This is a genomic window from Clostridium aceticum, assembly GCF_001042715.1.
GTDB classification, from domain to species: domain Bacteria; phylum Bacillota; class Clostridia; order Peptostreptococcales; family Natronincolaceae; genus Andreesenella; species Andreesenella acetica.
Genome location: NZ_CP009687.1, coordinates 634,386 through 692,056, shown reverse-complemented (window position 1 = coordinate 692,056; position 57,671 = coordinate 634,386). Strand labels below are relative to the sequence as shown.

The 57,671-nt window shown below is 34.4% G+C and carries 56 protein-coding genes and 1 pseudogene (2 of these 57 cut by a window edge); 13 read left to right on the top strand and 44 right to left on the bottom strand.

Annotated features, from left to right (window positions below):
* Both CACET_RS03115 and CACET_RS03110 read right to left on the bottom strand, forming a co-directional pair.
* Positions 1-1,400 carry the 5' portion of a homocysteine S-methyltransferase family protein gene (locus CACET_RS03115; protein WP_082058067.1) on the bottom strand. It extends 1,003 nt beyond the left edge of the window, so 1,400 of the gene's 2,403 nt are visible here — the first part of the coding sequence; the start codon lies at positions 1,398-1,400; its stop codon lies beyond the left edge, outside the window.
* 350 nt (positions 1,401-1,750) lie between these two features.
* Complete coding sequence (locus CACET_RS03110; RefSeq protein WP_044823018.1) at positions 1,751-2,593, bottom strand: L,D-transpeptidase family protein; 843 nt, start codon at positions 2,591-2,593, stop codon at positions 1,751-1,753.
* A 142-nt stretch (positions 2,594-2,735) separates the two neighbouring features.
* Between CACET_RS03110 and CACET_RS03105 the strand changes: the two genes are divergently transcribed.
* Positions 2,736-3,206: a GNAT family N-acetyltransferase gene (locus CACET_RS03105; RefSeq protein ID WP_044823019.1), complete on the top strand. Its 471-nt coding sequence runs from the start codon at positions 2,736-2,738 to the stop codon at positions 3,204-3,206.
* Positions 3,207-3,283: 77 nt separating this feature from the next.
* On the opposite strand, the gene CACET_RS03100 is transcribed toward CACET_RS03105, so the two are convergent.
* Entirely contained in the window at positions 3,284-4,036 is a 753-nt protein-coding gene (locus tag CACET_RS03100; RefSeq protein ID WP_044823020.1) for an FMN-binding protein, read from the bottom strand.
* 278 nt (positions 4,037-4,314) lie between these two features.
* On the opposite strand from CACET_RS03100, the gene CACET_RS03095 reads away from it, so the two are divergent.
* Positions 4,315-5,349, top strand: a complete 1,035-nt coding sequence (locus tag CACET_RS03095) for an FAD:protein FMN transferase (protein ID WP_242849926.1) — start codon at positions 4,315-4,317, stop codon at positions 5,347-5,349.
* 56 nt (positions 5,350-5,405) lie between these two features.
* Here the strand turns inward: CACET_RS03095 and CACET_RS03090 are convergent, their stop codons facing one another.
* The 5 genes from CACET_RS03090 to CACET_RS03070 form a co-directional block, all read right to left on the bottom strand.
* Complete coding sequence (locus CACET_RS03090; protein WP_044823021.1) at positions 5,406-6,131, bottom strand: HAD family hydrolase; 726 nt, start codon at positions 6,129-6,131, stop codon at positions 5,406-5,408.
* Positions 6,132-6,393: 262 nt separating this feature from the next.
* The gene (gene cphA, locus CACET_RS03085) at positions 6,394-9,048 is read right to left on the bottom strand and encodes a cyanophycin synthetase (RefSeq protein WP_044823022.1); all 2,655 of its coding nucleotides are present in this window, start codon (positions 9,046-9,048) and stop codon (positions 6,394-6,396) included.
* Positions 9,045-9,887 (bottom strand): cyanophycinase, encoded by an 843-nt coding sequence (locus tag CACET_RS03080; protein ID WP_044823023.1) that lies wholly within the window; start codon positions 9,885-9,887, stop codon positions 9,045-9,047. Before CACET_RS03080 ends, cphA begins: the two co-directional genes overlap by 4 nt.
* 147 nt (positions 9,888-10,034) lie before the next feature.
* Positions 10,035-11,648, bottom strand: coding sequence for a Na/Pi cotransporter family protein (locus tag CACET_RS03075; protein ID WP_044823024.1), 1,614 nt, complete (start codon positions 11,646-11,648; stop codon positions 10,035-10,037).
* Positions 11,649-11,877: 229 nt separating this feature from the next.
* Complete coding sequence (locus tag CACET_RS03070) at positions 11,878-12,789, bottom strand: cation diffusion facilitator family transporter (RefSeq protein ID WP_044823025.1); 912 nt, start codon at positions 12,787-12,789, stop codon at positions 11,878-11,880.
* A 372-nt stretch (positions 12,790-13,161) separates the two neighbouring features.
* Here CACET_RS03070 and acpP point away from each other — a divergent pair, with 372 nt between their 5' ends.
* On the top strand, positions 13,162-13,392 hold the full coding sequence (gene acpP / locus CACET_RS03065) for an acyl carrier protein (protein WP_044823026.1): 231 nt from the start codon (positions 13,162-13,164) through the stop codon (positions 13,390-13,392).
* Positions 13,393-13,544: 152 nt separating this feature from the next.
* Positions 13,545-13,913, top strand: coding sequence for a hypothetical protein (locus tag CACET_RS20770; protein ID WP_044823027.1), 369 nt, complete (start codon positions 13,545-13,547; stop codon positions 13,911-13,913).
* Positions 13,914-13,990: 77 nt separating this feature from the next.
* Here CACET_RS20770 and CACET_RS03055 read toward each other — a convergent pair whose 3' ends face one another.
* From CACET_RS03055 to CACET_RS03045, 3 genes are all read right to left on the bottom strand, one after another.
* The gene (locus tag CACET_RS03055; protein ID WP_044823028.1) at positions 13,991-14,353 is read right to left on the bottom strand and encodes an Asp23/Gls24 family envelope stress response protein; all 363 of its coding nucleotides are present in this window, start codon (positions 14,351-14,353) and stop codon (positions 13,991-13,993) included.
* A 42-nt stretch (positions 14,354-14,395) separates the two neighbouring features.
* The gene (locus tag CACET_RS03050) at positions 14,396-14,701 is read right to left on the bottom strand and encodes a hypothetical protein (RefSeq protein WP_044823029.1); all 306 of its coding nucleotides are present in this window, start codon (positions 14,699-14,701) and stop codon (positions 14,396-14,398) included.
* Between the two features lie 61 nt (positions 14,702-14,762).
* Positions 14,763-15,479: an HAD family hydrolase gene (locus CACET_RS03045; RefSeq protein WP_044823030.1), complete on the bottom strand. Its 717-nt coding sequence runs from the start codon at positions 15,477-15,479 to the stop codon at positions 14,763-14,765.
* Positions 15,480-15,650: 171 nt separating this feature from the next.
* Here CACET_RS03045 and CACET_RS03040 point away from each other — a divergent pair, with 171 nt between their 5' ends.
* Both CACET_RS03040 and CACET_RS03035 read left to right on the top strand, forming a co-directional pair.
* Positions 15,651-16,385 carry an AzlC family ABC transporter permease gene (locus CACET_RS03040; protein ID WP_044823031.1) on the top strand — a complete coding sequence of 245 codons (735 nt, stop codon included), beginning with the start codon at positions 15,651-15,653 and terminating at the stop codon, positions 16,383-16,385.
* Positions 16,386-16,389: 4 nt separating this feature from the next.
* Positions 16,390-16,695 (top strand): AzlD domain-containing protein, encoded by a 306-nt coding sequence (locus CACET_RS03035; protein ID WP_044823032.1) that lies wholly within the window; start codon positions 16,390-16,392, stop codon positions 16,693-16,695.
* Here the strand turns inward: CACET_RS03035 and CACET_RS03030 are convergent.
* The 8 genes from CACET_RS03030 to CACET_RS02995 all read right to left on the bottom strand — a co-directional run bounded on the left by CACET_RS03030 (position 16,690) and on the right by CACET_RS02995 (position 26,390).
* Positions 16,690-17,436 (bottom strand): metal-dependent hydrolase, encoded by a 747-nt coding sequence (locus tag CACET_RS03030; protein WP_044823033.1) that lies wholly within the window; start codon positions 17,434-17,436, stop codon positions 16,690-16,692. The two genes, CACET_RS03035 and CACET_RS03030, sit on opposite strands and share 6 nt — an antisense overlap.
* A 17-nt stretch (positions 17,437-17,453) precedes the next feature.
* Positions 17,454-18,704 carry a competence/damage-inducible protein A gene (locus CACET_RS03025; RefSeq protein WP_044823034.1) on the bottom strand — a complete coding sequence of 417 codons (1,251 nt, stop codon included), beginning with the start codon at positions 18,702-18,704 and terminating at the stop codon, positions 17,454-17,456.
* Positions 18,705-18,912: 208 nt separating this feature from the next.
* Positions 18,913-19,902, bottom strand: coding sequence for an ROK family protein (locus CACET_RS03020; RefSeq protein WP_044823035.1), 990 nt, complete (start codon positions 19,900-19,902; stop codon positions 18,913-18,915).
* A 149-nt stretch (positions 19,903-20,051) separates the two neighbouring features.
* On the bottom strand, positions 20,052-21,701 hold the full coding sequence (gene hcp / locus CACET_RS03015) for a hydroxylamine reductase (protein ID WP_044823036.1): 1,650 nt from the start codon (positions 21,699-21,701) through the stop codon (positions 20,052-20,054).
* Positions 21,702-22,120: 419 nt separating this feature from the next.
* Positions 22,121-22,954: a polyamine aminopropyltransferase gene (gene speE, locus CACET_RS03010; RefSeq protein ID WP_052661197.1), complete on the bottom strand. Its 834-nt coding sequence runs from the start codon at positions 22,952-22,954 to the stop codon at positions 22,121-22,123.
* A gap of 103 nt (positions 22,955-23,057) precedes the next feature.
* On the bottom strand, positions 23,058-23,963 hold the full coding sequence (speB, locus tag CACET_RS03005) for an agmatinase (protein WP_052661198.1): 906 nt from the start codon (positions 23,961-23,963) through the stop codon (positions 23,058-23,060).
* A gap of 98 nt (positions 23,964-24,061) precedes the next feature.
* Positions 24,062-25,660 carry a sodium:solute symporter family transporter gene (locus tag CACET_RS03000; RefSeq protein ID WP_044823037.1) on the bottom strand — a complete coding sequence of 533 codons (1,599 nt, stop codon included), beginning with the start codon at positions 25,658-25,660 and terminating at the stop codon, positions 24,062-24,064.
* A gap of 136 nt (positions 25,661-25,796) precedes the next feature.
* Positions 25,797-26,390 (bottom strand): hypothetical protein, encoded by a 594-nt coding sequence (locus CACET_RS02995; RefSeq protein WP_044823038.1) that lies wholly within the window; start codon positions 26,388-26,390, stop codon positions 25,797-25,799.
* A 257-nt stretch (positions 26,391-26,647) separates the two neighbouring features.
* Between CACET_RS02995 and CACET_RS20350 the strand changes: the two genes are divergently transcribed.
* Positions 26,648-26,806, top strand: a complete 159-nt coding sequence (locus CACET_RS20350) for a hypothetical protein (protein WP_158385951.1) — start codon at positions 26,648-26,650, stop codon at positions 26,804-26,806.
* A 68-nt stretch (positions 26,807-26,874) separates the two neighbouring features.
* Here CACET_RS20350 and CACET_RS02990 read toward each other — a convergent pair whose 3' ends face one another.
* The 4 genes from CACET_RS02990 to CACET_RS02975 form a co-directional block, all read right to left on the bottom strand.
* A complete protein-coding gene (locus CACET_RS02990; protein WP_044823039.1) occupies positions 26,875-27,603 on the bottom strand; it encodes a DUF881 domain-containing protein in 729 nt (242 codons plus the stop codon).
* Between the two features lie 193 nt (positions 27,604-27,796).
* Positions 27,797-27,979, bottom strand: coding sequence for an alpha/beta-type small acid-soluble spore protein (locus CACET_RS02985; RefSeq protein WP_044823040.1), 183 nt, complete (start codon positions 27,977-27,979; stop codon positions 27,797-27,799).
* 42 nt (positions 27,980-28,021) lie between these two features.
* Entirely contained in the window at positions 28,022-29,017 is a 996-nt protein-coding gene (trpS, locus tag CACET_RS02980) for a tryptophan--tRNA ligase (RefSeq protein WP_044823041.1), read from the bottom strand.
* Positions 29,018-29,131: 114 nt separating this feature from the next.
* Positions 29,132-29,350 (bottom strand): hypothetical protein, encoded by a 219-nt coding sequence (locus tag CACET_RS02975; protein ID WP_044823042.1) that lies wholly within the window; start codon positions 29,348-29,350, stop codon positions 29,132-29,134.
* A gap of 208 nt (positions 29,351-29,558) precedes the next feature.
* On the opposite strand from CACET_RS02975, the gene CACET_RS02970 reads away from it, so the two are divergent.
* Positions 29,559-31,373, top strand: a complete 1,815-nt coding sequence (locus CACET_RS02970) for a heme NO-binding domain-containing protein (RefSeq protein WP_044823043.1) — start codon at positions 29,559-29,561, stop codon at positions 31,371-31,373.
* Between the two features lie 44 nt (positions 31,374-31,417).
* Here CACET_RS02970 and CACET_RS02965 read toward each other — a convergent pair whose 3' ends face one another.
* From CACET_RS02965 to CACET_RS02920, 10 genes are all read right to left on the bottom strand, one after another.
* Positions 31,418-31,648: a glutaredoxin family protein gene (locus CACET_RS02965; RefSeq protein ID WP_044823044.1), complete on the bottom strand. Its 231-nt coding sequence runs from the start codon at positions 31,646-31,648 to the stop codon at positions 31,418-31,420.
* 158 nt (positions 31,649-31,806) lie between these two features.
* Positions 31,807-32,010, bottom strand: a complete 204-nt coding sequence (locus CACET_RS02960; protein WP_044823045.1) for a hypothetical protein — start codon at positions 32,008-32,010, stop codon at positions 31,807-31,809.
* A gap of 113 nt (positions 32,011-32,123) precedes the next feature.
* On the bottom strand, positions 32,124-33,194 hold the full coding sequence (gene arsB / locus CACET_RS02955) for an ACR3 family arsenite efflux transporter (RefSeq protein WP_044823046.1): 1,071 nt from the start codon (positions 33,192-33,194) through the stop codon (positions 32,124-32,126).
* A gap of 58 nt (positions 33,195-33,252) precedes the next feature.
* Positions 33,253-33,564: an ArsR/SmtB family transcription factor gene (locus CACET_RS02950; RefSeq protein WP_044823047.1), complete on the bottom strand. Its 312-nt coding sequence runs from the start codon at positions 33,562-33,564 to the stop codon at positions 33,253-33,255.
* Between the two features lie 195 nt (positions 33,565-33,759).
* A complete protein-coding gene (locus tag CACET_RS02945) occupies positions 33,760-34,035 on the bottom strand; it encodes a metal-sensitive transcriptional regulator (RefSeq protein ID WP_044823048.1) in 276 nt (91 codons plus the stop codon).
* A gap of 56 nt (positions 34,036-34,091) precedes the next feature.
* Complete coding sequence (locus CACET_RS02940; protein ID WP_052661216.1) at positions 34,092-34,571, bottom strand: 4Fe-4S binding protein; 480 nt, start codon at positions 34,569-34,571, stop codon at positions 34,092-34,094.
* Between the two features lie 86 nt (positions 34,572-34,657).
* The gene (locus tag CACET_RS02935) at positions 34,658-35,335 is read right to left on the bottom strand and encodes a Crp/Fnr family transcriptional regulator (RefSeq protein ID WP_044823271.1); all 678 of its coding nucleotides are present in this window, start codon (positions 35,333-35,335) and stop codon (positions 34,658-34,660) included.
* A gap of 30 nt (positions 35,336-35,365) precedes the next feature.
* Positions 35,366-36,106: a class I SAM-dependent methyltransferase gene (locus tag CACET_RS02930; protein WP_044823049.1), complete on the bottom strand. Its 741-nt coding sequence runs from the start codon at positions 36,104-36,106 to the stop codon at positions 35,366-35,368.
* Positions 36,107-36,698: 592 nt separating this feature from the next.
* Entirely contained in the window at positions 36,699-37,847 is a 1,149-nt protein-coding gene (locus tag CACET_RS02925; protein ID WP_044823050.1) for an aminotransferase class V-fold PLP-dependent enzyme, read from the bottom strand.
* A 124-nt stretch (positions 37,848-37,971) separates the two neighbouring features.
* The gene (locus tag CACET_RS02920) at positions 37,972-38,367 is read right to left on the bottom strand and encodes a hypothetical protein (protein ID WP_044823051.1); all 396 of its coding nucleotides are present in this window, start codon (positions 38,365-38,367) and stop codon (positions 37,972-37,974) included.
* A gap of 664 nt (positions 38,368-39,031) precedes the next feature.
* Here CACET_RS02920 and CACET_RS02915 point away from each other — a divergent pair.
* Complete coding sequence (locus CACET_RS02915; RefSeq protein WP_044823052.1) at positions 39,032-39,781, top strand: hypothetical protein; 750 nt, start codon at positions 39,032-39,034, stop codon at positions 39,779-39,781.
* Positions 39,782-40,584: 803 nt separating this feature from the next.
* Positions 40,585-41,529 (top strand): annotated as a pseudogene (locus CACET_RS02905) (IS982 family transposase).
* A 94-nt stretch (positions 41,530-41,623) separates the two neighbouring features.
* On the opposite strand, the gene CACET_RS02900 reads toward CACET_RS02905, so the two are convergent.
* The 6 genes from CACET_RS02900 to cls form a co-directional block, all read right to left on the bottom strand.
* Positions 41,624-44,980 (bottom strand): efflux RND transporter permease subunit, encoded by a 3,357-nt coding sequence (locus CACET_RS02900; RefSeq protein WP_044823054.1) that lies wholly within the window; start codon positions 44,978-44,980, stop codon positions 41,624-41,626.
* A 28-nt stretch (positions 44,981-45,008) separates the two neighbouring features.
* A complete protein-coding gene (locus CACET_RS02895) occupies positions 45,009-46,307 on the bottom strand; it encodes an efflux RND transporter periplasmic adaptor subunit (RefSeq protein WP_044823055.1) in 1,299 nt (432 codons plus the stop codon).
* Between the two features lie 471 nt (positions 46,308-46,778).
* Positions 46,779-47,762 carry an acyl-CoA dehydratase activase gene (locus CACET_RS02890; protein WP_044823056.1) on the bottom strand — a complete coding sequence of 328 codons (984 nt, stop codon included), beginning with the start codon at positions 47,760-47,762 and terminating at the stop codon, positions 46,779-46,781.
* Entirely contained in the window at positions 47,737-48,846 is a 1,110-nt protein-coding gene (locus tag CACET_RS02885; RefSeq protein ID WP_044823057.1) for an acyl-CoA dehydratase activase-related protein, read from the bottom strand. Before CACET_RS02885 ends, CACET_RS02890 begins: the two co-directional genes overlap by 26 nt.
* A complete protein-coding gene (locus CACET_RS02880; RefSeq protein ID WP_044823058.1) occupies positions 48,818-49,804 on the bottom strand; it encodes an acyl-CoA dehydratase activase-related protein in 987 nt (328 codons plus the stop codon). Before CACET_RS02880 ends, CACET_RS02885 begins: the two co-directional genes overlap by 29 nt.
* Before the next feature lie 57 nt (positions 49,805-49,861).
* The gene (cls, locus tag CACET_RS02875) at positions 49,862-51,364 is read right to left on the bottom strand and encodes a cardiolipin synthase (RefSeq protein ID WP_052661199.1); all 1,503 of its coding nucleotides are present in this window, start codon (positions 51,362-51,364) and stop codon (positions 49,862-49,864) included.
* A gap of 142 nt (positions 51,365-51,506) precedes the next feature.
* Between cls and CACET_RS02870 the strand changes: the two genes are divergently transcribed.
* Complete coding sequence (locus CACET_RS02870) at positions 51,507-52,691, top strand: MFS transporter (RefSeq protein WP_052661200.1); 1,185 nt, start codon at positions 51,507-51,509, stop codon at positions 52,689-52,691.
* A 21-nt stretch (positions 52,692-52,712) separates the two neighbouring features.
* On the opposite strand, the gene CACET_RS02865 is transcribed toward CACET_RS02870, so the two are convergent.
* Together CACET_RS02865 and CACET_RS20345 are read right to left on the bottom strand one after the other, a co-directional pair.
* Complete coding sequence (locus CACET_RS02865) at positions 52,713-53,780, bottom strand: sensor histidine kinase (protein WP_052661201.1); 1,068 nt, start codon at positions 53,778-53,780, stop codon at positions 52,713-52,715.
* Between the two features lie 31 nt (positions 53,781-53,811).
* On the bottom strand, positions 53,812-53,985 hold the full coding sequence (locus CACET_RS20345; protein WP_158385949.1) for a hypothetical protein: 174 nt from the start codon (positions 53,983-53,985) through the stop codon (positions 53,812-53,814).
* A gap of 281 nt (positions 53,986-54,266) precedes the next feature.
* On the opposite strand from CACET_RS20345, the gene CACET_RS02860 reads away from it, so the two are divergent.
* Both CACET_RS02860 and CACET_RS21065 read left to right on the top strand, forming a co-directional pair.
* Complete coding sequence (locus CACET_RS02860) at positions 54,267-54,887, top strand: accessory gene regulator ArgB-like protein (RefSeq protein WP_044823059.1); 621 nt, start codon at positions 54,267-54,269, stop codon at positions 54,885-54,887.
* Positions 54,874-55,008, top strand: coding sequence for a hypothetical protein (locus CACET_RS21065; protein WP_278287091.1), 135 nt, complete (start codon positions 54,874-54,876; stop codon positions 55,006-55,008). The genes CACET_RS02860 and CACET_RS21065 overlap by 14 nt, the downstream gene beginning before the upstream one ends.
* A 62-nt stretch (positions 55,009-55,070) precedes the next feature.
* Here CACET_RS21065 and CACET_RS02855 read toward each other — a convergent pair whose 3' ends face one another.
* The 3 genes from CACET_RS02855 to CACET_RS02845 all read right to left on the bottom strand — a co-directional run.
* Complete coding sequence (locus CACET_RS02855; protein WP_044823060.1) at positions 55,071-56,384, bottom strand: GHKL domain-containing protein; 1,314 nt, start codon at positions 56,382-56,384, stop codon at positions 55,071-55,073.
* A gap of 108 nt (positions 56,385-56,492) precedes the next feature.
* Positions 56,493-57,362, bottom strand: a complete 870-nt coding sequence (locus CACET_RS02850; RefSeq protein ID WP_048407522.1) for a hypothetical protein — start codon at positions 57,360-57,362, stop codon at positions 56,493-56,495.
* Positions 57,362-57,671, bottom strand: the end of a protein-coding gene (locus CACET_RS02845) for a LytR/AlgR family response regulator transcription factor (protein WP_044823062.1). Its footprint extends 458 nt past the window's final position; 310 of the gene's 768 nt are visible here — the last part of the coding sequence; its start codon lies off the right edge, out of view — the gene reads right to left on this strand; it ends in the stop codon at positions 57,362-57,364. The genes CACET_RS02850 and CACET_RS02845 overlap by 1 nt, the downstream gene beginning before the upstream one ends.

The following is a 57,671-nucleotide window of genomic DNA, read 5'->3' as shown; positions in this document are numbered from 1 at the left end:
ACAGCTTTTGTTACAATTTTCTCAGCAATTTTAAATCTATCTTCAGCTTTTTCTGGAATTCCCTTACCCTCCAATGTTAAGCCTACAATTGCAGCACCATATTTTTTAGCCATATTTATCACTCTGTCTAAAGCGCCATCTTCTCCACTGGTAGAGTTAAGCAAAGGCTTTCCATCATAAACCTTTAGCCCCTCTTCCATAGCATCATAGTTTACTGTATCTATAGAAAGAGGTTGATGGGTCACCCGTTGTATAGATGTAATTGTTTTTGTTATTAGACTTCTTTCTTCTTCTGCACTCAATCCAAGATTAACATCTATAATATGAGCCCCTGCATCTGTCTGCTTTACTGCTTCATCACACAAAACAGATATATTGCCTTCTTTGATGGCTTTCATCAGCTGTTTTTTTCCCGTAGGATTGATATATCCCCCCAAAACAGCAATAGGATAATCTTCTCCTATAAGAAGCGTTTTTGTTCTGCTGGCTACCTTAGAAAAAGAGATTTTTTTCTTTTCTAAGGGCTTGACGGAGGCTGCTGCGTCCACCATAAGTTTTAAATGCTGTGGCGTCGTTCCACAACAGCCTCCAATAATATTCGCCCCTGACAATACTAAATTTTCTACATAACTAGCCATTTTTTCAGGAGATAAGTCATAAACAGATTCTCCTTCTACAAGCTTAGGTAAGCCTGCGTTAGGTTGAACAATAAGCAGACAATCACTTACCTCATACATTTCTTTGACTATGCCTATCATCATATCTGGTCCAAAGCCGCAGTTAACGCCTATAACATCTACACCTAAAGCCTCTAAAATCGTGGCAACTGTTTTAGGATCAGAACCTGTTAAAGTCCTCATATTTTCTTGAAATGTCATAGAGCAAATAATAGGTATATCTGCTACATCCTTTACCGCCATAACAGCTGCCTTAGCTTCTTTTATATCCGACATCGTTTCTATATGTATTAAATCTGCCCCCGCCTCCACTAAAACCTTGGCTTGTTGAAAGAATATTTGATATGCTTCTTGAAAGGTTAATTCTCCTAATGGATGCAGTAACTTTCCTATGGGACCAATGTCTCCTGCTACAAAATTTCCTTCTCCCGTCACTTCTTTAGCAATAGCAACAGCTTGTCTGTTAATTTCTTCTACTTTGTCCTCAAAACCATACTGAGAAAGCTTTGCTCTGTTACCTCCAAAGGTATTGGTTTGAATGATATTACACCCAGCCTCTATATATTGTTTATGTATAGCCTTAATAACTTCCTTATTCTCTAGATTATATATTTCAGGACATTCACTGGTTTTTAAACCCATCTTCTGTAGCATTGTCCCCATAGCCCCATCAAACACTAAAATTTTTTCTTTCAATATTTTTCTTAAGTATGCCTTTTCCAAAATTTTACCTCCTACGCAATCTATTTAATATCAAATTTTTATCATTAACTTGAGTTGTCACCTGCTAGAAATACCTCTTAGTTTCTCATTATACATCTTTTTCTATTCAGTATACAATATTCTGTCAATATTTTTATGGTAGTTTCTATAAAATTTTTAGAATAAAGTTTTCCTTTGGAAGACTTATAAAGATAGCTTTGTTAAAACTAATAACAGAAATTATAACTTATCTGTAACTTATAAAATTTATAATTTCCTATTGGTTATCAAAAAAGGATCACCTAATACTTAATTTTAGGTGATCCTTACGTTTTACAGACATACTTCCAATGTACAAACTCACATTCTAATTAAGGCTCCCTGTCATCCAAATACTGGTCTCTAGCCAACTGAAGTTGATTATAGGTGTCTACCCCTACAATGCCATCTGCTATAATATTAAAATCTCTTTGAAAACTTCTCACTGCCTCTACAATTTCCTCATCGTAGATACCATCTACCTCTCCTGTATAGTAGCCTAACTCTGTTAATACAGCCTTGACTTCAAATATATCAGGACCTGGTTCCACACCAATTTCTAATTTCCTTCCAGAAAACACTTCTCCTGTTATTCTTACCGGTGTACCTAAAGGGACAATATCATAGAGTTCATTAACATCTTCGTTGAACATCCTTATACATCCACGACTAGCAGCGGTACCTATGGATTCTGGTGTATCTGTACCATGGATACCATATCCACCCCAAGGAACGTTAATACGCATCCACCTCGTCCCAAATGGACCTCCAGGGTTTCTAGTTTTTTGGATAATCTGCCAATCCCCTGTAGGTGTAGGCGTTGAAGGCCTTCCAACAGCTACTGGATAAGTACTAATAGTTTCGGTGAACTGTTTCAGCGTTAGTATTTTTCTTTCCAAATCCACCTCTATTCTATACCCTTCAGGCGGTACTGGAAACTGCACCGCAGGATCTAACCCTATTGCATTCCATGTATCCGGTCCTACGATGCCATCAGGGTTTAGTCCATAGTCAGTTTGAAAAGCTCTAACAGCTTCAAAAACCTCCTCATTATAAACACCATCTGCCTCTCCTTCATAAAATCCTAGTGTAATTAGTCTTTCCTGTACATGCATAACATCTGGGCCTACCATATAAGGATCTAGTAACCTTAAATATCTACTGGCTATTCTCATACTGCATACCTCCTTACTCTATAATACGTAGTTTCGTTATGAAGTTGACAATATTAGTGAATTTATGTTGTAATAGATACTATAAAATTTTTTTAAAATTAGCAATTTAAGATAAGGAAATCAGTTGGAAGGAAGATGTATAATGAAGTATCGCCTCGCTTCTAAAGACGATCAACAATATTTTATAGATAACTATTTAAAACACTATGGTAGTGTTCAAGAGTTGGCAGAAAAGTATGCAGTAGCTTGTATTGAAGTCCATAGAAGTTTAATGTTTTATAATGAGGAGGATACTATCGGCGCCATTACATGGTCAATAAAAGAAGGCATTTCCTCAGGCCTAGTGGAAATTTTTCAGATGTTTATACACAGTGAGCACAATCGTGGAAAAGGTTATGGCAGTATGATGCTGAAATGCTGTGTAGAAGATATTGAAAGTTATTATAAAAAAATAGATCATCCCCTAAGAAGAGCCTTTATTGTTATTGATCAAGAAAATCTGGCTGGAAGAAATGTCTATAGAAAACATGGCTTTGACCTTCTTGTAGAAGTGAAAAACCATCTTAGAACCGGGCATAAATCCTTTGTATATTCGAAGGACTACTTTAAATAATCACACATTTATAAGCTAATAATTTGTATGAAAAAACTTCCTATCTCAGCATGAGATAGGAAGTTTGATTTAAATTATTATCTTGCAGCCTTTGCTAAAGCATCTTCAATTGCTTCAATCCATCCAGTACTTGAGCTTGTAGCTCCTGTAAAGGTTTCAACATCAGTGCCATTTGCTTCTATAAATCTAGCTGGCATTTCTTCTACAGCCCCATGGAATGGTGCATAATCATATTCTTCATCTTTTAACACTTCTGCATCATCTACAAATCTTGTTTCTTCTAGTACTACATCAACAATTTTATCGTTTTCAATAGTTACACGAGCCATTTTACGTCCTCTTTCACCTAATTCAGTAACACCTTGGAAAGTACCATTGAAGTAAGCTGCATCGCTGGCAGGTTCTACTAGAGCTTTTTCTAAGGCTCTATCTAATGCAATTGCCCAGCCTTCTGAAGAACCAGTTGCACCAGTAATAACTTCAGCACCTTCAGTTCCATTAGCCGCTAAAAATGCTTCTGTTAAAGTTGACTGTGCCTCGTGGAAAGGTGCGTATGCATAATCTGCATCCTTTACATCTCCTGTGTTTCTAAAACCAATTAATTCTAAATCTACAATTTTATCATCTTTTATTGTAACAACTACTTTATGAAAGCTTTTTGCAGCAGCATCGTCATATGCCTCATAAGTACCATCATTATACGTATTTGTTGTTCCCTCGTTCACTGCTGGTTCATCAACTGGATCTGGATCTGCAGCTGTCTGGGTTGAACATCCAATTAAACTTACTATCATTAACATAGCTAAAAGAAATATTGCAATTTTTTTCATAAAATCTCCTCCTTTTTTATTTATGTAGCATAATTGTTATTTTGATTTATCTTATGAGTTAATTATATAACAAACGAAAACGATTTGCAATATTATTTTGTAAAAATTATTTGTAAATATTTGTTATTAAATAATAACGATTATTCTTTTTTCTTGCTTGTTCAATTAAAGCTTTACTCATCTATAGTACCTTTACTTTTAAAATTTCAATTGTTATAATATATTGATACCATAAGGAGGTGTTTATTATCAATAAACTTTCTGTATCTAGGTTTAAATTGTTGGTAGTATTACTACTTTTGTCTTTGTTCCTCACTTCCTGTAAAGATCAGACACCCCAGCTAGTAAGGGAACAACAATTTGTATTAGGTACTTTTGGTCAAATTCATGCCTATAGTACTTCCACCAAAGAAGGCAATGAGGCTTTGACAAAAGCTTATCAGCGTATTCATGAAATAGAAAATATGATGAGTGTTGCTATCCAAGACAGCGATGTAGATCTTATCAATAGAAGTGCAGGTCTTCAGCCTGTTGAAGTTTCTGAAGAAACATTAAAGGTGATCCAAGAGGGTCTTGCATATTATGAGGTAACTGAAGGGGCTTTTAATATCGGCTTGGGAAGGTTAATTGATTTATGGGGCATCAGCATAGAATCTACTGCTAATCCTACTACTCGTCCTCCTTCAGAGGAAGAAATTCAAGCAGCAAAGTCCCACATCGATTTACAACAGTTGGAAATCAAAAATGGAGAGGTTTTTGTTAAAGACGCTGATATGAGGGTAGATTTGGGAGGCATTGCTAAGGGCTATGCTGTAGATGAAGCTGCAAAAACTCTACGAGAAGCAGGTATCGAAAGTGGCTTTGTAAATCTAGGTGGAGATATTTATGTACTTGGTCCAAAGCCTGATGGCAGTCTTTGGAAAATGGGGGTACAAAACCCAGAGGTAGGTTCAACGAATGTTATTATTAAAATCGAACTAGCTAATCGTTCTATCGTGAGCTCTGGCGACTATCAAAGATATTTTATCGATGAGGAAACCAATCAACGTTATCATCATATTCTTGACCCTAAAACTGGCTATCCCACTGATAATGAACTAACCAGTGTCACCATTATATCTAATAGTGCTATAGAAGGTGACGTATGGTCTACTGCTGTTTTTATCATGGGACTAGAAAAAGGACTTGAAACTTTAGAAACTCTTCCTGATGTGGAGGGAATCTTGGTGACAAAGGATAAAACGGTTTATACTACCTCTGGTATAGGTAGCGAAATAGAATTGTTAGATACATCTTTTACGTTGGCTGATTAAATAACCTATAAAGCCGTAGTAGGAAAACAGTTTTCCTATTACGGCTTTTCTTTTACCTACAATAGCTCTACATCTGCACTTAATTTATAAATAACATCTTTTCTCTCGATAATTACTGTAATCTTTTCTTTTAATTCTTTATCTTCCTTAACTCGCATTAATAATTCTTTAGCTGGATTAATGGCAGTAGGATTTCCCACCAGTTTTAACATAGAAAAATCTCCATTTGTATCTCCATAGGAGTAACTTTTCTTTAAGTCAATATCATATTTATCGACAAATTCCATAATAGCATCTTGCTTATTATCAGAATCCCACATTTGTATGATTTCTCCTGTAAAGTGATGGTTTTCATCTACTTCATATCTTGTTCCTCTATAATCGGTGATATCATACTTTTCCGCCATCTTCTCCACCAAATAGTCAGGGCTACCGGAAATAAAAATCACTTTATGTCCCTGTTGCTTATGCCATACAATTCGATCCCTTGTAAAGCAGTATACTCGATCACCTTTTGTATTAATAACCTGATTTGTTATAAACTCTATGTGATGTCTATTTTGTCCCTTCATAGACTTTAAATAGATTTCTGCTACCTCCAGAAGATAATCTTCATAATTTCCCTGTCGTTTATCCCAATCATGAAAGGTCTTTTTTGCCATGTTATGCCAAATAGAAGGATCAATAATTTCATATCGAATCAATCTTTTAAAATGTTCCACCATTAAAGAATCTCTATAGAGGGTACCATCTACATCGAAAAAAGCACCAATATTTTTCATCGTTATCCCTTCTTTCTGATGATCTATATATAAATATATACACCAAAATTTAGCTTTTAATCCTTATGTTGTTATATGACATTACAAGTATTCACTTAGGCTAATAATTTCTAAACTATTTCTTGAAGAATCATCCTTAGTAGGTTCGAAGGAGTTGTGTTAACTTATGGATAAATTTCCTGCTAATGATTATAATATATAATATTATGAAAAATTACAACCTAATATTCTTATAAGAAATTCATAAGTAAAGCCCCTAGATTTAGGGGCTAGTTCTTGCAATTTTCAAATCTGGAACTTCTGAATCTACTGTGTCAATTTTATTTTTGAAGGTTTCAATTGCTTCAACCAGTGGAACATACTCTTCATAGAATACTATGATCATATCTCCTGCCTCAGCCTTTGTCATCGCCTTTTTTAAAGCTTCGATCTCACATAGTTGAATCTCCATGCTATATTCATTAAGTCCTCCAATACCGCAACCCTTTTTCAAAAACTCTGCTACTTCTCCAACTTTTCTGCCTCTTAAATTTTTATCTTCTTTGATATAAGCATAGTCAAAATATTTTCCAGAGATTTCTCCTATTTTTAAAATGTTTATATCGGTACGATCTCCTGGTACACCTATTACCCCAATTAAACGCCCTGCCTTGATTTTCTTTAGTCCCTCCAGCACTTTACTGTAACCATCTATATTATGGCCATAATCAATGATTACTTTAAAATTCTTCATATCAAATACATTAAACCTACCCGGATTATTAATGGCATCTGTATAAAATTGACTTAATGCTGTATAAATAATTTTTACGTCTATTCCATAAGCGTGTGCTGCCGCTATAGCTGCCATACTATTTTCTATATTATGCTCTAAGACTCCTCCAAAGGTAGCCGGAATCTTTTCAGTCTCAATCACTTCAATTTCTTTTTCTCCGTCAAAGATAAAGATTGTTTTCTCCTTCAAGTAAACTGCTTTTCCCTTATTTATTATATGCTTTTGTAAAATCTCATTTGATAAATCTTTGGAGAAAAAGACAATATTACATTCTACTCTTTCCATAATTCTATCTATATAGCTATCTTCAGCATTTAATACTGCATAGCCTTCCTTTTTTACTGCTTCTACAATAAGGGATTTAACATCTGCCATTTCCTCTAAAGTATTGATGCCATCGATTCCCAAATGATCATCGCCGATATTAGTAAGAACCCCAATATCTGCTAAATCATAACCTAATCCTTTGTTTACAATACCACCTCTTGCAGTTTCCAATACTGCCAACTCTACTCTCTTATCCATTAGCACCGCTTGTGCACTTTTAGGTCCTGTCGTATCTCCATGAATAATTTGTTCCTCCTGAACAAAAACACCACCAGTGCTGGTCACTCCTACCAACAAACCGCTTTCTTTAAAAATCTTTGCTAACATTCTGGTGGTAGTGGTTTTCCCATTGGTTCCTGTTACAGAAACAATTGGTATAGAATGAGGCTGCCCTTCAGGAAACAATTTATCAATAATTGTCTTTGCTACATTTCTTTTTTCACCCTGAGATGGATAGTGATGCATTCTTATACCTGGGCAAGCATTTACTTCAATAACTGCCCCTCCTTCTTGCCCTATAGATCGCCCTATGTCTGGCGTAGTTATATCAATTCCCGCTACATCTAAACCTATAACTCTAGCCGCATTTATAGCTAATCTGACGTTATCAGGGTGAATAGCTTCTGTTACATCTATAGCAACGCCACCCGTACTTAAGTTATCATTCTCTCTTAAGTATACGATTTCTCCTTGTTGCGGAATGTCCTCCAAGCTTCTGCCACTTTTCTTTAGTAATAACAGCATCACATCATCAATGTTAATCTTTGTCAGTGGTTTTTCATGACCTTCTCCTCTTAATGGATTAAGGTTTTCTCTATCAATCAAATCCTTGATGTTGTTTATACCATCACCTATGACATGGGCTGCAATACGTTCTGAAACCGCAACCACCTCTTCTCCTACCACAGCTATTCGATAGTGCTTTCCTAAGATGTACTTTTCTACTAATACTTTGCTGCTATATTTTTTAGCTATAGTAAAAGCTTTCTTTACTTCCCTCATAGATTTAAGGTTTAAAGATACACCCTTTCCTTGATTACCATTATAAGGTTTTACTACTACAGGAAAACCGATTTGCTGTATAATACTTTTAGATTCCTCGTAGTTTTCTACTGCTCTTCCTTCTGGCACTGGAATCCCATGAATGTGCAATATACTATTGGTAAGCTCCTTATCACCAGCAATATCCACTGCAATGCAGTTGGTGTTTTCTGTGATTGTAGCTTCAACCTTTTTCGCATACTTTCCATAGCCCAACTGTATAAGACTATTGCCTCCGATTCTCGTAACAGGTATATTCCTTTTCTTAGCCTCCTCCACAATAGCAGCAGTACTAGGCCCTAGCTCATTGACAGCAATTTTATCTTTTATTTGCTGTAATCCTTTTTCTAAGTCAATAGTTTCTTTGTGTAAAAGAGCGTGGATAATATCGAAGGCTAAAATAGCTGCTTCTTCACCAGCAGTAGGATTTTCATAAGAAAATACAATATAGTATACAGATTCATTCTCTAAATATCTTGCTTTACCAAACTTCAAATCATATCCCAACAGCTTCTGAATCTCCAATGTCATATGCTCCATGACATGTGCTAAATACGTTCCTCTATTTAGTCTGATTACAAATCCGCCTACTTCACCAATGCTACATTTGTGTTGTGTTAAACCTGGTAAAATTTTTAAAAGTTCTTCATTAAATCCTTTTATATCACAGGTAGGTATATTTACATAATCCTGTAAATCCACATCTGCTCTAACAACAGGAAAATGAGCATAGACATTTCTCCCAGGATATACCTTGGTCCTCAACAGCTTCATTTACTGTCCTCCTCTATTCCACTTGTCTGCGCTTCGTAGACAATAGCATTCCTATTTAATAGACTATACTTATATCTAGTAGGTAAAATATGAACATTCACATTGGTAATAGCCAAAGGTTCGTTTGGGTATTGCTCAGAAATATTGGTATAACCAATATTTTTTCCATCTACAATGGTAATCACACCTGACCCAATTACTTGCAGTTCGTTTCTATCATTAATAATAATGGCTGTGTCTTCATCAATTCCTATACCAAGGGCATAAGGGTTTTGAGCTACTGCTCCCAACAACCTTCCTATTCTTCCTCTTTGGTTAAAGTGCTGATCTATAATAACTCCTTTTAAAAAGCCCATTCCAGGGGCCATTTTAACAGTACACTTTCTAGGGGCATCCTCCTCATCCCCTTCCACCACCATCACTTCACTCATCATAGAAGCTCCTGCACTGGTGCCTGCTACAATCATTCCTTCTTCTAACTTGTTTTTTATAAAATTATGAAACTCTGTGCCTCCTAGTATACTAGAAATCCTTAACTGATCTCCTCCCACAAAAAAAGCACAGTTTATATCTTGTAGGCTCTTCATCACTTGCCTTTGATTCGCTTCTCTTCTACTGGCTATATTGATGGTATCTACTTTGTTGACACCTAAATCATAGAAAATTCTTTTATATTCTTCTCCCACTTCTAGTGGATAGTTGGTAGCTGTTGTTATAACTGCTATATTTGCTTGATCTTTACCGGATAAGTCGGCTACCTTCTTTAATATTTCTTTGTCAGTACGTTTATCCTCTCCACCACCAATAATAATCAAACGTATATTTTCTTCTTTTTCCATAGTGAACCCCTTCCAATTAAACTATTTTTATTTTATCCTTTAAGTTTTTAAATATTCAATTTTACAATTTTTTATATATTTCCTACAAAAACTATAATAGGGAGGAACTCCAACATCATGGAGCTCCTCCCTATAAATAGCAATTTCTTATTTTTGTGCCCTTACTTTATCTAACACTGCCATAGCAATATTAGAAGAATGGTCAGCAACTCTTTCTAAGTTACTCAATACATCAAGGTAAATCACCCCAGAGGTTGGTACACATTGTTGACTATTTAACCTCTCAATATGACTAGCCCTTAAGTTTTTTTCCATAAAATCTACTTGTCCTTCATTTTCTATTACCTTCATAGCCAAACTGGCATCTAGGTTTCTTAAAGCAGTTAAAGAATTGCTATAAGCCCTCAAAGCTAACCCAGCAATTTTATCTAATTCTTCCAATGCTTTATCAGAAAAAGCCAGTTGATTGTCCATTTTATATTGAGCCAATTCCGCTATATTTTCTGCATGATCTCCTACCCTCTCAATATCATTAATCGTATTAAATAAACCACTGACAGTATCACGATTATCTAAAGAAATATCGGTGTTGGATAATTTTACTAAATAAGCAGATAGTTCTCTCTCTAATTCATTAACCACCTTTTCTAGGCTTAAGGTTTCGTCAATTTTTTTCTGATCACCTTTTACAAAAGCGTCCAATGCGTTTTCTAAAGATTCCTTTGCTACATTTCCCATATGGAGGGCTTCCTTAACAGCACTTGCTGTCGCAATGGAAGGAGTTTCTAAAATACGATTATCTATATATTTTATACCTCGCGTCGCTTCTTCTTCCCCTGGAACAATCCTCTTTGCCACTCTTACTAACAAACCTGCAAAAGGCAGTAAAATTAAGGTAGTGGTTATATTAAACAAGGTATGGGCATTAGCGATTTGTCTTGGTATATCAGTTGGAGTTAAGTAGGTAATAATTCTATAAGTTGGTCCCTGTAGGAAAGAGATAAATATAGCCGTACCTACAAGGTTAAACAAAAAGTGAAAAGCTGCTGCCCGTTTTGCTGTGTTACTTGCCCCTATACTAGAAAGCATAGCTGTAATAGTCGTACCCATATTAATCCCAAATAGTATAGGTAATCCTGATCTAATAGGGATCAATCCCTCCATCGCCAATGCTAATAAAATACCAGTAGAAGCGGTACTACTTTGTACTGCTATGGTAATAGCAAAACCTGCTAATATAGCTAAAAAAGGATGTTCACCAAAATTTACTAACATTTCCCTAAAGGGTTCATAGGTTCTTAAAGGTCTTAAGGCATCTCCCATAAATTTCATACCAATAAAAAGTATACCAAATCCGATGAAGGCTTCCGCCAGTTGCTTTATTTTTCTGTTTTTAGTAAATAACCATACTGCTACTGCAATCCCCACAATAACCGGTGCATACTTATCAATCTTAAAAGTAATAATTTGGGCTGTAATCGTAGTACCAATATTGGCACCCATAATAACCCCTACTGCTTGTGTCAGCTTCATCATACCAGCATTTACAAAACCTACTACCATGACGGTAGAAGCACTACTACTCTGCACAATAGCAGTAACAATTGCTCCCACGCCAACAGCCATAATCCTATTGGTGGTCAGCATGCCAATGATGGATTTCAACTTATCACCAGCAGCTTTTTGCAGACCATTACTCATAACATTCATTCCGTATAAGAATAATCCTAGTCCACCTAATACTCCAAATAAGATTTCCATGAACATCCTCCCTCGTTTTTCTTTGGTTTAAAAATTTCTTTACCTTAATGTTTTACACACATTACAAAATAATATACTATTCCCTTTAAAGCAGTGTTAAATTTGTGTTAAATCTACGTTAAATTTCTTAACATGAATTTAATAAAAAATTAACACATTTCTCGTGTGCTATTATACCAAATAAGCTGATCCATTACTACAAAATTCCTCAAAAAAATACAAAAAGAAGTTAAATCACTTCTTTTTGTTGAGATTCTTCTGGAAATGGGTCCAAGTGAACAATCACATCTTTTACGTTATTTACCTCACTTCTGATAATATTTTCTACTTCTTCAGCTACACAATGTCCGTTATAAATATCCATAGTAGCATCTACACAAACCCTTATATCCACAAAAACTTTAGAACCATGTTTTCTTGTTCTAATATCATTAATACACTGTACCTTACTCTTTCTTAATATAGAGTGCTTTACACTTTCCAGCTCTTTTAGTTGAATAGATACATCTATTAATTGTTGAAAACAATCTATGAATATTTCAATACCAACCTTCATCACAATAGCAGAAACAACGACCCCTGCTAGAGGATCTAATATAGTAAAACCTAAGCGTCCACCCAAAACCCCAATAAAAGCTGCTATTGATGAAAGTGCATCAGATCGGTGGTGCCACGCATCCGCCATCAAGGCACTGCTGTTGGCTTCTTTTCCTACTTTAAAAGTGATCTGGTACTGCAATTCCTTTATAACGATAGACAGAAGAGCTGCATATAAGGCAAACTTACCCGGAATAACCATATCTTTATGAATAATAGACAAAGCTGATCCCAATCCAATTTTTATACCCGTATAAATAAGTGCTATAGACAAAAGAAAAGCCGCTATCGTCTCTACTTTTTCATGGCCATATTGATGCTGCTCATCTCTAGGTTTCTTTGCTATCCCTATACCAATAATTACACCTATAGAGGTAACGATATCAGAAGCTGAGTGCAATCCATCTGCAATTAGAGCTTTGCTTCCTGAAAAATGTCCGGCTCCTAGCTTCATTAATACTAAAAATACGTTCATGATAATTGTAATAAATATAACACGATTGATTTTGTTAGAAAAAAAAGACTCTTGTTCATTTAGCTTCATTAAAAATGCCTCCTAATTATCAAATGAAATTATACAACCATTATATTCACTGTATGTTTATTTGTAAACCCCTATTTTATAATATTTTTTTATATAAATTTACTAATTTTAATTATCAATTGATAATAAGTATTGTGTTTTCAAATGCTTTTTTCCTCCTTAAGTATAGGATTTCTTATTTATGATCATAATTCATCATGAATTTTCAAAACAAAATATACACAAATTTTTATTTTTATGGTATTCTAATTATGAACTTTAGCCTATAATATATAGGTGCTAATTTATTACATAGCTTCATTACCAAAACCAATAATTATCCAAGGAGGTGAAATCCTGGAGAGTAGTTTCTATACGAAACCAGGAAGTTTTATGTTATTTGAAAAAGTTAAAGAAATTATTGCAGAGCAACTAGGAGTTAGCGATGTTGAGTCTATTACACCGGCGACTTCTCTGATTAATGACTTAGATGCTGATTCATTAGATGCGGTAGAAATTATTATGGCTATCGAAGATGAATTTGGTGTAGAAATCCCTGATGAGGAAGCAGAAGGCTTCAAAAACATTGGAGATATTGTTGAGTATGTTGAGAAAAACAAATAAAAAGCTTTTTTAAAAACATCTGTTGTGCTGAAACAACAGATGTTTTTTTAGACATATTTTTTATTGGCCAAGTTCCCAAACTCCAAGTATTTCATATTCTATAATTAAAGAGTAAATAACTCATAGAAATCTATACTATAGGAGGTTTTCTTGTGGAAACAATAAAAGAAAATATGAACTATCCTTTAATGGATGATTGTATGCCTTATCCCACTATGCCTATGCACCCTGGACATATGCCAGCTATGCCTATGCCGGGAATGCCTGGACATATGCCAGCTATGCCTATGCCGGGAATGCCTGGGATGCCTATGCCTTTACCTATGCCCGGGTGTCCTCCAATGATGCCAGATATGCATATGGATGCTCATGATTATGATCATATGAAAAAAATGTATTATATGCACATGCACATGGCCTATATGCATAAGGCTGAAGCTTACAAACATAAAATGATGTATTATGAACATCCTCATGATCATAAACCTGATCATAAACCTGACCACTGCTGCGGTTGTTAATTTTGTAAATAAAAAAGATAAAACCAGAAAAAATTTTCCTGGTTTTATCTTTTTATCTTTATAAGTGTGTTCTTTTATCATGTAATAACTACATCTTGAACGAAAACATTTACTTTTGAGACTTGAATATCTGTCATAGATTCTACCGAACTTTTTACTTTTTCCTGTACTTTTTTTATAATATCAGGAATAACAGCACCATAATCCACCACCACCGAGAGATTAATTACTACTTGCGTCTCTTCATTTTGTATTTTTACACCTTTTTTGGTACTGGTTTTTTTGCTAAAAAGCTCTATAATTCCTCCTGGCAAACCACCTTTTATGGATACAATGCCCTCAACTTCTTCAGCAGTATGGCGGGCTATTGTCATGAGAATATCATGAGCAATTTTGATCCTTCCCTTTTCTCCGATAATTTCCATAGGGTCCTTTGACATGTTCTTCACCTCTCATTTGTATAATTATTACTTCACCAAACATCATTCCCCTTTGCAACCTCCACAGCCTTTACTACATTTGGTATTACTTTTTGATACTTCATAAAAGTTTGATGTCATATCGATGTCTCTAGTAAGGAAGATTATTTCCGTTTCTTCATTAAAAAATACCACATCACAATCTGAGTTATTACAGATATAATAGCTATCTTCCTGCACTAATTTTTTTAAATCCTCTTTCACTACTGGTCTGATAGCCAAATAATGTATATTCCCACTGGGTTTTCCACATAAGGGACATTCTTTCTTTGTCTTTTCGTTTTTCTTACTACATCCACATCCCGCCATACAAGTTTCACACCCTTCATGCAAGCTATCTTTTATTTATTATGAGGCTTTTTTACAAAATTTATTTAATAGGCGGTAGGGCTTTTACAAATTCATAAAAATCCTCATATTTTCCTACATGATCTATGGTATCTACCTTTTGTGAACGTTGTATTTTATAATCTTCTATCAGATAAGTTGCACATCCTAGTTTTTTTGCCACCATATCCTCTTCTACGTCATTTCCTACCATCATACATTCCTGTGGCTGTCTATTAATCTTTTCTAATAGTTCTTGATAAAAGTGTAGGTGTGGCTTACAGAAATGCATTTCTTCAAAGTTTGTAATAAAAGCAAAATCCGCTTTGTTTAAACCTGCCCACTCAACCCTATGTAATATTGCTTGCTTAGGAAACAGTGGGTTTGTCGCCACGACTAGTTCATAATTTTTCTCTTTTAATAAGGATATTGATTTAATAATATCTTGGCTTTGTTTAGTGACCTCTTTAATTTTGGGAAAATCATGGGTATAAAACTCTTCAAATAAAGGATTTAGTTGATTAGGTGAATGGTTTGTCTTGCTATAAAAATCTTCAAAAAAAGCATCTGCATTTGTCTTATCTGTCTCCATATTCTTAATCATATAGTTTGTTGATTCCCATAAAAGGTTTTGTAATTCCTTGAAGGTAAAGTAGTCCTTAAACTTTCTTCCTAATCCCTCAAAGTATTTCTGTATAAAATCTTCCATCTTAAACGGTAGCAGTGTTCCATCTAAGTCAAAAAGTATAGTTTTTAACATATTTGTCTCCCTTCATTTCTACTTTAGTTTTAAGTATTCTATAGATACTTTCATTATATACAATAAGTATCGATAAGACAATTTTTCATTGTGCTACAGATTCTGTAATGGTATATTAAAATCATGAGCGTTAAGTTAAACCATAATTTTAATACACTAAGGAGTTTTTTTATGCAATCAAAAAATTCTTACTTTTTTAACAAGTTTTCTTTATTTTCATCTAAAAATTCTTCTACCTTTTGGCAGGGTGTACGGCATGGACTTCCTATTGTAATAGGGTATTTGCCTATTGCGATTTCTTTTGGTGTTATTTCTTCCCAGACAGGGATTCCTTTGCTTCATACTGCCCTTATGTCTTTTATTGTATACGCCGGTGCTAGCCAATTTATGGCTGTAAATATGCTAGGCATGGAAATCTTGGGGCTTGAAATTGTTTTTGCTACCCTTATTTTGAACTTTCGTCACTTTATCATGAGCATGTCCCTCATGAATAAGCTTCAACATCTTCCATTAGCACAAAAGATTCCTTTATCCTTTGGAGTGACGGATGAAACTTTTGCTATGCTTTCTATGGAGCAAAAAGAAGATGAACATCTTAGTTTTTATTTTGTTGCTGGTATTATGTTAAGCGTTTACCTTTCTTGGGGTCTTGGAACAATTATCGGTGGACTTTTATCTATGGTGATTCCTCCTTCCATTGGTGCTAGCATGTCCATAGGTCTTTACGCAATGTTTATTGGGCTCTTATTGCCAGCGGTTCAAAAAAATTATAGTGTTGGTCTCATTGCTTTTTTAAGTGGTGGTCTATGCTATTTATTTGGTCTCTTTTTAAATTCTGGTTGGGCAATTGTAGCAGCTACCTTGGTAGGTGGTTTGTTAGGAAGCTTTTTTATAAAAGGAGAGTGAAAAAATGCAGTTATTTTTTATTATATTAGGTATGGCGATGGTAACTTTTATCCCAAGACTGCTGCCAGTTTTTATTATAGATAAGCTGAGCCTGCCTTCTTGGGCAAGTAAGTGGTTAAAAACTATTCCCTACGCTGCCTTAGGTGCTCTGATTTTTCCTGGAATTTTGACAGTGGAAAGCAGTTTGCCTATCATCGGTTTTGTAGGGGGGATTGCAGCCATGATCATAGCTTTCTTTAAATTACATGTTATTTATGTAATATTTGGCTCAATTTTAACTGTGATGCTCATGAAATTCTTGTTATTATAAAGCCTTAATTAACTTAAAAGCCAACAAACACATAGTAAAAAACAATAGATTTTCTAGTTTTCCTCCTGTTTTTATAGTGAAGGGAAACTTTATTTTTTTGGGGCTAAAGGGGTAAAACAGCATTACTCCTGCCCTTGTAAACATATCCCCTATAATATGTGAAGTCATGCTAATGGCAAATAATAGACTATAGTCTACATAATCATAAAAAATAATAATACTTTTAATAATAATATAATTCAATAGTACAAAAACTATAGAATGAGATAACCCTCTATGCTTACTGAAAAGCAGCACAATGAGGATAATTCCTATACCTGCTAAGGGAGGTTGATGGTAAAAATAAGCTGCTGCTATAAAGCCTATTCCTACCATTCCCTGGGTAAAGTTTCTCAGCATATGATACCCTTTTTGTGCAAAGTCTTTAGAAAATACAGCTCCTAATAAGAGAATAAACAAAATACCGTAAAAAATAGGTGTTTCCTTTAAATAAACGATGGTGAAAATCCCTAAGACTGTTAAAACCACCAACCACAGTTTTTTTATATGATGGGCTTTTAATATCCCAAACTTTCCCCCCAGCGAAGAAGTCCCCATATCTAAATCCGGCAAAAGTGCAGCAATTGCCATTACTCCCAATGCTATAGAATCCAGTTTGTCTGCAATAATAAAACTATCTATAAAAGTTGCTGCTAATAGTGCTGTTGTTAATCCTAGGGCTATGTGGGTTCTTCCTAACATGTTTCCTCCCCCTTTAACTAATGCAGATCATATCCTTCTTGTATTAGCATCCATCTTAACCAACACAAAGTTTGAGTAGCAGCAAAGTTTCTTAATTTTTGTCTATCTCCCTTGAAAAACAACTCTTTTGTATATACCTTGCCTTTTATATAGGTTCCTGCATAGATTAAACCTACTGGTTTTTCCTTTGTTCCTCCTGTGGGACCAGCAATGCCAGTAATAGATACACCTATATCTGTATTGGCTGCTTTAGCCACACCTTCTGCCATCTCAGCAGCGGTTTCTTTGCTGACTGCACCATAGGTTGTTAAAGTCTCAGGCTTCACCCCTAAACGTTGTATCTTAGAATCATTACTATAGGTAATCATTCCCTCCATAAATACAGAAGAAATCCCTGGATAATTAATAATTTTTGCTGCCAATAATCCTCCACTGCAAGACTCTGCTGTCGATATGGTGAGTTGGTGATCTACAAGAAGTGTTCCTACTGTTTCCTCTAAAGAGACTTCTCCCTCACCATAAATATACTTTTGCAATCTATTATGCAGTTCTTTTTCTACTGGCAACAATAGCCTCTCAGCCTCATCAGTATCTTTTGCCTTAGCTGTAATTCTTAAGATAACTTCCCCTTCTTTAGCATAGGGTGCAATCGTTGGATTACTTTGTTTCTCCATAATATCTGAGATCAAATCTTCCATAGCACTTTCACCAATACCACAAATTCTTAACACCTTTGATACCAAAATACCTTCCTGATATTTACTTAGATAAGGCAGTACTACTTCTTCTAGCATAGGAATCATTTCTCTAGGAGGTCCCGGTAAAAGAACCATAGTTTTTTTATTGTCTTCTATAATGCATCCTGGAGCCGTACCGTTGTTGTTTTTTACTATAATAGCTCCTTCTGGAAAATAAGCTTGTTTTTTATTGTTTGTCGTAATAGGCTGATTGCGTCTCAGGAAATATTCCTTCATGATTTCTAAAGAAGCTTCATCTAACTGAAGTTCTTTTTTAAAATATTCTGCGGCTATTTCCTTTGTTAAATCATCTTTTGTAGGCCCTAAGCCTCCAGTTGTTATCACAATATCTGCTCTATCAAAAGCAATTTCATAAGCCTTCTTTATTCTTTCGGGGTTATCTCCAACCACCGATTGATGATATACAAAAATTCCTATATCTGCCAAACGTCTTGCTATATATTGTGCATTGGTATTTACAATATCCCCTAACAACAGTTCTGTACCTACTGCTATAATTTCCGCCTTCATGCTTCCACCTCTTCATTTTTAATTTTACTGTAAAGTATAGATAAACAACATCAGGACTTAATTTTGATATACTAAGGGCTACATTTGCAGCCCACGGTTTTGGGGCGAAACCGTAGACCGTGTATATCAAAATTAAAGTTTGAACTTGCTTATCTATGTCATTGCTTTCATTAATAACTATCATCACTGAAAGTATATCTACTAGACTTTATTTCATTTTAGCATAGTTTTGAATCTCTCGGGAGGAGGAATTATTGAATTTCGCATACATACCACTTCCTATAATCCCCGCATCATTTTTTAATTCTGCCAATACAATTTCTGTAACATTCATATCCTTTACATATATATATTTTTTTACCTCTTCTCTTAGTTTTTCTATGAAAACATCCCCTGCCTCAGCAACGCCACCACCAATGGCAATGACTTCTGGATCAAATAGGTTGATCAAATTTGCTAATCCAATCGCTAAATAATGTGTCATCCGATCTATCACCTTCAGAGCTGTAGAGTCCCCTTTTCTGGCACAGTCGAAAATTATTTTTGCAGTAAGATTATCCAAATTTCCATCAACCCTATGAAAAACCAAACTTTCCTTATTTTCTTCTAATAGTTTTTTACAATACTTTATCAGTGCAGTAGCTGAAACAAAGGTTTCTAGACAACCATGATTACCACAAGTACAGTCATAAAAGTTTTTTCCAATTACCATATGGCCTACCTCTGCACCGATTCCATGACTCCCACTGTAGATCTTATTGTTTATAATAAATCCACCTCCTACACCGGTACCTAAAGTTAAAAAGATAGCATTTTTCTTTCCTTTAGTGACTCCTTTAATGTACTCTCCTACAGCAGCTACTGTGGCATCATTTTCTACATAGACCTTTAGACCCGTCATTTCATGTAATCTTTCGGCTAGAGGAACCTTCTTCCAAAATAAGTTGGAAGCAAAATATACAAAACCTTCTTGACTACAGGCTCCTGGTATTCCTATTCCTACTGCTGCAATATTTTTCTTATCTATCTTCTTTTCTATCATGACTTCATCAATTAACTCCTTGATCCTTACTAAAACACCTTCAAAACCCTTTTTTACTGGTGTAGCACTGCTGGTCTTTATTAAAATTTCTCCTTCTTCTGACACAATACCTACCTTGATAGAAGTCCCTCCGAGATCAATGCCAATATAGTACAATTTTTCATCCTCCCTTATCTTTTCATTTTTCAATATTATTACTATAAATATATGCCTAATGAAAAAAGAAAGCCAGCGGAAAAATGTTTTTTCTCTGACTTTCTTTTTTTATTAACATCTATGTGGCATTGAATTTACAGATTATACAATTACCCTAAAATTACTTTTAAATCTTCATCTGGTGTAGAAACTGGCTTGATATTAAACTTTTCTACTAATGTTTGTAGAACATTTGGACTAACAAATGCTGGTAGTGAAGGTCCAAGGTAAATATCCTGTAGTCCTAAGTACAACATAGTTAGTAGTACCGCCACTGCCTTTTGCTCATACCATGACACAATATAGGAAAGTGGGAGTTTATTTACATCACAATCAAATGCCTCTGCTAATGCAAGAGCTACTTGAATAGCTGTGTATGCATCGTTACATTGACCACAATCAAGGATTCTTGGGAATCCTGCAACAGTTCCTAAATCTAATTTGTTAAATCTATACTTACCGCAAGCCAAGGTTAATATTACAGTATCCTTTGGTGTTTTTTCAGCAAACTCAGTGAAATAATTTCTTCCTGGTCGAGCACCATCACATCCACCTATTAAGAAGAAGTGTTTTAACTGACCTTCTTTAACAGCACCTACTATCTTATCCGCATTACTTAGTAGCGCCTTTCTACCAAACCCCATAGGTATTCTTCTTTCTTCTTCATCTTCAGTAAATCCGCCAAGTTCTAAGGCTTTGTTTATAATAGGTGTGAAGTCTTTTTTACCATTAACTGTTTCAATATGTTGAATATCTGGAAAACCAACAATACTAGAAGTAAATATTCTATCCTTGTAGCTATCTCTAGGCTTCATTAGACAGTTACTAGTCATCAAAATAGCTCCAGGAAGTCCATCAAATTGTGTTTGTTGATCCTGCCATGCACCACCATAATTTCCTATTAGGTGAGGATGCTTTTTAAGTTCAGGATAAGCATTACATGGCAGCATTTCACCATGGGTGTAAATATTTACACCCTTACCCTTTGTTTGTTCTAATAAATCCCCCAAATCCCTAAGATCATGACCTGATATCACAATAAATGGACCTTTTTTCTTAGTGATTAGCATTTCGGTGGGTTCTGGGTCTCCAAATGCACCGGTATTTGCTGCATCAAGCAATGCCATGCATTGAAGATTCATTTTACCAAGCCCCATATTCAAATCGAAGTATTTTTCCATATTTGCATCGGGATCTAAAGTAGTTGCAAATGCTTTGTACATAAAATTGGTTACTTCTTCATCATATTTTCCTAGTGCATAAGCATGATGATGATAAGCACTCATACCTTTGATACCATAGATTAATAACTCTCTTAAAGAACGTAGATCCATATCCAGATCTTCATCATCCATAACACCTAAATTTTTTACCCAAGGAAGATTAAGTATTTCTCCTCTTGTTTCAGGGGAAAAGAAGTCGGCCCCTTTAGGAGCATTTTCTATGGAACCCGCCTTTTCCATTAACTCTTTTTTAATTTTATTAGCTTTTTTTATGTAATCTACAAATCTTTCAGCATGAAAATTCACATTAGTCAGTGTGGAAAAAGTACATTCTGTAAAAAACTCTCCATACTCTTGAGAAATTTTATCTCCTTTTTCTAGAACTTTCGTAGCATAAAAGCCCCAGCCTTTAAGAAGATAAATAAGCACATCTTGCATTTTAGCGATATCAGGATCTTTGCTACATACACCTACCTTAGTACATCCTTTACCACCAACAGTCTGCTCACATTGCCAACAAAACATTGAACTATCCATAATAAAAAGCGCCTCCTTAATTTCATAAATATTAATATGGTCATTTCTACTACTAATTGTAGTAAACATAATTTAAAAACTTTATTACTATCTTTTAGTATTCTTCCGTAGAAGTCTTTTAAATATGCACCGTTCATGATGGAAAGTAGGCTATTTTAAAAAATTGTGGAATTATAACATAATCATTAACCTTAACTAAAACCATAACTTGCCATTGTTATCAAAACACTATTTTTGTCATCCTAAGGGAGGTAACGACGGAAAGATCTTAAGATTCTTCCCTGCGCTCAGAATGACACTTTCCTTCCTCGTGGTGTGAGTAACACATGTATATTCTGAGAGAAGCAAAGCAGAGTCGAAAAAAGAAAGCCAGAGGAAAAATATCTTTTCTCTGACTTTCTTTTTTTTATTGACATAAATTATTTTTGTTCTAGTTCTTCTTTTAAGAAATTAGGTAGTGCAAAAGAAGCCTTAAATAAATCATGATTGTAGTATTTTGTTTGGAATGTTTGTGGCTCAAGTTCACCCTTTTCTAATGGATCATATTTTTTAGAACCCATTGTATAACTCCATAGGAAACCTGGATAAGTAGCATTGGTAGATGTATATACTCTTGCAACCGGGAATAAACTGCTTATACTTGTATAAACATCCTTGATTAATTGCATATGTAAAAATAAGGATTCACTTTGACATACAAATAATCCGTCTTCCTTCAATGCCCCTCGAACATCGGTGTAAAACTGCTTTTGGAATAATTCTACAGCAGGTCCTACTGGGTCTGAAGAATCTATAATGATTACATCATAGGTATTAGGATTATTTTTTATGAAAGCAATACCATCCTTAGTAATGACGTTTACTTTAGGATTATCATAAGAAACACTCATCTCAGGCAAGTATTCTCTGCAAGCTTCAATAACTACAGGATCAATTTCACACATATCTACTTGCTTTACTTTAGGATGCTTTGCAGCTTCCCTAGCAGCACCGCCATCTCCACCACCGATAATTAATACTTTTTCAGGGTTAGGATGTGTAAATAAAGGTACATGTGTGATCATCTCATTATAAACAAATTCATCCTTAACAGTTACTTGAATCGCACCATCTAAAGCCAGTGCCCTCCCTAATTCTTGTAATTCTAATATAGCCACCTCTTGGAAATCTGACTTTTGATGATATAAAACCTTGTCTACTGTCCAATTCATAGACAGTCCTGTGGAATGTTTCTCATTTAATATAATTGGCAATTTTTTTCCTCCTTTGCTATTGTTTTCATAAGTATTTTCAAAACAGATAAATTATATCACATTCATAGAAATATGTATATAATATGCTTCTCACTTTTCGAAATTATTCTTCCCTCATCTTCTTTTTATAAACAGCTCCAAAGATTTCATAAATGATTTTTAGTGCCGCCCAACTGGTGATATCCGAGGAATCTAAAGGAGGAGCAACTTCTACAATATCTACCACCGCTACAGGCAAAGTCAAAATAATTTCTCTCACCATTTCCATAAGCTCACGGGTACTGAGACCACCTGCCTCTGGCGTTCCTGTTCCTGGAGCAAAAGCTGGGTCCAATACATCGATATCTAAAGTAACATATAGCTTTGTGTAATCCTTGTACTTTTCTTTAAGAATATCCAGCACATCATCTATACCTTTACGGTATACCTCCCTCGCACCGATAATCTTAATTTCTGGATGCTTTTGGAAATAAGCTAATTCTTCCTCCATATAAGACCGTAACCCAACAAAGGTTAAATCTTCTGGTGCTATATTTTTTAGTTCCAATGCCCTTCGCTGGGTACAGGCATGGGACCAAGGATGGCCATCATAGGTATCAATAATATCTGGATGTGAATCAAAATGGATGATTCCTATTTTTTCATTATTATGTACTTTAGCAAAGGCGGTTTCTAATGGTATAGTAACTGCATGATCACCACCTATAAATAAGCAGGTCTTACCTGTTTTCATCAAAGAAGAAGCGGTGTCTTCCACCTGCTTAAAATATTTTTCCCAGTCTAAAATAATTTCTACATTTTCATGATCATATACCTTAAAGTTTTTTAAAAGCAAGCCTTCTTCTGTAACTGGTGGCAAGATTCTTGAAAGCTCCCTTAGCTTGTCTGGTGCCTCTGCTGCCCCTTTTCTATTGCTCACCGCACTATCAAAGGGAATACCTAAGACCACTACATCAGCCTCATCTATCTGATCCGTATAAATTTCTCCCCAGGGTAATCGATACTTCATCAGTACAACGCCTCCTTTACCTCTGATTTTTGTTATTTTATTATGTGTATTAAAAGAATTTATTAGACCATCTACTACCTTGGTTTAAGGCTTTTTTCTCATTTGGACCAAAAAAACAGTTTGTCCTCCATCTTTTCTCCCTTTATGTTAACAAAAGGCTTTGGTGGATCTGAATGTTGGGTTTTGAGGGATACTACAATTAATAAAATAAACCCTACGATGGCAGCAGGGATGAGTGCCATATATAAGGCATCCCAGATAGCCCAATCCATAGCTACACCAGCTTGAATCAGTTCTTCCTCCATATTAGCTTCTCTTGTATAAGGCAACAGTATTATAAAAGAAGTGACCCAAACCGTCAAACCACCAAAAAAGGAAGCTACAGCTCCTGTGCTATTTGCCCTTTTCCAAAAAAATCCTAATACATAAGAAGCCACAACTGTGGCCAAAGAAATAGCACCACTAAATACAATTAACTTGTAAACCGTCCCAAATAAGAGAGCAATCGTCATAGCTACTAAGCCTACTATTGGTATAGCTAATCTTATAGCTTTTAGCTTCTCCTCTTGTGTTATCCCTGGCTTCACATATTCGTACAGGTTGTGACCTATCAGCGTAGAAACAATCAGACAGTTGTCTCCTACAGTACTAATAATAGCAGCTGCTAAGGATATAATAAATATTGTTCCTGCCCATGGTGATAGAAGATAGTCTGCTACCCATGGCAAAAGCATCTCCGTCTGGCTTAAAGGCAAGGCTAACCCATAGTTAAACATAGCAATGCCAATCGAAACAGGAATTAATCCCAAAATCAGATATAAGAATCCACTAATCATAAAACCTTTGATAGCTGTTTTTTCATCCTTAGCTGCCAACACCCTTTGTAATAAAACCTGATTATTAATATCTCCAAGTCCTAGTGAGGTCCAAGCTGCTAAATAGTACATGATTCCCAATACACCTGTATACCAAAGATATCCTCCTTCATCGGCTGCTACTGGAAATATAGAAAAAGTAGGTAACTCCCCCCAATTCTCTGCTGTAAGCATAAAATTAGATATCCCTCCTACTTCTCCCATGACAACTGGAAACATTACAAGTAATCCAACAATAATCAGTATGAACCCAATAGCATCTATTCTTGATAAAGCCCAAAGACCGCCAAAATAAGTTACTACGATTACAACAACTGTGGCAATAATCGTTGCAACGGTCATACTAAAGCCGGTAGTAAGGTTTACAATAATCCCCAGTGCCACAAGCTGTCCCCCTAACCACCCGGTGGCAGACATAATTTGAACAATCATATAAAGTATCCCCATTTTTTTACCGTATCTGCTATTAAAAAAATCTACTACGGTACTGTAACCAGACCTTCTTAAGCGAAAAGCAAAAAAAATAGCCACTAAAAACATCATCATTACTGGACCAAAGGGATCAAAAATCACCCCTTGAAATCCAAATAAATAAGCTTCTCCTGCTGCTCCCATAATAGCCCCTGCACAAATCCAAGTGGCTACAATAGAAGGAATCATATAAGGTAGTGTTAATCCTCGTCCTGCTAAAGCCAAGTCGTCTGATACATGAATTTTACCAGCATACTTAAATCCCATAAATAAAATAATCGCAATATACAGAACTAAAGCCCCTAAGATCCAATGGGCAAACTCAAAAACTTCAATAACGAATTCCTCCATCTCAATCCCCCCTTTTCTTATTACTTAAACCAAAATTTTACACTAGTCTTATATCTTTTACAATACCCAAATTTACAGGAATCTCTCCTATCAACTTTTTACTGGTTCAATTATTTCTTAAGTATATTGATTCCTCTTACATAGTCTTATCTTTATAAATGAAATGAATAGGTGCTCTTAAAAACCTTTTATATTCTTTTATTTTTCTTCTCAAGCTCCCACTATGGAAGGAAAAACTGGAAATAGCCTCCCATGCAAAAACCCATCCCCCTACATAAAATCCCTCTAATAATGTTGTAGATACAGGATGTTCTTTCAATGTCCCTTCTAACATAGAGGCTGTAAAGATCAAGGCAAAAGCAGTTACAACATATAGTAGCGCCCTCATAAACAACTCCTTTAGATTTCTTTTCTCTAAGCGCAAATAATGGATATATTGATTTCTGAAACCCTTAATAATATTTTTTTCTTTTATTAAGTCTCTTTTCTCTTCTGTAATCGTTATATTTAGTTCAATATCATGTTTTAAAGGTATTTCTTGTGAACATTCCTCTAAAAAGTAAATCAAGTCAGGGTCTAAGTCCCTCCTTTTAAAAGAGGCATTATCCCACTCATTAAATAGATATATATATTGTTCTAAATGAATTTCAATCATCAATTTACCAGTTGTGGTATTTAAGGGATAAACTTCATTTAAAAAAATGTCTTTTTCGTATTCTTGCCTCTTCATTTTTTCTTCCTCTCATCCTATAAACAAATCATGTCTCTATCTTACTGAGAATAGCTACTGTATTTATTATGATACAATGCGATAATATCATTCAATCCAGTAAAAGTTATTTCTATCTATTAAATTTATGTCAACTCTTCCTTTAACTTCCCCTATAATTTTTGCGTTTCTGTAAAAAATAAAGTATACACAATATCATATAAGTATCATTCATTTTTATATAAACTTATTTTTCTGACTTAGGAGGTATCATTTTAATGAAAAAAATAGTAGCCCTCACATTGATTGCTTTAGGTTTAACTTTAGTAAACATACAAGAAATCAATACTTATAAACCAGAATGTACAAAAGTATTGACACTAGAAGATACCGTTAACTCTTTTAAACTCGATACTACGATAAAAGAAATTTGTTAATACACTTCAAAACAACAAAAAACAACAGAATTTAATAGACTCTGTTGTTTTTTTGTTGTTTATGTTCTTTAGTTAGTAGTTTCTTCTTGATTCGTTTCTTCCACAATATTATAAAACTCCATTGGTTTTTCTTTGGAAAGGGCAGGTATTTTAATATTTTCATCAAACTCTATCGTAGTACTTATACCGTCTCCCTCCATAAGTTCGAATAATAGTGTTCTATGGTTTGTATATCGCTGGAAACCCTCGGTATTTCCTATAACCCTAATAGTATACGGTGGCGCTATAGCTGTCATATTTACGTTGATATGATTTCCTGCTAAAGTGACCTCACTTCTAGAAGTGATTCTGTGGTTATTAATCGATATAGCTTCTCCACCAGCCGTCTTTAACTCATTAATTAAATTAATTAGGTATTTTTTCTGTTCTACAACCAAGGCTATATTTTCTTCCAACATACTTTCTAAGGTAATTTTAACACCAGGACCCACTAAGTCTTGATATCCTGCTAAAATCCTGTATTCATTGATTTGAGACCTTAGATTTTTCAACACGATATTTTCTGTAGCCTTTTCTCCTTCATATTCCTCCACTTGAGCTTTTAAATCCTTAATTTTTGTCTTCATATCATTATTGGCTTTTCTTAAATCTACCACTTCTTGAACTTCTATTTCACTACTAAAAGGCAAAGAAATTTCATTTTGCATATCACCTAGAGCGTCTATATGAATACCTATAATGATCCCTGATATTGCAAAAGCTAAAAATAAAATAAAAGAAATATTGTTTTTTTTCAATACCCCACTTCCTTTAAATAGAACTCTAATAACAGACCTATATCTTTAAATTTCAATATATTAAGGACTACTCTGTGCAAAACTGTAGACCATGTATATTAAAATTTAGTTTTAAAAACGCATGTCTATATAAAACTGCTTACTTAAAATAATACCTGTTCCTAGGAAAATAGTCAATAAATTTAGGAAGGTCTTATGACCTTCCTAAATGAGTTAGTGAGTTCTCTGCTTCCTCTACCATTTTTTTCACCATATTGCCTCCAACATAGCCTGCAGAGGTATCATTTTCAAGTCCCAATTCTCTAGCAACTTCTGCTTTAAAAGAATTTAAAGCTTGTCTAGCTTCAGGAACAACTGGATTTTTTGTTTTCTTCATTTCTATCACCTCTATAGTTATTATAGAGATTCTTATATGATTTTATACTAACCCTATCTTTTTCTTTACATCCTTCATGGTTTTCTCTGCAATTTCAGTAGCTCTAGCTGCACCTTGTTTATAAATACTTGTAATATAATCAGGATTTTGCATATACTCATCATATTTTTCTTTAAAGGGTCTTAAACTTTCTACCACTAATTCTGCTAAATCTGACTTAAAAGCACCATAACCTTTTCCTTGATACTTTTCTTCTACCTCTTGAGGGCTACAATTAGCTAATTTAGAATAGATGGTTATCAAGTTTTTTATGCCTGGTTGTTCATCACGGTATGTAACACTATTTTCGTTGTCTGTAACAGCTCTCTTCATCTTTTTAAGGATGACATCATTACTATCTAATAAGAAGATGGTTCCATTTACGTTTTCGTCAGATTTTGACATCTTTTTCTCTGGCTCTTGAAGACTCATGATTCTAGCCCCCACTTTTGATAAGTGTATATCTGGTAGTGCAAAAGTTTCTCCATAGATATTATTAAATCTTATAGCAATATCCCTAGCTAGTTCTAAATGCTGTCTTTGATCCTCACCCACTGGCACTAGATCAGTTTGATATAGTAAAATATCTGCTGCCTGTAATACTGGGTAAGTAAATAATCCTGCATTAATATTATCCTTATGGCTTTCAGACTTCTCCTTAAATTGTGTCATTCTACTAAGCTCTCCCATATAAGTAACACAATTTAAAATCCAATTTAGCTCAGCATGTTGAATAACATGGGACTGAAAAAAGATAATGTTTTTTTCAGGATCTAAACCACAAGCGAGATATTGTGCTAAAAAGGATAAACAGGATTTTCTAAAATCCTTCGGATCATGGCGTATTGTTAAGGAATGTAGGTCTACTATAGAATATAGACATTGATAATCTTGTTCTAATGCCTTCCAGTTTTGGATAGCTCCAATATAGTTACCTAAGGTTAAACTGCCAGTAGGCTGTGCACCACTAAAAATTACTTTTTCTTTCTTGTCTGTCATTATTTTCACCTTCCCTATTTTATATAAAAAATGTTTCCACTTTAATTAACATAAATACGTATATTTTATCCAAAGTGTATAAATATATTTACCACCAAATAAGAAGCTCCCAAATTATTCTTCCTCTAGGCTGATGGAAAGCTGATTTTCCAATTCTTGAATACGTCTTTCTAAGTCTATGATTTTTTCAATAAGATAAGTTTCTGCGTCTGCTTCTATAGAAGGCTTTGACTTGCCCAGATGCTTAATTAATAAAATAGCCACAACTATGGGTACTGTAAACAGCACAATGATTAATATTAAGCTGAAAAATTGGTACAAAAGAAGTCCCATCCGTATCACCATCCTATATTCAACACTTTTTTTCCTATAAAAGTTATTATAGCATATTCTCTGTAGACATTTATGCTTTTTCTCTCGATTCTTTGGGGGTTTTTTCAATCTATCTGTTTAATAGCGTGAAATTTTGATATAATTGTAATAACTTTGTTTTACAGTTATTTTTTTACTGCTAATATACAATTATCAAAGGGGTGAAGTTATGAAGGGTACTGTTGTATCTACATGGTTAGTCAGTCTTCAAAGTATTTTTGGTGAGGATATTGTTAACAGTGCAGTAAAGTCAGTAGGCTGGGAAATCAACCGAGTCATTACGCCACTGGAGGATATTGCAGACAATGAAATTTTTTCTGTTTTTCAGCATATCTCACAGCAAGTAAATCAACCACTGGATCATATTTGGCGTGAAGTAGGAAAACAGAATATTAAAGCTTTTCAAAAATGGTTTCCTTCCTATTTTGAAAGATACAGCCTAAAAGGATTTCTTATGATGATGGACGATGTTCACGCTCAGTTAACAAAAATGATTAAAGGAGCAAATCCTCCTCGCCTGATAGCTAAGGAAATCGGCGAAAAAGAAATTGAAATTACTTATCAATCAAGTCGAGGGTTGTTTGATTACTTTTTGGGTCTTCTAGAAGGCAGTGCGGCTTATTTTGACGAAAAATTGGAATATGATATCCTGCAATCTGGCACCACTGAAGATGGCAAGAAGTATATGACAGTAAATATTCGTTTGGAAAAGTCTCCAGATAAGATTGTTCATGCTACTTTATCAAAAACTTTAGGCCTTGGTTTCTTGAAAAGTATTCCTTTGAAAATCAGTATATTTACCGCTATTATCGTCTTCTTTTCTTCCATGCTGGTGCAGGGTACAGAGCATTTACTAAACAGCAGTATCATTTCTTTTATCGCTCTAGGGGCAAGCTATGTGGCTTCTTCTATCGTAATGAAACCTATAGGTTCATTTGCCACTGAAATAGGCAAGCTAGGTCAATATGATTTTTCTAGTAAGACGGTTATCAAAACCAATGATGCTTTGGAAGACACCTTTCATCTTTTCAATGATGCTAAGAATACTATTAAGAAGGACTTTCTCTTTCTTAAAGGTGGAACAGATGATATGAATAACTTTGTTCATGAGTTCTCCATTATAGCAGAAAATATGAAGGAACTGTCAGATTCTATCGCTGGCGTAGTTCATGAAGTTGCTCTTAGTGCTACCAATCAAGCAGAGGAAACAGAGGAGGCTGTCAGTGTTTTAGATCAATATATTACTACATTAAATAGAATTGTAGAAGAAGAAACAGAAGGTAAAGATAAACTAGAGGATGCAGTAAATCATTTAGAGTTGTCTTTTAAGGATGTAAAAAATGTCACCACTATGATTAATGAAGTAAAAGATAATTTTTCTATGGTTAACCATCAAGGACAACAATTATCTTCTCAGGCTGCAAAAATCATGGAAATTAGTTCCACTGTTGAATCTATTGCAGATCAAACAAATCTTTTAGCTCTTAATGCAGCTATTGAAGCCGCTAGTGCAGGAGAAGCTGGAAGAGGATTTACCGTAGTTGCTCAAGAAATTCGCAAGCTAGCAGAAAACTCCAAAAGTGCTGTAAAAGACATCAATTCTAACTTGCTCTTTTTCATTCAACAGATCGAAGGTTTCGTACAGGCCATTGAAAACCAATATAATCAACTGGAATCCAGTAACGCAACTCTTGAGAAGGTCACCGTTGATAACCAAGCCTCTACTCATCAAATTGTTGATGTATCTAATGTGATTGTAAAATTAATCGATGAGATGTCCACAGAAACCAATCACCTGACAGAAGTCATACAAAACATTCATTCTCTTGCAGCCATCTCTGAAGAAAATTCTGCCGCCTCTGAAGAAATGAGTGCCAACGTAACACAGTATTCTGAGAAAGTAAAGGATTTGTCAGATAATATTACTCTGTTAGAAGCTTTAACACAGAACTTTAAAAAGGAACTACAAAAATATAGCATATAGTAAAAGAAAAGGCGAAGATGAAAATCTTCGCCTAATACTTTTACTTATCCTAGTAACTCTTCAATTTTATTTTGATCAAAGCCCACAACAGCCTCTCCGTCAATCATAACCACTGGCACTGCCATGATTCCCTTCTTCATTAATTCCTTTCTAGCTTCCGTATCCGTTTGTACATTTCTTTCTGTAAAAGATATACCTTTTTCATTAAAATACTCCTTAGCAGTAACACAATGTGGACATGTATTACTTGTAAAAACCACTACTTCTTTTGACATTTTAACGCCTCCCTATAATTGTTTTATACTTTTTTAATACCCAGTAGCCTTTAAGTCAAACAATAAAACACTGATATTCATACTATCTCTTTAATAGATTATGTTGTTTTATAACAAAAAATAATGTACTTATATTTATATATTTTCCCTATCTTTCTTTAATTTGTCAAATGGTTTTTTATGCCTCTTCGAATCTCTTCTTTTGTATATAAAGGACTTCCATATTCTTTCATATTGTTATATTGTATCAACTCAACAATTGCTTTTATATTATATTTATTAATTTCTTCTATATTCTTGAAAAAACCCTGTTGTTGATCTAATTCCTGTATAAAAGAAACAACGTCCCTCTTTTCTTCCATGTCATCACCTCGCTATGTATTTTAACTATTTATTATTTTGGTACATTTTTTGATAATCTATACAAAAAAGCCACTGATAATCAGTGACTCTTTTAAAGCATATGTTTATATCTTTACTTACCTAATTCCGCTTTGTTAAACCAATGTCTTGTATTATTAGCAATTCTAACTAAAGCCAGCATAACTGGTACTTCCACCAATACGCCTACTACAGTTGCCAGTGTAGCTCCAGACTCCAAACCAAATAAGGAGATCGCCACCGCTACTGCTAATTCAAAGAAATTACTTGCACCAATCATTGCAGCAGGAGATGCTACATTATGAGGCAATTTCCAAGCTTTTGCCCAACCATAAGCCAGTGTAAAAATAAAAAAGGTTTGGATTGTAAGTGGAATTGCTATTAACAAAATATGCAATGGATTTCTTAAAATAACATCTCCTTGGAAGGTAAAAATAATGACTAAGGTTAATAGCAAACCAATAATAGTAACATTATCAAATTTCTTTAAAAATACATTTTCAAAGTATTCCATACCTTGGTTTTTTACAATATATTTTCTTGAAAAATATCCTCCCGCTAAAGGGATCACAATAAATAAAACAACAGATAAAAATAAAGTATCATAAGGTACAACTACATTTGTGATTCCCAATAACAATGCAACGATTGGTGTAAAGGCGATTAGTAGAATTAAATCGTTCACTGCTACCTGCACCAGTGTATAGGCAGGATCTCCCTTAGTCAAGTGACTCCATACAAACACCATAGCAGTACAAGGTGCTGCCCCTAGCAATACTGCCCCAGCTAAGTAATCGTTTGCCAAAGCTTCTGGGATCAGATTTTGAAATACTACCTTTAAAAAGAAAGCTGCAATTAAATACATCGTAAAGGGTTTGATTAGCCAATTGGTTACACAAGTTACAATAAGTCCTTTAGGCTTTTTTGTAGCCTCTACAATACTGCTAAAATCAATCTTTAACATCATAGGATAAATCATCAACCAAATTAATATGGCTACAGGAATAGATACCTGTGCATATTCAAATTGGCTTAAAACCTCTGGAACAATTGGTAAAAACTGTCCAATAGCTACGCCTATAACGATGCATAGAGCAACCCATACAGTGAGGTAAGTCTCAAAAAAACCTAGACCTCCACTCTTCTTTTCTTGATTTTCTGCCATACATACCACTCCTTCCTTTTAACATTTTATATAAAATCTATCCTATATAATCCCTCCTCTATTCTTCACACTTCCGAGGGATAATACCATAGGGATTTCCTTCACACTCCGTAGTAATCTCCTTTACAAATTTACAAAGTTCTTGTGCTTTTACGGGATTTATAGAATAAAACATCCACTTTCCTCTTTTATCTATATTGACTAAACCTGCTTGCTGCAACACCTTCATATGATGAGAAATCGTAGGCTGAGTTAAATTTAAATGATCCTGTATATCACAAGCACATAATTCTCCACAATTAAGAATTTTTAATATCTTTAGACGGTTCTCATCTGATAATGCCTTAAAAACATCTGCATATTCTTTCATTTTTTCACCTCACTTAACAAATATTTTCCCTTAAAACATTGCACTTATCATTAGCGTTAACCTAATCCATAATTTGTCATCCTGAGTGGAGCACTTATACATTTATATTCATCTATATATTATCATAATACATCACATAGACATATGTCAATATATTTATCATGTGAAAAGTCCTATCTTTTTTAAGATAAGACTTTATTTTGCAAACTTCATAACGGTTTTTAAGATTCTTTCTACCTCTTCAGCAGTAATGTTCTCTTTTAGTAGACAATCTTTTGCATGGCCCTCAATAATAATAGAGCCTACCTTTTCCACTGAAGACTTTACAGCGGCAATTTGTAATAAAACATCCTCACAAGACTTTTCTTCATCAATCATCTTTTCAATCCCTTGAATATGACCTTTGATTGTCTTGAGTCTATTTAAAATATCTTTTCTAATCTGTTGTTGTTCCAACTTTTCACTTCCCATCAATCTCTATAAAATTAGTGATACTAAACTTTTATTTTATCATAAGTTAACGTACACTATGCTACTTTTTTATGCTTTTTTTGACTTTCTTGAATTAATCCAGTAGCATAACCCATAGGACATACAACACACCAACTCCTAGGTTGAAAAAGTATCCCCATCATGATTCCTACCACTGTGGAAACCGTCATCATTCTAACAATGGCAAAAGCAGTTTTTGTAAAATCTCCTCCTGCCATGATTAGAGAAATTGTAAACATGCCAATCATCCAAACTAACATAATATTTTTTACTGTTTTGGTTTTAAATGAACTTGGAAGGTTTCTCTTAAAGCTTATTTTATCTATAAATACCCCAAGCATAGATCCTCTAGGACAATATTTTGCACAATGAACCTTACCACCGCCACCAACTGCCAAGTAGATAGGCGTTCCCATACATAACAACCCTAAGATACCAAATCGTATATCTATAATAGATAGAGTAAAAAATAGCACCATAAAAATCCAAGACCATGCCATTATTGACTTTTTCATATACATACCTCCCACATTAACTCCCCCTCCTCTAGGGGGTGCGTTGTATGTATATAATATCCTTTTTGTTATCATAAGTCAATATATTATTGAATCCATCCTTTTAGTTTTTCTATATCTCTAATAACAATTTTTCTCCCCTCTATATCAACAGACCCTTCTTTTTTAAATTGACCTAGTGCACGACTAACAGTTTCTCTAGCAGTGCCAATCATATTCGCTAGTTCTTGCCTTGAAATATTTAGTTTTATTTCAACCCCATTTGAAGTTTCTTTACCGTGTTCTTTTGCAAAGGTTAATAAGGTTTTTGCAATTCTCATATAAGTATCTCCTAGTGCTAACTCCTTTACCTTCTGCTGAGAATAGAATAGCTTTTTGCTTAAAACTTTGATGATTTGAAGGGCAATCTCTGCATTATTACGAATCAGATTTTCTAGATCAGTGTTTTTAATCATGCCAATTTCAGCATCTTCTAGTATTTCAGCAGAGGCAGGATAGGGTATGTCATTAAATAATGTCACTTCTGCAAAGACCCCCCCCTCTGATAGTATTGTAAAGATATGTTCCCTCCCGTCTAGAGTGGTTTTATAAATTTTTACCTTTCCAGACTTTATAAAATAAAAAGCCTCTCCAGGATCTCCCTCCATAAAAATAATTGCACCCTTTTTAAAGTTTCTTTCAACAGTTATTTTACTAATGCTTTCTACGTTATTTTCATTTAACTGAGAGAAAGCTGGTATTTTTTTTAAAATGTCTATCGTCATATTTCTCACTTATTATTTCCCCCTTGAATTTTACTTCTCTGCTACTACAACCATAGCATAGCTTTCTTCTCTATAGCTCTCCTCCATAAAATTACCATATATTTTCATATCCTTGAATCCTGCTATCTGTAGCATCGCTATTAACTGATGACTCAGTAAAGGATAGAGAGGTACTGAATTGGTAAAGCTCTTTATTTCATCGTTCTTGGCAACAATTAATTCTGTATTAAAGTAGATGAGCCGTTTATTCTCATCATAGTTATACTTTCTAATAAATTTTATCCCAGCTTCTTTATCTTCTATTGTAGGAAGACCATCTATATTATATTTCATAATTCTGTCGTAATTAATAATTTGTAAAATAAGCCTTCCTTCCTCGCTTAATATACCATACATCTGATGTAAGGTGCTTTGTATTTCCTCTAGTTTTGTTAAATGCACCAGGGAATTTCCAATACAAAATGCAACATCAAAACCTTTTTGTGGAAGATATGTAGCTAACTCTTTCATATCTCCAATATAAGTCTTTAATTGAAGACCTTTTGCTTTTGCCTTCTCTTCTACTTCCTTCATCATTGCTTCATCTAAGTCAGTAGCAGTTACTTCAAATCCTCTTTCTGCTAGAGCAAGAGAATAATTCCCTGTGCCACAAGCAATATCTAATATTTTATCACTAGTATTTTTACTTGCCCCTTGAATAAACTTTAATTGTGCTTCCCCAGTAGGAAAAACAATGTCATAGTACCTACTAAACTCTTCGTAAAAACCCAATTTCATCCCTCCTGTATTTATTTTCACAGTATTTTTTGCAGACATATCATCAATATGCGTACCCTAATGATTAGCCATATAAACTTAGCCAGGTATTCATACTGTTCTACAGATGTACATAAGTAAAACCTATTATTATATTTATACCCCTTTATATTTAGTTCTTATTAAAAATTATTAATATTTTCTTAAAAATCTTTAACTATATTATAACCTATTCTATTTTCAATATCATTAGTGTTCATCTAAACTATCATTTATGATTCTGATCGTAGTCGAAGGATTTTAGAATTAGTAAGATGACAGTTCGATAGAATTTTGGAAATAATTGTATTAAGTTAACGCTTATGTTTTCAATATATAGTTTTTCACTTTTATTAAAAAAGTAGCAGATCACATTTAAAAAAAGCGTAAAGAATTTAGCTGTTAAATAAAACAAAGTGAAGGGAAGATTCTTCCCTTCACTTTGTTTTATTTAAGTTATGCAACCGGCGTCATCCTACGGGTAGCAAAGGATGACAAAACCTCCATCAGCTGTTGCTATAATTATCTATTAAAATAATAAATAGGGTTTTAAACAGCTAAGTATACTTTAACTATAGGAACTTATTTCTTGTAGCGCTTCTACTAAAGCATCAATATCTTTTTTTTCGTTGTAGTAACCTATACCAATCCTCACTGTGCCACCTTCCTTCGTTCCCATCACTTGATGAGCAGTAGGTGCACAGTGGAGTCCTGATCTTACCATAATGCCATATTTCTGATCTAGTCCATAGGCAACCTCTTCTGCTGATATATTCTTTAAGTTAAAGGAAACTACGCCGATAATCTTAGTGGCATCCTTGGGGCCGTAGATCGTAATACCGTCTATCTCCTGCAGCCTGTTCAATGCGTAGGCTATCACTTCTTTTTCTTTTTGATAAATTGTTTCTACGCCTTCTTGAAGAATAAACTTTATACCTTCTTTTAATCCTATGATGCCAGCAACGTTAGGTGTTCCTGTTTCTAGGGAATTTGGAAAATAATCTGGCTGATATTCATAGGCGGAGTCTCCCCCAGTGCCTCCAGATTTTAGAGGAAGAATTTTCCCCTCCCAGCCAACAACTAGTCCCCCAGTACCCATAGGTCCTAGTAAACTTTTATGTCCTGTAAAAGCCAGTAAATCAATATTGTCCTTCTCTATATCTATGGGATATGCTCCTGCTGTTTGAGCAGCGTCTACTAAAAAAGGAATTTTATATTTTTTTGAAATAGCACCTATTTCCCTTATAGGCTGTAGGGTTCCTATGACATTTGAGGCATGATTAAAAATAATTAAAGAAGTATTCGGTCTGATCAATGCTTCTACATCTTCAGGTTTGGTATAACCTTCTTCTGTGCATGGAACTGTAGAAATTGTTATGCCTCTATCTCTTTCCAAAGTTTTTATACATCGCCATACAGCATTATGTTCTAAGCTACTGGTGATAATATGGTCGCCCTTTTTTACTATGCCGTTGATGGCAAGGTTCAAAGACTCAGTAACATTAGATGTAAAAACAACACGACTAGCATCATGATAACCAAATAACTTTGCTACAGCTTTTCTACTTTCGTAAATCATCCGATCTGCCTGCAACGCTTTTTGATAAGCACCTCTGCCAGCAGTCGCCCCTATATTTTCTATAAAATCACAGATTGCCTTAGCTACTTGTGGTGGCTTTGGAAAGGAAGTAGCTGCATTATCTAAGTAAATCCCCATCAACAATTCCCCCTTTTGTGCTACATCATTCTTAGATGAAAAGTATGTTAACTTGATTATATGTTAAGATAGGGCAATTGTAAATACAGAGACCGACTTAAAGAAGAACCTTAATTTTCTGCCGCTATCCATCAATAGATCCAGGACCACCCTCCATGACTACACAGTAGGGGACGCCATCAATCATGGCACCTTTTAATAGCTCACAATGACGCAGCGGAGCAAACACTCTACGCATTTCACCATCTGACAACTCAAACTTTTTCATCAAAGTTCCAAAAGGAACTTTGCCATCATTAGCTTTTACATACTCATATACTTCTTTCTGCAAATCTGTTAACCCTTCTGTACCGGTATGTCCTGCATGCTTTCTTGCAGATTTAGCACTATACACTGCAGCAACATCACAAGTCTTAGGTATACTAATAGCATCAACATAACAGTCTTCACATAAGACCGCCCCCCAATGCTGCATTTCTTCTCCCTTTGGAATAGGCTCTTGACAGTTTGAACAAATCATTTAGTACTCCTCCTTAAAACAGTAGAATGGTTTTCGACCTATAATAATATAGATAAACTCCACTATATATCGATGAACTGCAAAAAAAAACAGTTTACTAATATATCTCGGAGTTTGGCGAAGCATACTTTACACCGGGATGTTTCTTTATTATCATAATCATACGTACTGCACGTATGGCACTTTACAAAAATAGAAAAGCACTACCATTTTAGTAAACATTCCTAATGAAGAATCCTATAAGTTTAAATAACATTGTCCAAGAGTAAATTACTCGAACTGTTACATTGGAAATAGTGATCTTTAGAACAGGCATAACATCCCTTCAGTTTCCTTAAATCTTAAACGATACCATAATACACTATTTAACAAAATTAGAGAATAATCCTGCCTATGTATAAAATAAAATCCTATAAAATCAAAAGTTTTATACTAATTTTATAAAATATAGCTTTGGAGGTGAAATACTATGAATAAGATTCCCCGAGCTTCTCCGAAAAAATAGCACCTAAAAATATGTGTGTAACGACCTTTTTAAAAAAACAAAACAGATACCCATCTTAACCATTACTATAAAGTGATAGTATCGTAAAAAACAAATAAAAGATAGTCTTATTGATAATGAAGAAAACTGATAATCATAATTGAGGGGAGTAAAAAAACAATGAAGAAAAAATTATATAGTATAATTGCATTCACCTTAAGTTTATTATTATTTATTTTACCAACCATACATTCTTTTGGTGATAGTATAAATAAAAATCAAATAAGTGATAGCTTAAATATGGCATATGACAATATGGATTTCGAAAACTATAAAGAAGAAGTTAAGGAGTTTAAAAATGAAGTTCACCATAATATTGAATTCGAGCATAATGACAAATTAATTAAAATCCAAAAAATTGAAAAAATAAATAATAAAGATAAAAACAATATAGTAGATTATATTATAGAAGAAGATGGTATTGTACAACACATCCAACATAATACAAAAACTGGGGAAATTACTCTTGATGGGACAAAGGTAGAGGTAGAGATAGAAATAAAAGATGTTCAAGTACAAGATTATGAAGGCACCGATGCTAATGAATTTAATATATCAAATACTCGGGAGTATGATTATATTAATACACACTTTATAGATATACGCATTAATTTAACTATAAATGCAATTTTAACAGCTACCTTAGCTACAATTATTTCAGTTAAGTTGAAACTTGGATATGGATTAGCATTTACTGCAGCCTCAGCAATAAAAGAAATTGCTGGTATATGGGGAAATTCAAATGCACTATTTGTAATAAAAGATATTTATCGTCACAATTCAGATCATTGGAAATATATGTATTATGAGCATTTTTATTATGATTCAAACTATCAACAATATGCTCATACTATTCATAGGTATAAATAAATATGAAAAAAGATACCATATCGAAATTAATATATTTCATGACTAGCGTAGTTATTATTGTATCCATTGGAGCTTCCAGGTTTCAAAGTTATATTCTAACTATCATAGCTATATTAAGTTTTATATTGCTTATTATTTTTTCATTTAAACAAATACTATTAATTAACGATACTAAAGAGAAAAAAATCAGGTGCCTGATGCTTGCTACTATAGCAACTATTACAACAATTTCTATTATTAGAATATGGATTTAATACTATTAAAATCAGTTCAATAGGAACAATTCTCATAGTACATAGTGTCACTTACTCCATACTCTTGATTTCCAAAAAAACAATAAGACATTCCTCATAAAAGACAAGAGAAATGTCTTATTGTTTTTATCATTTTACCATTTTTTTAAGAGCCAGATAAATTCTTTTATGATCAATACCTCCAGCATAAACAGGTCAGCCTTTAGCTGAATTTGTTTGCTCCAATCCCTTGGTAATTCTAAAAGACGAATCGTGTGTCCTTAAAAACCTGTACCAAATTCATTATATCATCTTCATAGTTTACTATATTCATTTATAATTATATACTATTTCTTTTTTTCTACTACGTCAATGGATTCAAAATGATTCTTTGTATATTTCCTCCCATAAGGGGCTTAGAGTTATATATCAATACATCTCAACTTAAGCCCTACACCCTAATCTAATTTAACCTGTTGTGCTAGTAAAAGTTACAAATAGAAAAACTCCAGCGAATTATGTTAACCTATCTTTGATAACCACCACGAAATCAAGATAGGAGGATAACATATGCTAGAGCTTACTAAGAAATATTCTATCAAAAAAATTGGTGATTTAAAAGACTTCATTACTGTCACCTATGTCTTAATTGACGATATTTACCAAGAAATTACTCCAACACATATTAAAGAACGTAGAAATATCAACAAGTCTATCCTAAGTGATAGTAAAATAATTACCATTAGTATTGTTGGGGAACTGCTCACTATTGACTCAGAAAAAGCATGGTTAGGGTTCTGTAAGAAGAACCTAAAGGATTTATTTCCAAGGTTTAGCCATAGAACTCGCTTTAATAGAACCCGTAGAGCACTACATTCGGTAATTGATGCAATTCGTAAGGAACTAACTTCCAAGTTAGGATTTCGGGATAAATCCTTTAGGATCGTAGATAGCATTCCTATTCCCGTGTGTAAGTTTGGTAGAGCATGCTTTCATAAATCTTTTAAAGTTGACTCAGCTTATGGGTATTGTGCTTCTAAAAAAGAAACCTACTATGGATTTAAACTACATGCTATCACTACGATAGAAGGATTTATCACTGTCTTTATCCTTACACCAGCTAATATAGATGATCGAGAAGCTGTGTGGGAATTAATAGATGACTACAATTCCATAACAACCGTAGGTGATAAGGGTTACACCAGTAAGCATCTGCCCTCGCAACTACAATCATAAAAGGGAATTCAACTAATATTTATGAAAAGGAATAACTGTAAAGATCCGTATCCTAAATGGCTTCGCCAACATATTTTTAAACTTAGAAGGCGAATTGAGACTACCTTTTCACAATTGACGGAACAGCTAAATATCAATAAAGTCTTAGCAAAATCTCCATGGGGACTTATGACAAGGCTTAGAACAAAGATCTTATCCCATAATCTCTGTTATTATATCAATATACTGTTAGGCAAGGACATTAACCTAGGACACATTAAAGAACTAATATTTGGATAATATATCCAATGCTTATTCGTAAGAGAAATGTTTTTTTGTAAAAATAAATTGGTAAATTTATCTTGGTGTAGATTTACTAGCACATGGAGTTAATTTAAATGGAATTATGTAATTCTTTTTCCTTTTTATTTAATCTCTTTAGTTTATGTTCCTCAAGTATGGAATACATTGTGGGGACAATCACCAAAGTCAACAGTGTGGACATACACAATCCACAAATCAAAGCAATCCCTAAAGGTGCATAAAATGCTTCCTTTAACGTAATGGGCAAAATACCTCCTGCTGTTGTAATGGTTGTTGCCAAAACCGGCAAAAACCTTGTTTTTCCTGTTTCAAGAATAGCATCCTTTAGATTATCCCCATTGCTTCTAAGATAATTAATATAGTCCACTAAAACAATTGCGTCATTTACTGCAATCCCCACCAGTGCCACCACAGCTACAAAGGCTACAAAACCAAACTTATTACCGGTAATCACCAGCCCCGGCATGACACCGATTAATGCCATAGGTACAGCAAATAGAATAATCAAAGGCTGTGTTAAGGAATTAAACTGAATCGCTAAGATAATATATACCAAGATGGCTGCAAGGATCATGTTATTCATCATATTCTCAAAGGATTCCTCCATTTCCTCCATTTCTCCTCCAAATTCTAAAACAACCCCCTCTGGTATAGCATAATCTTTGATTTCTTCCTTAAATCTATTGATTATTTCAACAGCAGTTACTCTTTCATCATCAATCTCTCCCAAAACAGCTATTCTCCTTTTACTATCTTCATGTGCTATGTTCATAATACTTTCCGTTTCCACGACTTCTGCCACCTGTAAAAAGGGGATAGCTTCTCCTCTAGAGGTATAGAAAAAGATTTTTTCTATATCATGAACCGTTCTAAGACGATCTTTCGAGGTCCGAATCATGACATCTATTTCTTCTTGGTTTTCCCTAAAGGTTGTAGCTTCTATACCATGTATTACATTCCTCATAGAAAGGGCTATGGACATATTATCTAAACCCAACATAGATGCCCTTACCTTATCTACCCGTACCTGTAGCTCTGGTACACCTTCACCTATACTGGTCACCACATCCCTGGTTCCCTCCATTGCTTTTAAAATTTCAGCAAAACTCTTTGCTGTTTTCTCTAAATCCTCTAAATTTTCACCCTTTACTCTTAAGTGAATAGGGGAACCAGTTGGAGCTCCCATTGCTAATTCAACTACCTTTATTTCGGCACCTGGAATCTTTTTTGCCTGATTTCTAATTTGGTTTGCAATTTCTACACTGCTTCTTTCTCTATCCATTTCTTCTTGCAACTCTACAATGATTCTTCCTTTATTGGGAACATCAGGGTTTTCTACCCTATAAAGAGACCACATATCTGTACCTTCATCCCCCACATAGGATACGAAATGCTTTATCTCATTTATAGTAAACAAATAGGTTTCCACCTGTTTTATAATTTCCAGCGTATCTTCTAAATTGCTTCCCTGGGGAGTGTTAACTTCTACATAGAAACCAGGCATATCTTCATCCCCAAACATCTCCACCTTCAGTATACCTAGTGGGATTAAAGCTACACTTGATATAAATAACAGAAAGATCAGTACTATAAGCAGCCATTTTCTTTTGGTGGATGTAACAATCCATCCTAAACACTTTTGATAGTAATGAAGCACAGCACTATCTTCATGACTGCCTTTGAACTTAAATTGCTTTAAGAACATAACAAATGCAAATAATACAGCCATGATTATCGACAGTATTCCGTACTGTTTTATCCCCTCTTGACCCCAGTCTTTAAAGGCAATCATAGATAGAATAAAAACAAATACTACAGAAATCATTTTCATGTATTTCTGTTTTTGAGGATTCTCCAACTTTCTTTCCTGACTCCTATGATTTTTTATCATACCGGCACAGATTGAAGGGGATATTGTAACTGCCATAAAAAAGGAGGCACTCAAAGCAAAGATCACCGTTAGCGGCATGGGACGTATATAATCACCGCTAATTCCTGGTGTTAATGCCAGTGGAAAAAAGGCTGCTAAGGTTGTCAAAGTAGATGCCATAATAGCAGGAGCTACTTGATTGGTGCCTGCTTCTGCCGCCAACTTTGAAGATAAACCTTTAGACCTCAAACGATCTATATTTTCCATCACCACAATAGCATTGTCCACCAGCATACCTACTGCTAAAACAAGGGAAAACATCGTGATTTCATTTAAGGTTAGTCCCCATACCTTCATCAATCCGAAGGCTGCAAAAATAGAAAGAGGAATAACAAAGGCTACAATCAAAGCTTCTTTAAAACCTATGAAAAGAAATAGCACTACAATCACCAACAACAATCCTGACTTTGCATTATCAGTGACGGAACCCAGTTGCCTTTCCACATAGTCAGCCTTGTCAGATACGATTTCTAATTTCATATCATCAGGATATAAATCTTCTTGATGGTCTTGTAACTTTTCTAATATATTATTTCTAACTGTAATATCATCAGCAGACTCCTTTTTATGAACAGAAATTGCAATTACATTTTCAATAGAAGGATTTTCTCCTGATTCTACAGATTTTCTTACAAATTTTTTTATGTCCTCATAGCCATCCTCGATCACAGCAATATCTTTTAAATAAACTTTCCCATTTCCCTCATCCCTGATGATAACATGATTTAATTCCTCTACCTTTTCAAACCTTCCTATGGTTCGAACATTATAATGAATTTCATTTAGTTTTATGTCCCCCCCAGGAAGGTTCACATTGGATTGTATCAGAGCATTTTTAATATCCTGTAGCGAAATAGCATATACTGAGAGCTTTTGTGGATCTACAATCACGTTTATTTCTCTCTTTATATCCCCAATCAGTGCCACCTCAGTAACACCCTCCACTGATTCAATAAGATCTTTTATTTTCTTAGCGCTTCCTTGTATTTCCAGTATATCCTGATTTCCCCCCAAGGTAAATACCAATACCGGACTCTCTCCTGTTTTCATATCCATGACTTTTGGTGTTTCCACCTCCGCTGGTAATGTATCACTGATGTCTAAAATCTTTTCTCTTGTTTCTCTGATTTTTTCCTGTATATCACTGCCTGAATCGAACTCTACAAATATCGTTGATTGACCAAAGATTGATTCTGATGTCATTCTTCTAACATCCGTTAGTTCTTCAAGTTTTTTCTCTATAGGGTCTGTCACCAGTGCTTCTACTTCTTCTGGCGATGCTCCTACATAGGTAGTTTGTACAATAGCAAAGGGAATCGTTACCTTTGGCTGTGCTTCCCTCTGCAAACCTGAATATTGCGTTATTCCCCAAAAAAAAATGATAATAATCAATAAGTAAGTAACCCTATGTCTATTGATAAAAAAGGCAGCCCATCTTCCCAGAAAGTTTCTTTTTTGCAGAAGTTCTGGAATACTGCTATTTTTTTTATCCTCCATCAATTTCACTCCCCTCTATTATGATTTTCTATTCCAGGATTTCTACTTTTTCATTGTCTACTAGGTATTCTTTTCCTTTGATAATCAACTGCTGCCCTTCCTTTAAACCCTCTTTGATCTCTACATATTCCCCATTATCAATACCAATTGTTACCGGAACAATTCTGGCAATATTCCCTTCTACGATATAAGCAAAATATTGGTCCTTATCTATTCTTAAATGTTTTCTCGGAACAATCACAACATCCTCACTTTCTTCTATAGCAATAACAGCTTCTGCAAACATACCTGCCTTGATGTCGCCGTCTTTGTTTTCTATTTCAATGCTGACAGGGTAGGTGAAGGTCGCAGAATCCGCTACAGGGCTAATATGAGTGACATTACCCTTAAATCCCTCACCCCCTGCTGCTGCAATGTGTATTTCTATCTCCTTGCCTACTTGTATTTTATTGATAAGACCCTCTGGTACATGGATATCTAGAAGTACCGTATCCATATTTACAAGAACAAATGAGGGTGTAGCAGTACTTGTAAGTTCTCCCTTTTCAACGTTTCGTGATGCCACAACCCCCTTTATGGGACTGGTGACAGTTAAATCCTCCTTCGCTTCTTTTGCATTTTTCAATTGAATCAATAATGCATCTCTAGCGGTGATGGCTTGATGTAATTGATTTCTTGTGCTTTCGATATCTTCTTTTAATATTGTTCCTACTAAAAGCTCATGATTTCTTGTACTTGCTTCGTAGTTTAATTTTGTCTGTTCATAGACTAGCTTCACTTGATCATACTGTTGTCTGGAAACAACCTCTGCTTCATAGAGCTTACCTGCATCCTCGTAGTTTTGCTTTGCATCATCATAAGCTATTTTTAAAAGATTGATTGTATCTTCTAATTGATTTTTTTGATTTTCCTTGCGACTCCCCTCTGCCATAGCTAATCCTAAAGAAGCATTATCAATGGTAATTTCTGCTGATTTTATCTGCTGGTTTAGATGGGCAATATTATTTTCAGCATTCTTTTTATCCATGATAAACAAAATATCCTCCTGTTGTACCTGGTCCCCCACATCAAAAAAAATTTCCCCTACTTCACCAAAAGATTTTGCCATTACATTTACTTGATTTTTAGGTTTTATTTTTCCAGAATAGGTTTCTATCTTTCTGACATCTCCCCTTGTAATCTTCTGCACTTTAACAACTAGCAAATCTTCCTGTACATTTACAGGCTCTGTATTATTACACCCTACCAATGCGCTCACTAAGACTAAGACTAATACTATTAAGCCTATCCATACACACCTTTTTTTTGGTTTCATTACTAAGTCCAAAGTTTTTCCCTTCCTTTCTTAAATATAATCTCACAGCTGTTTCTTCTTGCTCCAACTGATATTAAAATGCAAAATTCATACCAATAAAATTCCTTTTTCAAATAACTAAAGTAATCTTATAGTGTTTCTTTGCATCCATGTAAAACAATATTTAAACTTATATCTTCCAATATGTATACACCTAGTAAAAAAACTCACTAAAATGCTACAAGTGTGCCAGCATTGATACACTTGTAGCATAATTAAAGAAAAGTGTTCCATTTATTATTTCAATAGAGGTTTAACACTTTTCTGACTTAATTAGTAAATATCATGTTTTGATTTTAAATTATTTCTTTAAGAGGAAAATCGTTATGGGTTTTCTAAAAGACTTTATAGAAAACAAAAAGAGAAGAAACACGAAATATTTCACAAATTTATAAAATACTTCGTGCTCTTTTTTGGTGGGTTTATAACATACTGCGTGCTTTTTTATGCTAATTTCTCTATATCACTTTTTAATGCACTATTCCACTTACCACATTTATCACCCCAACGGGCCATCACTGTACCATCTCTTAAAATCTCTATTACCTCACATAAGTTAGAGCAATCTTGACACTCGATGCCTTTTACATTGTAGCCTGAATGGATAATATCAAAACCTTTAAAGTTGGTTTTAGGGTTTTTTACAGCATTTTCTTTGGCTAATAAACAACAACCTATAGCACCCATCACCTCATGATGAGGAGGCACAAAGACTTCTAATCCCAAGGCTTCTTCAAAAGATTTTTTGATTCCCACATTAGCAGCTACTCCTCCTTGGAAAACAACAGGACCTAATACTTCTTTTCCTTTTGCAAGATTGTTTAAGAAATTTCTTACTAAGGCATCACAAAGGCCTTTAATAATATCCTCTTGATTGTGACCCAGTTGTTGCTTATGAATCATGTCAGACTCTGCAAAAACAGCACATCTTCCAGCAATCCTTACTGAATTTTTGGATTGAAGAGCTAATTCTCCAAAGTTTTCTATCTCAATACCCATTCTAGAGGCTTGGCGATCTAAGAAGGAACCTGTTCCAGCAGCACATACTGTATTCATGGCAAAGTCACTAATAATCCCATCTCTTAATAAGATAATCTTAGAATCCTGCCCACCTATCTCTATAATAGTTTTAACACCATCTACAAAATTCAACGCTGCTATCCCATGGGCTGTGATTTCATTTTTTACAATGTCTCCTCCAACAATCATGGAGGCAAGGTGCCTGCCACTGCCAGTAGCACCTACTCCTTTTACCTTGATATCTTCTTTTATTTTAGACTTTATCTCTTTTAAACCTCTTTGTATTGCATCTATAGGCTTCCCTTGTGTTTTAGTATATACTTTTCCAACGATCTCTTTTTTTTCATTCATTAATACAACATTGGTGCTTACTGACCCAACATCAATACCTAAGTAACAGTTCTGCACTTTCCTGTCTCTCCTTTCTTCGCCTTAGAAGATCTACGAAGGCCTCTAATCTAGTGCTATAACCTGCCTCTCCCGTCATTTCATCTACAATGAGGCATAAATAAGGGATGTTATAATCCTTTTCTACTGTTGGCAAAATACTTTGTGCAACAATTTCCGGCATACAAGTTAAAGGATAGATTTGGATGACGCCATCAAAATTTCTTTTTGCATATTCAACAGTATATCCTATGGTCTCTCTGGCGTGCCCACCTATCATCGTTTTTAAGTAAGGCTTTGCTGCTTTGTGGATTTTACCTTCACTAGTCAATTTAAGGGGACTTAAAAATAAATGTTCTGTAAGCCAACTACTTATTTTTAAAGATTTTTCAATTTCTACCCCCATTTCTCCTAATTTTTTTTCAACATTTAAGTTGACAAAAGGTTCTATGATGGTGTAAATCTCTCCAACAATCCCTATCTTCAAAATTTCTCGATCTGGATCTTCTTCTATCGCCATAATAGACTGTTTTGTCTTCTCTATCACTTCAGATGTTTCCCTATAACCTTGGGCCTCTCTTACTTCTTGATGAAATCTATCATAATATACATCCACTTTTCCTATTTCTCTTTGCCTAGGTCTTTTATAGTGAGCTGCCGCATCCAATGCATCTACTTGATACAAGATTTGAACAGCTTTCTTTAGTGCTCTTGTGATCTTGTAGGGATTAGATGTCTGAGCTAATTTGAAAATTCTACTGATAAAAGTTTTATAGTCTCCCTGTGGAGGGTCAAATAGAATAAACTCCATGTCATAGCCCAATTCTTTTAATATTTCCTTTTCTAAAATAGAATAGTAGCCAAATCTGCAGGGACCACAACTGCCAGAAAAAACAACTGTGTCAGCACCTGCCTTAGCACTCTCTACAAGATTTCCTATATTTACCTTAAGGGGTAAACAAATAGACTCTGGAGAGTATTTTGTCCCTATTTCTAGGGTATCTTGGCTACACTGAGGAGGAATAACTATATCTAAACCTAATTCCTCTAACAATACCTTTGCTGCAACATATTGATTACCCATGTGTGGAAAGGTTAGTTTCATTTTTTTTCCTCCATTCGATCATATCAATAAATGCTTCCAAGCGTGTATTCACCCCTGCTTCTCCTGTATGTTCGTCTACCGTAACCAATAGAAAAGGCATCTTCCCTTCCTTCCTGGTCTTTCTCTCTACTAATTCCTCTATAATGGAATCAATACCGCAACCAAAGGAGGATAAGTAAACAATGCCATCTATATTTTTAGCATCAGCAAAGTACATTGCTGTCCCTAATAATTTTCTTCCATAGCTCCAAAACATTTTTTTCTCAAGAGACTCAGCATATTCGTTGACCCTACGATAATCCATCATTTCAGGTGTTATTACCTTGATTCTGTGCTCATGCAGTTTGTCAATTAAACTCATAGAACCATATTGATCATAGATATTATAAGAATGTCCCATCACCGCAATGGTTATAGAGGCTTTTTCTCTATTTAAATCATGATCGTTGAACTCTCCATTGATTGGATAGCTGCCGCCCTTGATTTTTTCTTTATAGTCATGATAGGCATCTAAAGCCTTGCTATAGGCTCTTTTAATAGCAATAGGATTTTGAGTAACATAATTTCCAAAGCTGTAGACTGTCTTCATTAAATTTCTTCTTGAGTGATTAAAATTTATTTCTGTATCGATAATCGGTGGTAGATCTTTTATTGAATGCGTGACCATTTCTGGTAAGCCACAAAATTTTGGACAAATATATTCTTTTTCATAAGCACTCATTAATTTTGGTAAAAATATGAAATCTACTTTATCTTTTAAATCCAACACATGTCCATGAAATATTTTTACTGGAAGACAAGCTTCATCTACGGTATTCTTTACACCTGCGTCTAATGTTTTTTTATTGGTAGGATTAGATAAAATTACTTCTGCCCCTAGCTCTTCATAAAAGGTTTTCCATAGAGGGTAGTAGTCATAAAACCAAAGACCCCTTGGTATACCGATTTTACATGCCATATAATTCCTCCCTTCAACATCTGTATATTATGTACAAATCTATCGAATACTATACTCTTATGTTAAGGGGATAATAAACCGACCTATTAGTTCTTTGAGTCTTTGACTTATTGGAGGACTTTTATAATCTTCCAAAGTAACCTGTACACTATTTTCTATATATCTCTTAAACTCTTCTTTCATTTCTCTGCCCAAGGTTTCATCATAAATCATTAGATTTAACTCGTAGTCCAGGTGTAGACTTCTTGTATTGAGGTTGGCAGACCCTAGAGATAAAGTCTCTCCATCTACTAAAACTGCTTTCGCATGCAAAAAACCATCCTTATATTGGTAGACTTTTACCTTTCTCTTTAGCAGTTTTTCAAAAAAAGAAGCATTTGCCCAGCCTACGATAAACAAATCTGGTTTTTTAGGCAAAATAATATTTACGTCTACTCCTCTCAATGCAGCAGTTTCAAGAGCCTTCAACATACTGTCACTAAGAATAAGATAAGGTGTAGCAATATAGACGCTTTCTTTCGCAGCAGTAATCATAGAAAAGTACACCTGACTAATTTCATTCCAGTGGGTATCGTATCCGCTGGTGACCACCTGCATTGGTAAAACTTCCTCTACTTGTATTGCCTGAAAGTATGCTTCATCCAACAACTTCTCTTCAGTCACGTAGTACCAATCTGCTAAAAATACTTTTTGAATCCAATGGGCCCCTTCCCCTTCAACCCTGATGCAAAGATCCTCCCAATTACCGATGGCCTCATCTCTGCCTAAATATTCATCCCCTAGATTGATTCCCCCAGTAAAAGCTACCTTACCATCGATAATTACCATCTTTCTATGGTTGCTATGGTTCAACTTTCCTTTCAAAATCGAAGTAGCAATAGCATCGTATGCAAAAATTTCTACACCAGCTTCCCTCAGTCCCTTGATGAAGCTTTTACCTAACCGATGACTCCCTTTACCATCATAAATTAACCGTACTTCTACACCTTCTTTTACTTTTTTCTTTAATATTTCTTTAAATTTTTCTCCAATATGATCATCTCTAACAATAAAAAAACCTATATGTATACTTTCTTTTGCTTGATCCATAGCTTCAATCATTTCGTCAAAGATCTTCTTACTCTCGTTAATTATAGTAGCACGATTGTAGTTAGTTAAAGGAATACCCGTGTTTGCCTCAATCAAAGTAGCTATCCCCTCTTGCTCTGGCGTCAAGTGTATTCCCTCGTATTTTCTTTCTCTCGTAATTTTCATAAGATCATCCATATAGTAACTTCTATTTTCTTGGTAGTGGTTCAATAACTTTGCATTTCTCCAAACTTGTATAAAACTAAATCCAACAAATAGGCAACTGATCCCTAATACTATATAAATCACTTTTTCAAAGGAAGGATTTTCTACAAATTTTAATACTAGTACGCCTATTCCTAGAATTAAGGTAATACCTAAAACATAGGGATACACACCAAGAATAATTGCTTCAGGTATAATCACGAAAAGATTATAATAAATTACTGCCAAAAACAGCAGCCAAGTAATAAGAACCAAAAACTCCTTCATTTTATCACATCCTTTTCTCTTCCTTTCTGATAATATCATCATCTCCTAAAAGAGCCTTTAATATGCTTTTAAAAAAGGGGTTTTTTGCTCATACTAGACTTATGCTATTTACCATAGACTATAAAATTTAGGAGTTGTCATTATGTTTGGTATCCCTCTTCATGCAAAATTTAAAAAAGAAATTTGGATCTTGCTATCTTCTATATTGATTATTCATATCGCTGCCTATTTAATTGTCCCTATTTTTCCTATTCTTTTAAAAACTGAAAAAAGACTAAACCCTTCTGAAGTAGGTTTAGTCATTGGAGCTGGTTCTTTGTTTATTCAATTAGGTAGTATCATTGCTGGCATTTTAGCTGATCGAATAGGCAACAAACTCACCGTTGTTATAGGAAATGCTCTTCAATTTATTGCTCTTTTTGGTTTAGGATTATCCACCTCTGTAATTCCCCTAACACTTTTTTCTGGATTAAATGGTATGGGGACAGGTATTTATATTCCTACAACCAAGGCAGCTATCTCCTACCTAGCCTCTCAAGAAGAAGCAACCACCGCCTTTTCTTTAAGAGCAGTGGCTGCCAATATGGGTACCAGTATAGCAGGGCTTTTTGTAGTATTTTTTGCTACCAACTTAAACTTTTATGTGGCAGGAAGTGTCTATGGTGTTTTGATTATTATCTCTTGGATCTTTTTACCTGCAGGTTGTGGTAATCAACCTTGCCCTGCTATCCCTCTAAAAGATTATATAAATATTTTTAAAGACAGAACCTTTGTCGTTTTTAGCTTTATCTCCACTTTGATGTGGGCAGTTTATACTCAGATGGGACTACTTCTTCCGCTGAGGGGAGAAGCAGTCTTAGATCACGTTAGCAGAATAGGGATAATATGGACTGTCACCAGCATCATTGTTATTATTCTACAACCCCTTGTTTCTAGGAATTTCTTAGAAAAGTATTCTCCTACCTTCTCTTTAAGTATCGGTACAATTTTCTTAGGAATTGCAATCACTCTGATTGGATGGTCTACTACTTTTACTTTTTTGATGATTTCTTCTACCATCTTCATTTTTGGACAAATGTTTATGATGCCTACCTTTGACAATGTAACAAAACTAATTGCAGATCCAAGTCTACTAGGAGCCTACTTTGCTGTGGCGAATTTTGCATCAGGCATTGGGGGGGCTTTAGGCAGCTTTGCCAGTGGAAGGTTGGTAGATATTTATGGTATTGTAGAATCCCCTATTCCTTGGGTTACTTATGGTATTTTAAGCATCATCGTTATAGCTTTATTACAGCTGCCTATTATGCAAAGGATAAAAAAAAGTTAACTTCAACAAAGTTAACTTTTTTTATCTTATAATAGGAATTTTCACGATAAAGGTGGTACCTTTATCCACCTCACTTTTAAAACTAATACTTCCCTGATGAATATCTACAAAGTCCTGCACAATCGTTAGACCTAATCCTGTGCCTGAAATATCTCCAACATTAGAAGCACGGTAAAAACTCTGAAAAAGATTTTTTTGTTCTGCTTTTGGTATACCTATACCTTGATCTATAATTTTAAAAAGCACATTTTCTTCTTCAAATTCAATTTTTACAATGATATCTTTATTCGCTTTAGAATATTTCACTGCATTAGTTAAAAGATTTGTCAAAATAGTGCTAAGAAGAAATTCATCCACATTCGTAACAAAAGTTTCTTTTTCAGTAATGAAAATAATATTGGAAAATAGAGATATACTTTCTCGAATCGGCTCTAAAATAGCTTTTGTGAGTTTGATAACATCAATAGATTTTGGATTGAATCTTACTCTATCAGCTTCCACTTTTTCAACCAGAAGTATGTCTCTTAACAGCTTGTTAATCTGTCCTGTTGCTTTTTTTATCCTCTGTGTATGTTTATAGTTTGAAGAATTTTTCCAATTCTCATCATAACCCTCTAGCAGCTGTAATGTAGATAAGATAATATTTAGCAGCGTTCTTAGTTCATGAGATACCATAGATAAGAGATTATATTTTAGTTTTTTTTTCTTCTCTTTCACTTTTTTTTCCGTTATATCTATAATAGACTCCATTAAAAGTACTTTATTAGAGAGAATAATTTTTGTAACTCTATGCTGTTTCCATGTCCCATCACTTTTTTTAATCTCAAAAGTTTTTTCACTTAGACAGGTATTGTTTTTACAACAAGGCCTGTCATAGCCTAGTGCCTCCCAGCAAGGATAAGTTTCTAAAAAAAGTATTTCATTTTTTGCATAGTCATTTGCAAAAACAATTTCTTGATTATCAGGGTCTATAATAATCACAAATTCTTCCATCATGTTTAGGAAAGATAACATGTTTCTAGTTTCTTTGTTTTGTAATTCAAAGAATATTTTTTCATTGTCCTCAATCATTTCTTTTGTTAATATCATCTAACTACCCCCCCGCCTAAGATTTTTCAACTTATCCTTCTATATCGGGTAATATTACATTTGCTACTCGATTCTTTTTACTATGAAAGTCTTCCTTAACCCACTCCTCCTTAATGGAGGTTTTCTTTTCTTTCTTATTCATGTTAAGTCTATCCTCAACCTTTCTCTCTACTTCTTTTAACTTTAATAAAAGTTTTTCCTCCATTTTAAGCCACTCCTTATATTTTGCACTACTAAATTTGTTATTTTAAAGTAATCCTTATATTATAGATATCTCTTATTATAGACGAGTTTCTATTATGTCATGATACTACTTCGGTAATCTGTACAATATTTCGGCAAACTGCTATACTTTAATCCTATACCGATAATTTTTAATAGTTTATCTATAAGTACTTTCTTCCCCGCTGATTTTGTCTTAAAATTGATCATAGGCAGAGAGAAATTAGAGGTTTTTTAAAATATTTTGTTAGAAGGTGAATAATCATGGCGTTTCCCGAAAAATTAGCACAGCATTTGACTTATTCTTTTATAAAAGAAAACTTACCGGATAAAGAGCAAAAAGAACTAGACAGGATTGAATATGGACTTGCCGCATTTTTCATTGCTTTTCCTAAGCTTTTTGTATTGTTTTCTATAGCTGTATTTTTAAATTTTTATATAGACAACTTCATTCTTTACTTTACTATCGTTCAGGTTAGCTATGCTCTAGTTCGAGTTTATGCTTGGGGCATGCACCTTAAAACAGACTTAAGTTGTTTCGTTGGTAGTTTTATTCTCTTGTTTGGTATTACCTCAGTGGGAATTTTTTATCCCCTTCCCCTTGTTGTACTGTTGTTGCTTTGGGGCATAAGTATAGGACTTCTCTATCGCTATGCTCCAGCTGCTACAGAAGCCCGGCCTTTAAGGAGTATGACTTTAAGAAAAAAGTTGAGAAGAAAACTATTGATTGTAGCATCTCTGTTGTTTATCGTTGCTTTTATCAATGCAAAAAATCCCTATGGGACATTGATTACACTATCGGTTTTGGGGGAGAGCCTTTTTACCACTCCCTTTATGTATAAAGTATTTCAATTAAAAGGAGGAGAAACTAATGAAAAAAGTTAACTTACTTACTACTTTGGCTAGTTTATTAAGTGTTTTTGCCTTTACCTTTACCATTCAATCAGGATGCATGTACTGGGCAATGAGGGAACCTAAAATGCCAGAGTCCATGATAGAAGAATAATCCCCTATAGCACATTATTCAAACATAAAACAACAGGTGCCTACATTAGACACCTGTTGTTTTTATGCCAAACTACGCATTGGCTGTTTCTCTATAATCAATTCCTGAATAAAAAGATCTCCATCAATAATGGTGCTGTGGACAATGAATGGATATTTCTTGACCTTTTCTGTCACCAGCCGCAAACCATGCCCCCCATCAAAGCGTTGTTTTGCCTTCATAGATTCCTTTTTGAAGGTATTTTTAATGACAAAATTGGTATACTCTTCTTCACAGACTATCTCAATCCATAAGATGGGGATCTCTGCCTCCTCAGCATGTCTGATGGCATTGTCCAAGAAATTTCCCAGCATAAAGTTTAAGTCCATTTGAAAATCATAGTCTTTTCCCAGCTTCACTTCCTCACCACTAATATTGATATTGACATTGATTTCTTTTGCCTCAGCTTCATTAATCCTTTCAATAAACATCCCCAATAGGATATAATCTTTAATTTTAGTTAATACCGTTAAGCAATCCTTGGTTAAGTGCTTGGTTTTTTTCACCACAGATTCATAGTATCCTATCAAAGCCTCCCAATCCTGCTCGTCTCCATAGATAAAGCCAGAAAATCCCGTCAAGTAGTTCTTCCACCCATGCTTCAACTCCCGATAACCATTGAGAAGATTTTCTATCACCGTCAAATATTCCTGCTGATTTTGATAGAGGATTTTCTGATAGTAAAAATCGTTTTCTAAGAAGGTATAATTTAAGGAGATGGTAATATAAGCCACTACTAAGATAATATGCACTACAGAAACCAAAACATTCATTTCATTTGCATGATAGATAAAGGTATAGAAGTTAATAAACAGCATAGAAAACACGGTTATGATGTATAGTACAATATTCTTGCTTTTCACCTGCACTGTTTTACCATAGGTTTTATATAATAATATATATTTTATTATATATAGCAACAATGCAATTGTTGCAAAGGTTATTAGGTTTCCAGTAAAAAATAGCTTTGTATCATTTTGTATCTCTAGCATTGTGACCCCTAAGATACTCATCATAATAAAAATAGCAAAAATATTTCCCAATAGTGTTACAACAGCACAGATAAATAGTAAAAATATAGTTTTAAGAATTGTTGTTTTTAATAGGATAATTGTAATTAATCCTTGAATCATCAAAATTACAGCTGTTTTAAAATTATAAAAATATTGCATTTCACTGTGAATCATTACTACTGCAATACCAGAAATAAAAAGTGAAAAATATAATTTCATATACTTATTTTTGGGCACTTTTAAAAACAACCTTAAAACATTAATATAAATTAAAACCTCCATGGCAATCACTATAATACTGCGAAAATTGTCTATTGTTAGCATAAGTTTTTTCCCATTTCCCTTCCTAACAATTCTTTTTGAATTCTTTTTTCTTATACTTTATTTTTGAACATATTTTTCCTTTGGATTGTATGTGGTAAACCTTTAAATTTAAGACAAAGAATCCTTACTTAAGTCCTTGGTTTTTTCCACCACCGATTCATAGTATGCCACCAAAGCCTCCCAATCCTTCTCTCCCCCATAAATAAAACCAGAAAAACCTGTGAGGTAATCCTTCCATCCATGCTTCAATTCTCGATAGTCATTTAACAAACTTTCCGTTTTCGTCAAATATTCCTGTTGATTTTGATAAAGGATTTTCTGATAATAAAAATTTTTTTCTAAAAAAGTATAGTCTAGAGAAATCATGATGTATACCCCCACCAATATAAAGTGTAAGACAGATATCCAGACATTCATTTTGTTTACATGGTAGATGAAGGTATAATAATTGATAAAGAGCATAGAAAATACCGTCAAAATATAAAGAATGATGTTTTTAGCTTTGCTCCGCACCATCTTACCATAGGCTTTATATAACAAAATATATTTTATGCTATACAGCAGCAAACCTATCACTGAAAAGGATACTATATTTCCAGCAAAAAATAACCTCGGTTCATTTAGTATTTCTACTACTTCAGCTCCTAAAGTATGTCGCATAATAAAAATAGCAAAAACATTTCCCAATAGTGTCACAACTGCATAAATCAGTGACAGAAAAATTGTTTTAAACACAGTTGTCTTTAATACAGCTATAATCATCAACCCGTGGATTATAAGTACTATCACTGTTTTTAAATTATAGGAATATTGGATTATGCTGTGCGTCGTTACTATAATAACACTAGAAATAAAAACAAAAAAATAGAGTTTTAAGTATTGTTTCTTAGATATTTTTAAAAACAGTCTTAAAAGGTTTATATACATTAACACTTCCATAGCAATCACTATAACGCTGCAAAGGTTATCCATCGTCATCATGAATTCCCCCCCATCACCCTCCTATCTATTTCCTCTTGAACTTCTCTGCTTCTAGACATAAATAGACGTGTGCCATTTTTTAATATGATTTCCCCTTGCTTCTTATCGGTACTCTCGATATAATAAGGATTTACCAGCGTAGACTTATAACATTGTAAGAAAGTACTGGACTGTATTTTATTAAGCGTCTGCAGCATATCATTTAGTCTACTCCTATGAATAATTTTTTCCCCTTGGATTGTATGTACTGTAAGATAGCCTTCTTTATGATGGGTTTCTATATGGGTAATTCCCTCTACTTTTTTG

What these genes read in the sequence shown, in the direction of transcription:
- CACET_RS21065 (WP_278287091.1), top strand. Translation starts at nt 54,874, where the DNA reads ATGAAAAAAGTTAACTTACTTACTACTTTGGCTAGTTTATTAAGTGTT.
- CACET_RS20345 (WP_158385949.1), bottom strand. Translation starts at nt 53,985, where the DNA reads ATGGAGGAAAAACTTTTATTAAAGTTAAAAGAAGTAGAGAGAAAGGTT.
- trpS (WP_044823041.1), bottom strand. Translation starts at nt 29,017, where the DNA reads ATGACAGACAAGAAAGAAAAAGTAATTTTTAGTGGTGCACAGCCTACT.
- CACET_RS02935 (WP_044823271.1), bottom strand. Translation starts at nt 35,335, where the DNA reads ATGACGATAGACATTTTAAAAAAAATACCAGCTTTCTCTCAGTTAAAT.
- CACET_RS02920 (WP_044823051.1), bottom strand. Translation starts at nt 38,367, where the DNA reads ATGATTTGTTCAAACTGTCAAGAGCCTATTCCAAAGGGAGAAGAAATG.
- cls (WP_052661199.1), bottom strand. Translation starts at nt 51,364, where the DNA reads ATGAAGGAGTTTTTGGTTCTTATTACTTGGCTGCTGTTTTTGGCAGTA.
- cphA (WP_044823022.1), bottom strand. Translation starts at nt 9,048, where the DNA reads ATGAAGCTGTTGAGGACCAAGGTATATCCTGGGAGAAATGTCTATGCT.
- hcp (WP_044823036.1), bottom strand. Translation starts at nt 21,701, where the DNA reads ATGGATAGTTCAATGTTTTGTTGGCAATGTGAGCAGACTGTTGGTGGT.
- CACET_RS02855 (WP_044823060.1), bottom strand. Translation starts at nt 56,384, where the DNA reads ATGCTAACAATAGACAATTTTCGCAGTATTATAGTGATTGCCATGGAG.
- CACET_RS03030 (WP_044823033.1), bottom strand. Translation starts at nt 17,436, where the DNA reads ATGTTAGGAAGAACCCACATAGCCCTAGGATTAACAACAGCACTATTA.
- CACET_RS20350 (WP_158385951.1), top strand. Translation starts at nt 26,648, where the DNA reads ATGAAAAAAATAGTAGCCCTCACATTGATTGCTTTAGGTTTAACTTTA.
- speB (WP_052661198.1), bottom strand. Translation starts at nt 23,963, where the DNA reads ATGAAGTATCGATTACCCTGGGGAGAAATTTATACGGATCAGATAGAT.
- CACET_RS02850 (WP_048407522.1), bottom strand. Translation starts at nt 57,362, where the DNA reads ATGACGATGGATAACCTTTGCAGCGTTATAGTGATTGCTATGGAAGTG.
- CACET_RS02985 (WP_044823040.1), bottom strand. Translation starts at nt 27,979, where the DNA reads ATGAAGAAAACAAAAAATCCAGTTGTTCCTGAAGCTAGACAAGCTTTA.
- CACET_RS03110 (WP_044823018.1), bottom strand. Translation starts at nt 2,593, where the DNA reads ATGAGAATAGCCAGTAGATATTTAAGGTTACTAGATCCTTATATGGTA.
- CACET_RS03100 (WP_044823020.1), bottom strand. Translation starts at nt 4,036, where the DNA reads ATGAAAAAAATTGCAATATTTCTTTTAGCTATGTTAATGATAGTAAGT.
- CACET_RS02995 (WP_044823038.1), bottom strand. Translation starts at nt 26,390, where the DNA reads ATGAAGAGGCAAGAATACGAAAAAGACATTTTTTTAAATGAAGTTTAT.
- arsB (WP_044823046.1), bottom strand. Translation starts at nt 33,194, where the DNA reads ATGGCAGAAAATCAAGAAAAGAAGAGTGGAGGTCTAGGTTTTTTTGAG.
- CACET_RS02940 (WP_052661216.1), bottom strand. Translation starts at nt 34,571, where the DNA reads ATGAAAAAGTCAATAATGGCATGGTCTTGGATTTTTATGGTGCTATTT.
- CACET_RS02860 (WP_044823059.1), top strand. Translation starts at nt 54,267, where the DNA reads ATGGCGTTTCCCGAAAAATTAGCACAGCATTTGACTTATTCTTTTATA.
- CACET_RS02975 (WP_044823042.1), bottom strand. Translation starts at nt 29,350, where the DNA reads ATGGGACTTCTTTTGTACCAATTTTTCAGCTTAATATTAATCATTGTG.
- CACET_RS03055 (WP_044823028.1), bottom strand. Translation starts at nt 14,353, where the DNA reads ATGTCAAAGGACCCTATGGAAATTATCGGAGAAAAGGGAAGGATCAAA.
- CACET_RS02885 (WP_044823057.1), bottom strand. Translation starts at nt 48,846, where the DNA reads ATGAAACTAACCTTTCCACACATGGGTAATCAATATGTTGCAGCAAAG.
- CACET_RS02880 (WP_044823058.1), bottom strand. Translation starts at nt 49,804, where the DNA reads ATGGCATGTAAAATCGGTATACCAAGGGGTCTTTGGTTTTATGACTAC.
- CACET_RS03035 (WP_044823032.1), top strand. Translation starts at nt 16,390, where the DNA reads ATGCAGTTATTTTTTATTATATTAGGTATGGCGATGGTAACTTTTATC.
- CACET_RS02950 (WP_044823047.1), bottom strand. Translation starts at nt 33,564, where the DNA reads ATGAAAGAATATGCAGATGTTTTTAAGGCATTATCAGATGAGAACCGT.
- CACET_RS03090 (WP_044823021.1), bottom strand. Translation starts at nt 6,131, where the DNA reads ATGAAAAATATTGGTGCTTTTTTCGATGTAGATGGTACCCTCTATAGA.
- CACET_RS02870 (WP_052661200.1), top strand. Translation starts at nt 51,507, where the DNA reads ATGTTTGGTATCCCTCTTCATGCAAAATTTAAAAAAGAAATTTGGATC.
- CACET_RS03050 (WP_044823029.1), bottom strand. Translation starts at nt 14,701, where the DNA reads ATGGCGGGATGTGGATGTAGTAAGAAAAACGAAAAGACAAAGAAAGAA.
- CACET_RS02965 (WP_044823044.1), bottom strand. Translation starts at nt 31,648, where the DNA reads ATGTCAAAAGAAGTAGTGGTTTTTACAAGTAATACATGTCCACATTGT.
- CACET_RS03105 (WP_044823019.1), top strand. Translation starts at nt 2,736, where the DNA reads ATGAAGTATCGCCTCGCTTCTAAAGACGATCAACAATATTTTATAGAT.
- CACET_RS03025 (WP_044823034.1), bottom strand. Translation starts at nt 18,704, where the DNA reads ATGAAGGCGGAAATTATAGCAGTAGGTACAGAACTGTTGTTAGGGGAT.
- CACET_RS02945 (WP_044823048.1), bottom strand. Translation starts at nt 34,035, where the DNA reads ATGGGAAGTGAAAAGTTGGAACAACAACAGATTAGAAAAGATATTTTA.
- CACET_RS03045 (WP_044823030.1), bottom strand. Translation starts at nt 15,479, where the DNA reads ATGTTAAAAACTATACTTTTTGACTTAGATGGAACACTGCTACCGTTT.
- CACET_RS02925 (WP_044823050.1), bottom strand. Translation starts at nt 37,847, where the DNA reads ATGGGGATTTACTTAGATAATGCAGCTACTTCCTTTCCAAAGCCACCA.
- CACET_RS02865 (WP_052661201.1), bottom strand. Translation starts at nt 53,780, where the DNA reads ATGATATTAACAAAAGAAATGATTGAGGACAATGAAAAAATATTCTTT.
- CACET_RS02970 (WP_044823043.1), top strand. Translation starts at nt 29,559, where the DNA reads ATGAAGGGTACTGTTGTATCTACATGGTTAGTCAGTCTTCAAAGTATT.
- CACET_RS02960 (WP_044823045.1), bottom strand. Translation starts at nt 32,010, where the DNA reads ATGGAAGAAAAGAGGGACGTTGTTTCTTTTATACAGGAATTAGATCAA.
- CACET_RS03070 (WP_044823025.1), bottom strand. Translation starts at nt 12,789, where the DNA reads ATGAAGCTAAATGAACAAGAGTCTTTTTTTTCTAACAAAATCAATCGT.
- CACET_RS03080 (WP_044823023.1), bottom strand. Translation starts at nt 9,887, where the DNA reads ATGGAAAAAGAAGAAAATATACGTTTGATTATTATTGGTGGTGGAGAG.
- acpP (WP_044823026.1), top strand. Translation starts at nt 13,162, where the DNA reads ATGTTATTTGAAAAAGTTAAAGAAATTATTGCAGAGCAACTAGGAGTT.
- CACET_RS02915 (WP_044823052.1), top strand. Translation starts at nt 39,032, where the DNA reads ATGAAGAAAAAATTATATAGTATAATTGCATTCACCTTAAGTTTATTA.
- CACET_RS03075 (WP_044823024.1), bottom strand. Translation starts at nt 11,648, where the DNA reads ATGGAAATCTTATTTGGAGTATTAGGTGGACTAGGATTATTCTTATAC.
- CACET_RS02900 (WP_044823054.1), bottom strand. Translation starts at nt 44,980, where the DNA reads ATGGAGGATAAAAAAAATAGCAGTATTCCAGAACTTCTGCAAAAAAGA.
- CACET_RS03000 (WP_044823037.1), bottom strand. Translation starts at nt 25,660, where the DNA reads ATGGAGGAATTCGTTATTGAAGTTTTTGAGTTTGCCCATTGGATCTTA.
- CACET_RS03040 (WP_044823031.1), top strand. Translation starts at nt 15,651, where the DNA reads ATGCAATCAAAAAATTCTTACTTTTTTAACAAGTTTTCTTTATTTTCA.